At 58.5% G+C, this 57,671-nt stretch carries 49 protein-coding genes and 3 pseudogenes (1 of these 52 running past the window's edge); 27 read left to right on the top strand and 25 right to left on the bottom strand.

Features of this window, described 5'->3' with window-relative positions; genetic code table 11:
* The 5 genes in view from ACRER8_RS00935 to ACRER8_RS00915 are tightly spaced (at most 54 nt apart) and all read right to left on the bottom strand, a layout consistent with a single transcriptional unit that may run on beyond the window.
* Positions 1-1,015, bottom strand: the 5' portion of a protein-coding gene (locus ACRER8_RS00935) for a tripartite tricarboxylate transporter permease (RefSeq protein WP_431744497.1). 539 nt of this gene lie to the left of the window's left edge; 1,015 of the gene's 1,554 nt are visible here — the first part of the coding sequence; its start codon is at positions 1,013-1,015; its stop codon lies beyond the left edge, outside the window.
* 3 nt (positions 1,016-1,018) lie between these two features.
* Complete coding sequence (locus tag ACRER8_RS00930) at positions 1,019-1,510, bottom strand: tripartite tricarboxylate transporter TctB family protein (protein WP_431744496.1); 492 nt, start codon at positions 1,508-1,510, stop codon at positions 1,019-1,021.
* Positions 1,511-1,564: 54 nt separating this feature from the next.
* Positions 1,565-2,446, bottom strand: coding sequence for an amidohydrolase family protein (locus tag ACRER8_RS00925; RefSeq protein WP_431744495.1), 882 nt, complete (start codon positions 2,444-2,446; stop codon positions 1,565-1,567).
* Positions 2,447-2,448: 2 nt separating this feature from the next.
* Positions 2,449-3,423, bottom strand: a complete 975-nt coding sequence (locus ACRER8_RS00920; protein ID WP_431744494.1) for a Bug family tripartite tricarboxylate transporter substrate binding protein — start codon at positions 3,421-3,423, stop codon at positions 2,449-2,451.
* A 36-nt stretch (positions 3,424-3,459) separates the two neighbouring features.
* Positions 3,460-4,248: a class II aldolase/adducin family protein gene (locus tag ACRER8_RS00915; protein WP_431744493.1), complete on the bottom strand. Its 789-nt coding sequence runs from the start codon at positions 4,246-4,248 to the stop codon at positions 3,460-3,462.
* A gap of 340 nt (positions 4,249-4,588) precedes the next feature.
* On the opposite strand from ACRER8_RS00915, the gene tcuA reads away from it, so the two are divergent.
* The 4 genes from tcuA (at position 4,589) to ACRER8_RS00895 (ending at position 9,956) form a co-directional block, all read left to right on the top strand.
* Complete coding sequence (gene tcuA / locus ACRER8_RS00910) at positions 4,589-6,043, top strand: FAD-dependent tricarballylate dehydrogenase TcuA (protein ID WP_431744547.1); 1,455 nt, start codon at positions 4,589-4,591, stop codon at positions 6,041-6,043.
* Positions 6,030-7,187 (top strand): tricarballylate utilization 4Fe-4S protein TcuB, encoded by a 1,158-nt coding sequence (gene tcuB / locus ACRER8_RS00905; RefSeq protein WP_431744492.1) that lies wholly within the window; start codon positions 6,030-6,032, stop codon positions 7,185-7,187. The genes tcuA and tcuB overlap by 14 nt, the downstream gene beginning before the upstream one ends.
* Before the next feature lie 57 nt (positions 7,188-7,244).
* Positions 7,245-8,546 carry an MFS transporter gene (locus tag ACRER8_RS00900; protein WP_431744491.1) on the top strand — a complete coding sequence of 434 codons (1,302 nt, stop codon included), beginning with the start codon at positions 7,245-7,247 and terminating at the stop codon, positions 8,544-8,546.
* A 117-nt stretch (positions 8,547-8,663) separates the two neighbouring features.
* The gene (locus ACRER8_RS00895) at positions 8,664-9,956 is read left to right on the top strand and encodes an MFS transporter (protein ID WP_431744490.1); all 1,293 of its coding nucleotides are present in this window, start codon (positions 8,664-8,666) and stop codon (positions 9,954-9,956) included.
* Between the two features lie 23 nt (positions 9,957-9,979).
* On the opposite strand, the gene ACRER8_RS00890 is transcribed toward ACRER8_RS00895, so the two are convergent.
* Positions 9,980-11,218: a LysR family transcriptional regulator gene (locus ACRER8_RS00890; protein ID WP_431744489.1), complete on the bottom strand. Its 1,239-nt coding sequence runs from the start codon at positions 11,216-11,218 to the stop codon at positions 9,980-9,982.
* Positions 11,219-11,336: 118 nt separating this feature from the next.
* Between ACRER8_RS00890 and galB the strand changes: the two genes are divergently transcribed.
* The 3 genes from galB to ACRER8_RS00875 are packed head-to-tail and all read left to right on the top strand — an operon-like array spanning position 11,337 to position 13,885.
* Positions 11,337-12,077, top strand: coding sequence for a 4-oxalmesaconate hydratase (gene galB / locus ACRER8_RS00885; RefSeq protein WP_431744488.1), 741 nt, complete (start codon positions 11,337-11,339; stop codon positions 12,075-12,077).
* Positions 12,074-12,790 (top strand): 4-carboxy-4-hydroxy-2-oxoadipate aldolase/oxaloacetate decarboxylase, encoded by a 717-nt coding sequence (locus tag ACRER8_RS00880; RefSeq protein ID WP_431744487.1) that lies wholly within the window; start codon positions 12,074-12,076, stop codon positions 12,788-12,790. Before galB ends, ACRER8_RS00880 begins: the two co-directional genes overlap by 4 nt.
* Before the next feature lie 3 nt (positions 12,791-12,793).
* Entirely contained in the window at positions 12,794-13,885 is a 1,092-nt protein-coding gene (locus ACRER8_RS00875) for a 4-oxalomesaconate tautomerase (protein WP_431744486.1), read from the top strand.
* 298 nt (positions 13,886-14,183) lie between these two features.
* Here the strand turns inward: ACRER8_RS00875 and ACRER8_RS00870 are convergent.
* Positions 14,184-14,288, bottom strand: a pseudogene (locus ACRER8_RS00870) (NAD(P)H-quinone oxidoreductase); the annotation flags it as partial.
* A 63-nt stretch (positions 14,289-14,351) separates the two neighbouring features.
* Here ACRER8_RS00870 and ACRER8_RS00865 point away from each other — a divergent pair.
* Both ACRER8_RS00865 and ACRER8_RS00860 read left to right on the top strand, forming a co-directional pair.
* Entirely contained in the window at positions 14,352-15,044 is a 693-nt protein-coding gene (locus tag ACRER8_RS00865; RefSeq protein ID WP_431744546.1) for a lipopolysaccharide kinase InaA family protein, read from the top strand.
* A gap of 578 nt (positions 15,045-15,622) precedes the next feature.
* Complete coding sequence (locus tag ACRER8_RS00860) at positions 15,623-16,465, top strand: glycosyltransferase family 2 protein (RefSeq protein ID WP_431744485.1); 843 nt, start codon at positions 15,623-15,625, stop codon at positions 16,463-16,465.
* On the opposite strand, the gene ACRER8_RS00855 is transcribed toward ACRER8_RS00860, so the two are convergent.
* From ACRER8_RS00855 to ACRER8_RS00835, 5 genes and pseudogenes are all read right to left on the bottom strand, one after another.
* Positions 16,446-17,486, bottom strand: a complete 1,041-nt coding sequence (locus tag ACRER8_RS00855; RefSeq protein ID WP_431744484.1) for a hypothetical protein — start codon at positions 17,484-17,486, stop codon at positions 16,446-16,448. The two genes, ACRER8_RS00860 and ACRER8_RS00855, sit on opposite strands and share 20 nt — an antisense overlap.
* On the bottom strand, positions 17,479-18,576 hold the full coding sequence (locus ACRER8_RS00850) for a glycosyltransferase (RefSeq protein WP_431744483.1): 1,098 nt from the start codon (positions 18,574-18,576) through the stop codon (positions 17,479-17,481). The genes ACRER8_RS00855 and ACRER8_RS00850 overlap by 8 nt, the downstream gene beginning before the upstream one ends.
* A 154-nt stretch (positions 18,577-18,730) precedes the next feature.
* Positions 18,731-19,261, bottom strand: a complete 531-nt coding sequence (locus tag ACRER8_RS00845) for a cytochrome b (protein WP_431744482.1) — start codon at positions 19,259-19,261, stop codon at positions 18,731-18,733.
* A gap of 114 nt (positions 19,262-19,375) precedes the next feature.
* The gene (locus ACRER8_RS00840; protein WP_431744481.1) at positions 19,376-19,942 is read right to left on the bottom strand and encodes a putative glycolipid-binding domain-containing protein; all 567 of its coding nucleotides are present in this window, start codon (positions 19,940-19,942) and stop codon (positions 19,376-19,378) included.
* Positions 19,943-19,963: 21 nt separating this feature from the next.
* A pseudogene (locus ACRER8_RS00835) lies at positions 19,964-20,491 on the bottom strand (transposase); the annotation flags it as partial.
* Positions 20,492-20,666: 175 nt separating this feature from the next.
* Between ACRER8_RS00835 and ACRER8_RS00830 the strand changes: the two are divergent.
* Positions 20,667-21,551 carry a serine hydrolase domain-containing protein gene (locus ACRER8_RS00830; RefSeq protein WP_431744480.1) on the top strand — a complete coding sequence of 295 codons (885 nt, stop codon included), beginning with the start codon at positions 20,667-20,669 and terminating at the stop codon, positions 21,549-21,551.
* Between the two features lie 240 nt (positions 21,552-21,791).
* Positions 21,792-21,935: pseudogene (locus tag ACRER8_RS00825) on the top strand (helix-turn-helix domain-containing protein); the annotation flags it as partial.
* A gap of 262 nt (positions 21,936-22,197) precedes the next feature.
* Here ACRER8_RS00825 and ACRER8_RS00820 read toward each other — a convergent pair.
* Positions 22,198-24,576, bottom strand: a complete 2,379-nt coding sequence (locus ACRER8_RS00820; RefSeq protein ID WP_431744479.1) for a TonB-dependent siderophore receptor — start codon at positions 24,574-24,576, stop codon at positions 22,198-22,200.
* Positions 24,577-26,398: 1,822 nt separating this feature from the next.
* Here ACRER8_RS00820 and ACRER8_RS00815 point away from each other — a divergent pair.
* The 4 genes from ACRER8_RS00815 (at position 26,399) to ACRER8_RS00800 (ending at position 29,913) form a co-directional block, all read left to right on the top strand.
* A complete protein-coding gene (locus ACRER8_RS00815) occupies positions 26,399-27,127 on the top strand; it encodes a hypothetical protein (RefSeq protein WP_431744478.1) in 729 nt (242 codons plus the stop codon).
* A gap of 127 nt (positions 27,128-27,254) precedes the next feature.
* Positions 27,255-28,568 (top strand): SDR family oxidoreductase, encoded by a 1,314-nt coding sequence (locus ACRER8_RS00810; protein ID WP_431744477.1) that lies wholly within the window; start codon positions 27,255-27,257, stop codon positions 28,566-28,568.
* Between the two features lie 196 nt (positions 28,569-28,764).
* Complete coding sequence (locus ACRER8_RS00805; protein ID WP_431744476.1) at positions 28,765-29,004, top strand: hypothetical protein; 240 nt, start codon at positions 28,765-28,767, stop codon at positions 29,002-29,004.
* A 111-nt stretch (positions 29,005-29,115) separates the two neighbouring features.
* Complete coding sequence (locus ACRER8_RS00800) at positions 29,116-29,913, top strand: OBAP family protein (protein ID WP_431744475.1); 798 nt, start codon at positions 29,116-29,118, stop codon at positions 29,911-29,913.
* 47 nt (positions 29,914-29,960) lie between these two features.
* Here the strand turns inward: ACRER8_RS00800 and ACRER8_RS00795 are convergent, their stop codons facing one another.
* Both ACRER8_RS00795 and ACRER8_RS00790 read right to left on the bottom strand, forming a co-directional pair.
* Entirely contained in the window at positions 29,961-30,776 is an 816-nt protein-coding gene (locus tag ACRER8_RS00795; protein ID WP_431744474.1) for a substrate-binding periplasmic protein, read from the bottom strand.
* 824 nt (positions 30,777-31,600) lie between these two features.
* Positions 31,601-32,515: a LysR family transcriptional regulator gene (locus ACRER8_RS00790; RefSeq protein ID WP_431744473.1), complete on the bottom strand. Its 915-nt coding sequence runs from the start codon at positions 32,513-32,515 to the stop codon at positions 31,601-31,603.
* 159 nt (positions 32,516-32,674) lie between these two features.
* Between ACRER8_RS00790 and ACRER8_RS00785 the strand changes: the two genes are divergently transcribed.
* From ACRER8_RS00785 to ACRER8_RS00750, 8 genes are all read left to right on the top strand, one after another.
* A complete protein-coding gene (locus ACRER8_RS00785; protein WP_431744472.1) occupies positions 32,675-33,685 on the top strand; it encodes a zinc-dependent alcohol dehydrogenase family protein in 1,011 nt (336 codons plus the stop codon).
* 285 nt (positions 33,686-33,970) lie between these two features.
* Positions 33,971-35,116 carry a transporter substrate-binding protein gene (locus ACRER8_RS00780; protein WP_431744471.1) on the top strand — a complete coding sequence of 382 codons (1,146 nt, stop codon included), beginning with the start codon at positions 33,971-33,973 and terminating at the stop codon, positions 35,114-35,116.
* Entirely contained in the window at positions 35,113-35,697 is a 585-nt protein-coding gene (locus tag ACRER8_RS00775; protein ID WP_431744470.1) for an ANTAR domain-containing response regulator, read from the top strand. Before ACRER8_RS00780 ends, ACRER8_RS00775 begins: the two co-directional genes overlap by 4 nt.
* Complete coding sequence (locus tag ACRER8_RS00770) at positions 35,694-36,542, top strand: ABC transporter permease (protein WP_431744469.1); 849 nt, start codon at positions 35,694-35,696, stop codon at positions 36,540-36,542. Before ACRER8_RS00775 ends, ACRER8_RS00770 begins: the two co-directional genes overlap by 4 nt.
* A complete protein-coding gene (locus ACRER8_RS00765; protein ID WP_431744468.1) occupies positions 36,542-37,468 on the top strand; it encodes an ABC transporter permease in 927 nt (308 codons plus the stop codon). The genes ACRER8_RS00770 and ACRER8_RS00765 overlap by 1 nt, the downstream gene beginning before the upstream one ends.
* 26 nt (positions 37,469-37,494) lie before the next feature.
* Complete coding sequence (locus tag ACRER8_RS00760) at positions 37,495-39,102, top strand: ABC transporter substrate-binding protein (protein WP_431744467.1); 1,608 nt, start codon at positions 37,495-37,497, stop codon at positions 39,100-39,102.
* A 71-nt stretch (positions 39,103-39,173) separates the two neighbouring features.
* Complete coding sequence (locus ACRER8_RS00755; RefSeq protein WP_431744466.1) at positions 39,174-40,121, top strand: acetamidase/formamidase family protein; 948 nt, start codon at positions 39,174-39,176, stop codon at positions 40,119-40,121.
* Positions 40,118-41,860, top strand: a complete 1,743-nt coding sequence (locus ACRER8_RS00750; RefSeq protein ID WP_431744465.1) for an ABC transporter ATP-binding protein — start codon at positions 40,118-40,120, stop codon at positions 41,858-41,860. The genes ACRER8_RS00755 and ACRER8_RS00750 overlap by 4 nt, the downstream gene beginning before the upstream one ends.
* Before the next feature lie 161 nt (positions 41,861-42,021).
* Here ACRER8_RS00750 and ACRER8_RS00745 read toward each other — a convergent pair whose 3' ends face one another.
* The 4 genes from ACRER8_RS00745 to ilvC form a co-directional block, all read right to left on the bottom strand.
* On the bottom strand, positions 42,022-42,282 hold the full coding sequence (locus ACRER8_RS00745) for a LysR family transcriptional regulator (RefSeq protein ID WP_431744464.1): 261 nt from the start codon (positions 42,280-42,282) through the stop codon (positions 42,022-42,024).
* Positions 42,283-42,298: 16 nt separating this feature from the next.
* Positions 42,299-43,288, bottom strand: coding sequence for a PDR/VanB family oxidoreductase (locus ACRER8_RS00740; protein ID WP_431744463.1), 990 nt, complete (start codon positions 43,286-43,288; stop codon positions 42,299-42,301).
* A 60-nt stretch (positions 43,289-43,348) separates the two neighbouring features.
* Positions 43,349-44,896 (bottom strand): Rieske 2Fe-2S domain-containing protein, encoded by a 1,548-nt coding sequence (locus tag ACRER8_RS00735; protein WP_431744462.1) that lies wholly within the window; start codon positions 44,894-44,896, stop codon positions 43,349-43,351.
* 97 nt (positions 44,897-44,993) lie between these two features.
* On the bottom strand, positions 44,994-46,046 hold the full coding sequence (ilvC, locus tag ACRER8_RS00730) for a ketol-acid reductoisomerase (protein WP_431744461.1): 1,053 nt from the start codon (positions 46,044-46,046) through the stop codon (positions 44,994-44,996).
* Between the two features lie 140 nt (positions 46,047-46,186).
* On the opposite strand from ilvC, the gene ACRER8_RS00725 reads away from it, so the two are divergent.
* The gene (locus ACRER8_RS00725) at positions 46,187-46,852 is read left to right on the top strand and encodes a GntR family transcriptional regulator (protein WP_431744460.1); all 666 of its coding nucleotides are present in this window, start codon (positions 46,187-46,189) and stop codon (positions 46,850-46,852) included.
* A 42-nt stretch (positions 46,853-46,894) separates the two neighbouring features.
* Here the strand turns inward: ACRER8_RS00725 and ACRER8_RS00720 are convergent, their stop codons facing one another.
* Both ACRER8_RS00720 and ACRER8_RS00715 read right to left on the bottom strand, forming a co-directional pair.
* A complete protein-coding gene (locus tag ACRER8_RS00720) occupies positions 46,895-48,202 on the bottom strand; it encodes an MFS transporter (RefSeq protein ID WP_431744459.1) in 1,308 nt (435 codons plus the stop codon).
* Between the two features lie 89 nt (positions 48,203-48,291).
* Positions 48,292-49,131 (bottom strand): class II aldolase/adducin family protein, encoded by an 840-nt coding sequence (locus ACRER8_RS00715; protein WP_431744458.1) that lies wholly within the window; start codon positions 49,129-49,131, stop codon positions 48,292-48,294.
* Positions 49,132-49,245: 114 nt separating this feature from the next.
* Here ACRER8_RS00715 and ACRER8_RS00710 point away from each other — a divergent pair, with 114 nt between their 5' ends.
* Positions 49,246-50,139, top strand: coding sequence for a LysR family transcriptional regulator (locus ACRER8_RS00710; protein WP_431744457.1), 894 nt, complete (start codon positions 49,246-49,248; stop codon positions 50,137-50,139).
* A 214-nt stretch (positions 50,140-50,353) separates the two neighbouring features.
* On the opposite strand, the gene ACRER8_RS00705 is transcribed toward ACRER8_RS00710, so the two are convergent.
* From ACRER8_RS00705 to ACRER8_RS00690, 4 genes are all read right to left on the bottom strand, one after another.
* Positions 50,354-51,193, bottom strand: coding sequence for a class II aldolase/adducin family protein (locus ACRER8_RS00705; protein WP_431744456.1), 840 nt, complete (start codon positions 51,191-51,193; stop codon positions 50,354-50,356).
* 414 nt (positions 51,194-51,607) lie between these two features.
* Positions 51,608-52,399 carry an SDR family oxidoreductase gene (locus ACRER8_RS00700; RefSeq protein ID WP_431744455.1) on the bottom strand — a complete coding sequence of 264 codons (792 nt, stop codon included), beginning with the start codon at positions 52,397-52,399 and terminating at the stop codon, positions 51,608-51,610.
* Complete coding sequence (locus tag ACRER8_RS00695) at positions 52,396-53,739, bottom strand: MFS transporter (protein WP_431744454.1); 1,344 nt, start codon at positions 53,737-53,739, stop codon at positions 52,396-52,398. The genes ACRER8_RS00700 and ACRER8_RS00695 overlap by 4 nt, the downstream gene beginning before the upstream one ends.
* Before the next feature lie 39 nt (positions 53,740-53,778).
* Positions 53,779-54,717, bottom strand: a complete 939-nt coding sequence (locus tag ACRER8_RS00690) for a 3-keto-5-aminohexanoate cleavage protein (protein WP_431744453.1) — start codon at positions 54,715-54,717, stop codon at positions 53,779-53,781.
* Positions 54,718-54,875: 158 nt separating this feature from the next.
* Between ACRER8_RS00690 and ACRER8_RS00685 the strand changes: the two genes are divergently transcribed.
* Both ACRER8_RS00685 and ACRER8_RS00680 read left to right on the top strand, forming a co-directional pair.
* On the top strand, positions 54,876-55,904 hold the full coding sequence (locus ACRER8_RS00685; protein WP_431744452.1) for an AraC family transcriptional regulator: 1,029 nt from the start codon (positions 54,876-54,878) through the stop codon (positions 55,902-55,904).
* 428 nt (positions 55,905-56,332) lie between these two features.
* A partial coding sequence (locus ACRER8_RS00680; RefSeq protein WP_431744451.1) for an MFS transporter occupies positions 56,333-57,671 on the top strand: 1,339 nt, incomplete at its 3' end.

The raw sequence follows: 57,671 nt of genomic DNA, 5'->3' as shown, positions 1-57,671 counted from the left end.
GCGCTCCAAGCAGCAACGCCATGACCGAATCACCGGGAATACCCAGGCTCATGGTCGGAATGAAGTCCACCTGGGTCTTGGAGTGCGACGCCGCCTCCGGGCTGACGACGCCTTCCAGCGCCCCGTGACCGAAGCGCTCCGGGTTGCGTGCGATTTTCTTTTCCAGCGCATACGCAATGAACGTAGTGATGGTCGGCCCCGTGCCGGGCATGGCGCCAAACAGCACCCCGACCAGCGTCCCACGCACCATCGGCAAGAACGATTGCTTGAGTTCAGCGCCACTTGGACGCATGTCGGACAGGCGCAACTTCATGGTGGTGCCGACCACCTTGAGACGGTTGATGTTGTGCATGAACTCGGCGATCCCGAACAGCCCCAGCGCCAGAGCCACCAGTTCAATGCCGTCCGACAAGTCCAGCAGCCCGAAGGTAAAGCGCGGCGTTGCGGTATTGACGTCGGTGCCGACGATACCGGCCAGCAAGCCCAGACAGGTCATGGCCATGCCCTTGAGCGGTGAGCCACGCGATAGCGTGCCGCCGGCCACCAACCCCAGCAGCATGATTGAAAACAGCTCAGTGGGGCCGAACTTGAATGCCACCTGCACCAGCAACGGCGAGGCGAATACCATTACCAGGATGCCTACCGACGCCGCGAAGAACGATGCCAGCATGGTGATTCCCAGTGCGGTACCGCCTTTGCCCTGGCGGGTCATGGGGTAGCCGTCCAGGCATGTGACCGCATGAGGCGGATGACAAGGCAGGTTGAGCAGAATCGCGCCAATCGCACCGCCATATTGCGAGCCGTAAAAAATGCCCGCGAGCATCAGGATCGCGGGCACCGGTTGCAAGCTGTAGGTCAGCGGCAAAAGGATAGAAATAGCTGACAGCGCGCCCATGCCGGGCAAAACACCGATGAGGTTACCCACCAGCACACCGATGAAACACCACAGCAGATGGTTGGGCTCCAAGGCCACGCCAAAGCCATTCCAGAGGTCGAGCAAGGATTGTCCGATCATGGTTCAGCCCCACGCCAGCAGTGGAAATTGCAGCTTCAACGCCCAGGCGAAGATGACCACGCACACGACGACCATCACCAGAGCCAGGATCAACGCGCTTCTGACGGTATTTTCCCGGTCACCCAATGCCGAGATGAACACGATGGCGAAGGTGGCCGGGATCAAACCGCCATAGCGCCCCAACACGATGAAGGCCAGATTGGCCAGCACGATGCAGCCCCAACCGCGCCACTCCGGCGCGGCCGCTTGCTCGGCTCCCTCGGCGGTTGCCAGCCTCGGTTTGCTCAGGGCCGTGCCGACAATGGCCAACCCCAGCAACGCAAGGGCGCCGCCGACGATTACAGGGAAATAACCCGGTCCCATGTGACTCAAGGTTCCCAGCGGGTAGTGCCAGGCGCGGTACACCACGCCCAGACCGACGGCCAGAATCAGCCCGCCGCCGTAATAATCCTTGTTGTAGCGATTCAACCAACCGCCTGCCGTCAGTGAAGGCATCGCAGTTCTCCTCATTCAAGTGCTGCAATCGGCGGCGCCGTGGGCGCCGCGCGCTCAGGCGTAAAGCCTGCCAGGGTTGTCGACCAGCACGCGCTGGCGCAGCTGCGGGTCGGGCAGCCAGCGGGCGAGGCGGTTGAGCAACAGCCCGTCATTGGGCACGGGAGGCGTGAAGTAATTGATGTGCGGCCAGTCACTGCCCCAGACCAGTTGCTCGGGGTTGGCGTCGATCAGCGCCAGGGCGAAGGCGTCCGCGTCGGCGTAGGGCGGCCCCGTCAGGCTGATACGGTCGGCACCGGACAGCTTGGCCCATGCGCGGCCCTCGGCGAGCATCCGGCACAACGCCTGGAAACCCGGCTGATCGACGCCCAGGTCGGTGTTCATCCGGCCCATGTGGTCGATCACCAGCGGCATACCGAGCTTCGCTAACGCTGGTGCCAGTTCGGGCAGGTCGGGAGCGTGAATCCACACTTGCACATGCCAGCCGCGACAGGCCAGGCGTGGCGCCAGGTGTTGCAACTGTTCCAGGCCGATGCCGTTGCGATACACGGCCTGACCTGCCTTGCGCAGCAAATTCACACGTACACCGCGCACGCCGGCGGCGGTCCAGCGATCCAGTTGCTCATCAGTGCTGTCGGACGCCGGAACGATGACCCCGCGCAAACGGCCGGGAACCCGTTCCAGGGCGTCCGTCACCGAGCGGTTGTCAGTGCCGGTTGCGCTCGCGGTAACCAGCACGCCATGGGCAAAACCGAAACGGTCCAGGTGCGCGAGGTAGCGTTCAGCCGGTTGCTCGGGAGGCGTGTAGCTGCGGTCATCCGCCAGAGGGTAGTCGGCGTAAGGGCCAAACACGTGGGCGTGGCAATCCCAGGCACCAGTGGGTAGAGCGAATTGCAAGGGTTCCGGCGTCGCATCGGGAGGCAGGCAAGAACGGGACATAATCACTCCTCAACCTTGAACTTGCCGGCAGCCGCCAGGGCTTCGGCGCGCTTGTTTTCGGTTTGCAGCAGATCACTGAAAGCCTGCGGCTCCGACGGTCTGGCGGTGCTGCCAGCCTTGAGCAAGCCGGTCTGCAACTGTGGGCTCGCCAAGGCTGTTTTCAGCGCCGAATCGATCTTGTCGATCACCGCTTGAGGGGTGTTTGCCGGAGCCAGCAGCCCGGTCGTAGTGGACGCGTCGAAATCTTTCAACCCGGCTTCGCGCAAGGTCGGCAAATCAGGCAGCAACGCATCGCGTTCGGCAGACATGACCGCCAGTCCGCGTAGCTTTCCCGCCTGAATGTTACTGATGGAACTGGTCAACTGGTCGACGACGATATCCAGTCGGCCACCCAGCAGGTCTACCAGCGCAGGGCCCGAACCTTTGTAGGGAATAGCGTTGATCTGTATACCGGCCGCGTCTTCCAGCGCCAGCAACCCCACGTGGTTGGTCGTGCCGATGCCCGAGTAACCCGCCGACAATTCCCCCGGATGAGCCTTGGCGTAGGTGATCAATCCGGCAGCATCCTTGAACCGGCTATCGTCACTTTTGACCACAACGGCCAGTGACGTGGAGGAAACCAGGCCAATCGAAGCAAAGCTGTCGATCTTGTACGGCACCGATGTCATCCACGGCAGGACCGAGATTGCATTCGGCGTGGTGACCAGCAGCGAGTAACCATCCGGATCAGCCCGGGCAATCAGGCCGGCACCCACTGCGCCGCCTGCGCCGGGGTGGTTTTCGACGATCACCTGCTGACCGAGCGCCTGACTCAAGGGCGAACTGATCAAGCGCGCCACCATGTCCAGATTACCGCCCGGTGCGAACGGCACGATCAGAGTGATCGGATGATCGGGATAGCTGGCGGCCATCAACGGCGCGGCCATGGCAAAGGCGCCGAGCAATGCGGCGGCTTTCAGGACCTTTTTTATTTTCATTGTTTCGGTTCCTTGGGTAATTCACATCAATGAGTTTCAGCTTTTGTAGGAGGGATCCAGCCGGTCGAGCTTGCGCAGCAACGCAGGCCACTCCATCAGGCCATACGGCCGACGCGTGCCTGGCTGGTAATTGCTCCAGGTTTCCTCAAGCACCGCTTGCGGCACTGGCGCGAAAGGCGAGTTGCAGGCCATGGCGGCCAGCTGACTGCGGCAAGCGAGTTCCAGCCGGTGCATCCAGTTGAAAGCTTCCCCCACCGTGCGACCGACGATTAAAGCGCCGTGGTTGCGCAACAACATGGCCTCACCCTGGCCCAGGTCTTCAATCAGCGAGGCCTGCTCGGCCACATCGAGGACTACGCCCTGATAATCGTGATAACCAATCTTCAGAAAGCGCATGGCGGTCTGGCTGATCGGCAACAGGCCGCACGCCAGGCTTGAGACGGCCATGGTTGCCCAGCTATGGGTATGGATGACGCAGCCGACATCGTCACGGGCGTGATGGATCGCACTATGGATAACGGCGCCGGCCTTGTTCAGGCCGTAATTGAGCTCACCGAAATCCGGGGTGCTGAGGATCTTTCCGTCATGGTCGACCTTGAGCAGGCTGGAGGCGGTGATTTCCTCGTACATCATTCCGTAGGGGTTAATCAGATAGGTGCCCTGCTCCCCCGGAATACGGGATGAGATGTGGTTGGCCATCATGTCGGACATGCCGTAGAGGTCTACCAGGCGATAACAGGCAGCAAGATCTATACGCGCTTGCCATTCTTCGGGGCTGCACCGAGATTGCATCGGGCTGATCGATAAGGTTGCATCAGGGCGCATTTTCAGGCCTCCAATCAGGTTTTTTGTTATTTGAAGTGCTGCGAAAGTACTCGCGTGTGCAGTCGGCGGCCACCTTGCCAGCAGGATGGGGTCTTCAGTTTTTCTAAAGAAGGCGCTTTCGCCGCGGTGCCGTATGCCTGATCAAGCAGCGTCTGCGGACTCTCGATTGTGCATGGCGTTCCGGCTCGGTCGGCCAGCGTAGCGCTGATCGCCTCATCACCCTTTATTAAAACTAAACCCCCCACATTCGAATGCATCTTTCGTCCCGTGGCGCCTGCTCCTAATGTGCGTTCACCGTCAGCAGCGACCTGTCCCGCTCCTGGCGAATGGAGAAGAAATGATGGTTGACGTTTTGGTTATTGGCGGCGGTAACGCGGCACTTTGCGCCGCGTTGATGGCGCGGGAAGCCGGCGCCAGCGTATTGCTGCTGGAAGGCTCGCCGAAGGTGTGGCGCGGCGGCAATTCGCAACATACCCGCAACCTGCGCTGCATGCACGATGCCCCGCAGGATGTGCTGGTCGAGGCCTACCCGGAAGAAGAATACTGGCAGGATTTGCTTAAGGTCACAGGGGGCCTGACCAATGAGAAACTGGCGCGCATCGCCATTCGCGCGTCTTCCACCTGCCGCGACTGGATGCGCTCGCATGGCGTGCATTTCCAGCCTCCTTTGTCAGGGGCTTTGCACGTAGCGCGCACCAATGCTTTTTTTATGGGCGGCGGCAAGGCCTTGATCAACGCCTACTTTCGCAGTGCTGAGCGCCTGGGCATCAAGATCCGCTACGACGCGCAGGTGACCGACATTGAACTCAGGGACGGCCGGTTCGTCGCCGTGCACCTCGGCGAGCGTGAGGTGGACGGCCAGCGGCTGCCGGCGGAGCGCATCGAAGCGCGCTCCTGCGTCATGGCCTGCGGCGGCTTCGAATCCAATCGCGAATGGCTGCGCGAAGCCTGGGGCCAGAACGAGCGCGGCGAATGGCCGTCGGACAACTTTCTGATTCGCGGCACGCGTTTCAACACCGGCGTGTTGCTGCGGCGAATGCAGGAGCTGGGCGCCGACATCATCGGTGACCCGACCCAGGCGCACATGGTAGCCATCGACGCTCGCGCCCCTTTGTATGATGGCGGGATTTGCACGCGCATCGACTGCGTGTCGCTGGGCATAGTCGTCAACCGCGACGGCGAGCGTTTCTACGATGAGGGCGAGGATTTCTGGCCCAAACGCTACGCCATCTGGGGCCGTCTGGTGGCAGGTCAACCCAACCAGCAGGCGTACTCGATCATCGATCAGCAGGCGATCGGCCGCTTCATGCCGCCGGTTTTCCCTGGGACCAGGGCCGACACCCTGCAAGAACTGGCGCGCATGCTGAATTTGCCGGAAGCGACCTTCGTGAAAACGGTGGAGGACTACAACCGCGCATGCCAGCCTGGCACCTTCGACCACACCGCGCTCGATGACTGCCATACCGACGGCTTGGCGCCGGCCAAGACCCACTGGGCGCGGCCTCTGGTCAAACCACCGTTCTACGCCTACCCGCTCAAGCCTGGCGTGACCTTCACCTATCTGGGCCTGGCGACCGACGAGACCGCTGCCGTGCACTTTCAAGGCAAGCCCAGCCCCAACCTGTTCGTGGCCGGAGAGATGATGGCCGGCAACGTGCTGGGCAAGGGTTACACCGCAGGCATCGGCATGGCCATCGGTACTGCGTTTGGCCGAATTGCCGGCGTACAGGCCGCGGCATCAGTGGGCTTGGGGCCTTCTTCCATGACATCGGAACTTCGACATGCAACTGTTTGATCCTCAGGCAACCAGCGCCCTGATTCCCGTTCTCAATCTGCAGGAAGGTGAAGTCGAGCGGCAGATGACCATCTGCAATGCTTGCCGCTACTGCGAAGGGTTTTGCGCCGTCTTCCCGGCCATGACCCGACGCCTGGAGTTCGGCCAGGCCGACATCCATTACCTGGCGAACCTTTGCCACAACTGCGGCGCGTGCTTATCGGCGTGCCAATACGCAGCCCCGCACGAGTTTGCCGTGAATGTGCCCAAAGCCATGGCCAAGGTGCGTCTGGACACCTACGCCGAATACGCCTGGCCTCAGCCACTGGGCAAGCTCTACCAGCGCAATGGCTTGACCCTGGCCTTGGCATCCGGCGGCGCGCTGGCGCTGTTTCTGTGCCTGACGTTGATGATCACCGGCAACCTGTTCACGGCCATGCCTGGAGGCAACTTCTACGGGATTTTCCCGCACAACACCTTGGCCCTCATGTTCGGCGCGGTGTTCGGCTTTGCCGTGTTGTCACTGGGCATTGGCGTACGACGTTTCTGGCGCAATGTTTCGCCGGCGCAGTCAACGTTGCCGCTCAAGGCAAGCGCCGCGCTGGAAGCGAGTGCGAACGTCGCCCGACTCAAATACCTGGACGGCGGCCACGGTGCAGGCTGCAACAACGCCGACGACAAGTTCACCCTGTGGCGTCGGCGCTTTCACCACTTCACCTTCTACGGATTCATGCTCTGCTTTGCCGCAACCGGCACCGCCACGCTGTATCACTTTCTGCTGGACTGGTCGGCGCCCTACCCTGTGTTCAGCCTGCCGGTCATGCTTGGTATCGTCGGCGGTATCGGCCTGCTGGTCGGCCCGGCTGGTTTGCTCTGGATGAACCTGAGGCGCAATCCGGAACAAGGTGACGACAAACAGAAACCCATGGATCGCGGCTTCATCGCCCTGCTGTTGGTGGTCAGCGCCAGCGGCCTGGCGCTGCTGGGCTGGCGGGAGAGCCACTTTCTGGGGCTGTTGCTCGCGATCCATCTGGGCCTGGTCATGGCGTTCTTTCTGACTATGCCTTACAGCAAATTTGCCCACGGCATCTTTCGCAGCGCGGCATTATTGAAATACGCCATCGAGAAACGTCAGCCCAATCCGATCAACGCTGGCAGTGACTGATCCCGGCCGTGCCGATCCCCTGCTCAACCCCATAAAAATAACGAGTCTTGACTAGCCATGATTGACACAACAACCGAAGCCTTGCGATCACGCGCGTCCAAGTTTGGCGCTATCGTAAGAGTCACCAGCGGCAACTTTCTTGAACAGTTCGACTTCTTTCTGTTCGGGTTCTATGCCACCTACATTTCACAGACCTTTTTCCCGGCCAGCAGCGAGTTCGCCTCGTTGATGATGACCTTCGCGGTTTTCGGGTCCGGGTTCCTGATGCGCCCCCTGGGCGCCATTGTGCTCGGCGCATACATCGACAAAGTTGGTCGGCGCAAGGGTTTGATCGTCACGCTGTCTATCATGGCCTGCGGTACGGTGCTGATTGCATTGGTGCCGGGATACGCCAGCATCGGCGTCGCTGCCCCGGTACTGGTGCTGCTCGGACGTTTGCTACAGGGTTTCTCCGCGGGTGCGGAGTTGGGCGGCGTCTCGGTGTATCTAGCCGAGATCGCTACTCCCGGCCGTACCGGTTTCTATACCAGTTGGCAGTCCGCCAGCCAGCAGATCGCGATTATCCTCGCCGCCGCACTGGGCTATGGCATCAGCACCTGGCTTCAGGCCAGTGAGATCGCCGCCTGGGGCTGGCGCATTCCGTTCTTCATTGGCTGCGCGATCATCCCGATCATATTCATGATTCGCCGCTCACTGCAGGAAACCGAGGCGTTCAAGAAGCGCTCGCACCACCCCAGTACCCGCGAGGTGTTTCGCTCCATGCGCGACAACTGGCGCACGGTACTGGCCGGCGGTTTGCTCGCGTCTATGACCACCACTACCTTTTACCTGATCACCGTGTACACCCCGACATTCGGCAGGACGGTGCTGCACCTGAGCGCCACTGATAGCCTGGTGGTGACTCTGTTCGTGGGGCTGACCAACTTCATCTGGCTGCCCATCGGTGGCGCGTTGTCCGATCGCATTGGTCGTCGCCCTTTGCTTTTGGGCATTTCGCTGCTGTGCATCCTGACCGCCTATCCCGCCATGCACTGGCTGGCGGCCGCGGCAAGCTTCGAGCGACTGCTCGCCGTATTGCTCTACTTCTCCTTCTTCTTCGGCGTGTACAACGGCGCAATGGTCGCGGCCCTGACCGAGGTCATGCCTCAGGAGGTGCGAGTGGTGGGTTTCTCGCTGGCATTCAGCCTGGCGACCGCCGTGTTCGGCGGCTTCACTCCCGCGATGTCCACCTTCCTGGTGCAGGCCACCGGCGACAAAGCTTCCCCGGCGTACTGGCTGATGTTTGCAGCGGTGTGCGGGTTTTTGGCGACCAGGGTTCTGTACCGACAACGGCTGGCGGCCACAGCCAACGCGGTCTAGCAGCGACGTGCACGATGCCATATAAATAAAATCGAAGGCTGTATAAAGATTTCGAGCCATTGCCGCATTACGATCCCAGTACCCTCGTGACCTACTGTCATAAAAAAAACAAGGGTCATGTATATGCGACTGGGCTGGTATTCCGATCTGACTTCCACCGAAAAGCGAACGTATTGGGCGTGTTTCGGTGGTTTCACTCTCGATTCGATGGACGCAACGATTTTTGCTCTGATGATGCCTGTCCTGATGACGGTCCTGAGTCTGAGCAAATCCGATGCGGGGCTGCTTGGCTCGGTTTCGCTGATTGGCAGCGCGCTCGGCGGCTGGGGCGCTGGCATGCTCGCCGACCGTTACGGACGTATCAAAGTGATGCAGGGCACCGTGCTCTGGGTCGCGATCTTTACCTGCATGGGCGCGTTCTGCACCGGTTTCTGGACGTTCTTGCCAGTGCGGTTCCTGCAAGGCATCGGCTACGGTGGTGAGGCAGTAGTGGGCGCTGTATTGATCAGCGAAGCGATCAAACCCGCGTTGCGTGGGCGAGTAGCGGCCTCGGTGCAGAGCGGGTACGCCGTGGGTTACGCCATTTCGCTGGCAACCATGCCCGTGCTGTTCAACTTCCTGCCGCAAGACATCGCCTGGCGCGCGTTCTTCGCCATCGGCTTGCTGCCGGCGCTGCTGATCTGGTTCATCCGTCGCCTGGTACCCGAATCCGCGGCGTATACCCAAAAGCGCAACACCAGCAAAGGCATCGACGTGCGGGCGATCTTCGCCGCCGAGCATCGCAGGGTCACCATCATCAGCACCGTGCTGGCCAGCGGCATTTTCGGCGGTGCCTACATCATGATCACCTGGCTGCCGACCTACATGCGCACGGTACTGAACCTGCCTATCGCATCGACATCCGGCTACCTGGCGGTGAACATCGTCGGTTCGCTGCTGGGGCCATTTATTTACGGTCGGCTTAGCGATCGCCTGGGTCGCGGCCGGACATTCATGCTGTTCCTGGTCTGCCAGGCCGTCGTCGTGTCGATCTACATGTTCGCCGACGTCAGCATGAACGTAATTCTTGCGCTGGGCCTGCTGCTGGGGGCATTTCAAGGTGGACTGGCTTCGGGACTGCCGTTGGCGTTTTCCGAGTTGTACCCCACCCGCATGCGCGCCAACGGTGCCGGTTTCTGTACCAGCTTTGGCCGCGGATTCGGCTCGATCATGCCGGCCGCGGTCGGCTTCGCTTCGCTGCATATGAGCCTGCCGGTGGCCATGGGCTCATTTGCCATCGGCTCGTACCTGATCGGTTTCATCGCCGCCCTGTGCCTGCCCGATGCAACGGGCGCCGACTTGACGACGGTGGAAGGGACCGCCTCCGATGCCGATGATCGAGCGCTGGTGACTGCCGTCAACCAACGGTGATGACCCCGGCACCCGCCAGCGACCTATTCGCCGGTGGATGCCGCGTCTGGCAAAACGTCCTGGTACCCGCTTTCCACCTCTCGCGCCACTTCGCGGATTTTCTCGATCAGGGCCTGAGCCGCCGGAGAATGCAGGCCCGTGGTGCGGTAGATCAGCCCGATGGGCCGGTGCGTGTCTTGCAGTTGAAGACTCAGGCGCTGCAACTCACCGGACGCCATTTCATATTCCAGCTGATGCTCGGAAACGATTGCCAGCATGTCCGAGCGCATCAACAGGCCTCTGATGATTGCCATGTCACCGGTTTCAACGACTGGCTCGGGTGGCGTGCGACCCATCCGCGAGAACTGCGTCTCCAGCAGCAGCCGTGCGGGCGTATCGGCGCGTGGCATTACCCATTTGACCGCGCTTAAATCCTCCCGCGTGACGTCGCGGTTCAGCCATGGATGCCCGCGCCGGCCGAGGATCACCATTTGCTCGGTCAGCAATTTTTCCCCTTGAAGGTCGCTGGCGTAATCGGGCGATCTCAATGCACCCAGCACGAAATCCACGTCGCCGGCACGCAATTCCAGCGCCAGCAGGTTGAACGGACTTTCATTCGTGGCCACCCGCACGCCGGGGTGATCGGCCAACAGGCGCACGATGGCCTCGGGCAATATTCGTGTGCGCCCCAGCGGCAGCGCTCCGACGGTAACCAGGCCTTGCAGCGAACCTTTGATCAGCGCGACATCGGCACGAATGTGGCGCAACTCGTTCAACGCTCGACGCACCGGGTAGAGAACTTCATGGGCCGCCCGCGTGGGTTGTAGCCCCCTGGCCGTTCGTTCGAAGAGGATTTTTCCAGCGCCGTCTTCCAGAACTTTCAACGCCGCACTGATGGCTGGCTGGGTCAGATCAAACGACCGGGCAACGGTTTGCATGTGCTGGGTTTCGCACAGCTTGACGAAAATCTGCAGACGACGCGTATGCAGCAGATAAAGCGGTTCATGGGGTGCATGGCCGAGCAACGCCGGGATGGATTCCAGTTCCGCCAGCACCCGACGCGTCCTTGGCAGAATGGCCTTGCCGTAAGGGGTGAGCAGCATGCCGCTGGCGTGCCGTTCAAACAACGGAACGCCGAGGCTGGCCTCAAGGTCGCGGATCGAGCGCGTGACCACGGACTGTGCCCGCAGCAATGCCTCTGAAGCGCGCGACACACTGCCGTGTTCGGCGATGCGAATGAACGCGCGGACCTGCATGAGATGGACAAGCTCGGAGTTCGCCATGCGCGATTAGTCAGCCATCTGATAAATAAAAGGTATGGATTCCCAAGCCTTACGCATTAGTCCCGCCGACACAAGCCTGTCAGCATTTGCGCACATCAATAAGGGAGTCTTCCCCACCATGAATCAAGCCACAGAAAAATCCGCCCTGGTCGTCAGCGCGCATTCCGCGGACTTCGTCTGGCGCGCAGGCGGTGCCATCGCGCTGCATGCGACCCAAGGCTATGCCGTACATATCGTTTGCCTGTCTTTCGGCGAACGCGGCGAGTCTGCCAAGCTATGGCGCAAAGGCGCAGAGATGACCGAAAGCATGGTCAAGGCTGCGCGCCGCGAAGAGGCTCAGGCGGCTGCGGACATTCTTGGGGCGAGCGTGGAGTTTTTCGACATCGGCGACTACCCGATGCGCGCCGACAAGGAAACCCTGTTCCGGCTGGCCGACGTATTCCGCCGCGTGCAACCTGAGTTCGTGCTTAGCCACTCGCTTAAGGATCCGTACAATTATGATCACCCGCTCGCCGTGCATCTGACCCAGGAAGCGCGCATCATCGCTCAGGCCGAGGGCTACAGACCCGGCGAGAAAATCGTCGGTGCGCCCCCTGTCTATAGCTTCGAACCGCACCAGCCTGAGCAGTGTGACTGGAAGCCCGATGTGCTCCTGGACATCACGTCGGTCTGGGATCAGAAGTACGCGGCGATCCAGTGCATGGCAGGTCAGGAACACTTGTGGGAGTACTACACCCGCGTCGCTCTGCAACGTGGCGTTCAGGCTAAACGCAACATCGGGATCACAGCGAACAAGGACATCATTTACGGCGAGGGTTATCAGAGCATATTCCCTCGCGTTACGGAGAATCTGGGATGAGCAATCTGGTGGGCCGAACAGGCATCGTGGTGCGCCAGATCCAGCGTGCCGACCCGGCATTGATTGACGAACTCACCCGCTTCGGGGTCGCCACGGTGCATGAAGCGCAAGGCCGTAAAGGGCTGCTTGCACCTCGCATCAGGCCGATCCAGCAAGACCTGAGCATGAGTGGTTCGGCAGTGACCGTGTTGGTGGCACCGGGCGACAACTGGATGTTTCACGTGGCTGTCGAACAGTGCCGGCCCGGTGACGTGCTGGTGGTCGCGCCCAGCTCCCCTTGCACGGATGGTTACTTCGGCGACCTGCTTGCCACCTCCCTGCAAGCGCGTGGCGTGCGCGGGCTGGTGCTCGATGCCGGCGTGCGCGATACGAAAACCCTGCGCGAAATGGGCTTTCATGTATGGTCGCGGGCGGTACACGCCCAAGGCACCATCAAGGAAACCGTCGGCTCGGTGAATGTTCCCGTGATCTGCGCCGAGCAATTGGTCAATCCTGGCGATGTGATCCTGGCCGATGATGACGGCGTCGTAGTGGTACGCCGCAACGAGTTGCCAGCTGTCGTCGAGGCCAGTCGCAAGCGTGCCGAACTCGAAGAGAAAAAACGTCTGCGACTGGCGTCCGGGGAGTTGGGCCTGGACATCTATGACATGCGCTCGCGCCTGCAGGAAAAGGGGCTCAAATACGTGGATAGCATCGACCACCTGGAGGACTGAAACATGGGGCAGGTCCACATTCCCTGCATGTTGATACGCGGCGGTACCTCCAGGGGTGCGTATTTTCTCGCAGACGATCTGCCCTCCGACGCAAACATTCGGGATCAGGTCTTGCTGGCCGCGATGGGATCTCCGGACGAGCACCAGATCGATGGATTGGGCGGTGGTGATTCACTGACCAGCAAGGTGGCGATCATCCGCCCGTCCCAACGGCCGGGAGTGGATGTCGATTACCTGTTCGCTCAAGTTGCAGTGACGCAGGCACGGGTGGATTACGGCCAGAATTGCGGCAACATTCTGGCCGGCGTCGGTCCGTTTGCCATCGAGCGAGGCTTGGTGGCGCCGCAGGGCGAACGGACAGCCGTCAGGATTTATATGGAAAACACCGGCCAGACCGCGACCGTTATCGTGCAGACCCCCGATGGTAACGTGCGCTACGCGGGCGACGTCAGCATCGATGGCGTACCCGGCACGGCAGCCGCCGTCGTGGTGGAGTTTCACGATATCGCTGGCGCCAGTTGCGGCGCGTTACTCCCGACCGGAAGGCCGAAAGATCGCCTCGATGGCGTCAACGTGACCTGCATCGACAATGGCATGCCGGTGGTGCTGATTCGCGCCGAGGACCTGGAGCGCAGCGGTTATGAAAGCTGCGAAGAGCTGAACGCCGACACCGACCTCAAACGGCGCCTCGAGTCGATCCGTTTGCAGGCGGGAGTGCTGATGAACCTTGGCGACGTCAGCGCAAGGACGGTGCCGAAAATGGTGCTCGTCGCCCCGCCACGCCTGGGTGGCGCAGTCTGCAGCCGAAGTTTCATTCCTCACCAATGCCACGCCTCCATTGGTGTGTTTGCGGCCATCAGCGTTGCGTCGGGATGCCTGATCGAAGGCAGCGTTACTGACGGGCTGGCCCGGATCGACAGAACCGACGTACAGCAATTATCAGTTGAACATCCTGCCGGTGAATTCTGCATAACGCTGCGACTGGATAACGGTCGACTGACGGAATGCGGGCTGGTGCGTACCGCCAGATTGATTTTCGATGGCCGCCTCCATATACCCGAATCGGCATTCGCTCCCGCCAGCCATGTCCGATAGGCACTTCTTGGGCTGAAGCTTGTGGGATCCGGGGCCTTGAAGCTACTCTCTCGCTTTGGCTCAAGATTTGGTAATACCCTTGGAAGTAAAACTGGTTGCACGCTGGATCTTCTGGAGGTCTTTGCCCGCTTGCTCGACGTGCTTATGTCCGGTTGCCTCGGGCTGATTCGTGCGCTGTCGACACGTGGGTATCTTCATGTGGTGCGCAAACCCGGGGGTTACTATCCGACAAAGCGCTTACTGTCCGTAGCGATGCACATCGACAGTGGAGACCCATTGGTAACCATCAGCGATGAGCATTGCCGCCCATGATGTCGAGAATCACATCGACGCCTTTGTTATGGGTTCGCTGGGCAATGACCTGCGAAAAGTCCTCCTTGCGATAATTGATAGCCTCGCCGCCTCGGGTTCAGGGCAAAGCCCCGATAATTGGTTTTTTAAAATAATTCGAAGACAGGAGTGCGCGATGCGCCAATCCGAACAGGCTTTTTCTTACTGGTGGAATACATCAGGGCCGTGGGTGGAAGAACCCAATGTGCGGCGAAGCGGCACCAGCGGCGTGCAGCGAGTCATACATAACGATACGACGGTATACGTAAAGCGCCAGACCGGGCATCTGTTTCGCAGCCTGAGATATCCATTGGGACGACCCACTGCTTTGCGCGAAGGTCAGGCGCTCTCGAAATTGTTGCAGCTGGGCGTCAATGCGCCTCAGCCGATCTACTACGGAGCGCAAAAGCTCGAAGGTGTCTGGCACGGCGTCCTGGTCACCAAGGACCTGAATGGATTTCAGGACATGGACACCTGGTATGAACAGGGCGCAAGGATCCGGCTGACCCAAGGCGAGCACGACAAGGTTCTCGAAAAGCTCGCAACGCTACTGTCGCGAATGCACCTGGGACGCTGGCAGCACGGCTGCATGCGCTCCAAGCATATTTTCATAAAAGTACAGGATACAAGCGGCGGCCCGGAGTTCGAGCTTGCCCTGCTGGATCTTGAAAAATCCCACGGCCGGGCAACCTCACTGCGTGCGGCGAGGCACGACATTCCGCAACTCAGACGCCACTCCCACTGGAGTGAACCGGAGTGGCAGTTTTTCCTGGGGCATTATGAAAAAAGGCTGGGTCGGAGGATCGCTGCGCAGCCGCGTTATTCTTGACGACGCCCGCGGTAATTGCCGGCGCAATCGATAACTTCGCACGACACCAAACTGTAGGAGCCGGCTTGCTGGCGAACCGCGATGTGTCAGGAAACGAATACGTACCTGACTCGCCGTGTTCGCCAGCAAGCCGGCTCCTCCAATCGAGCTTTCCCTCCAACAGTCATTTGCGCCATTCCCGGCACAGTCCGAAGCAATCATTCATTCCCGCTATTCACCACAGCGTTACCCGCTCCCCTCACGACAGCTCGCGCCAGATAGGAAGATAGCCATGGCTTTCCTGATCGAAATGCAAAGAGCGCCGGGGCATGGCTCATGAGTCCGACCCTGCCCAGGGTGGTCCGGCGATAGACAGCCTGTCGGATTATCGAAACCGCTACCGCTGCTGCCCAGTCAATCTCTCAACTGGCACCAAGGCAGGGATTTATATACTCCCGCCGCGTACGAGCGTTCCGCGCAGAGCGCTATTTCTGATTCCGAGGGTCATTCATGATTGGTTTCGTCATCCCAGCTCACAATGAAGGGCGTTGCCTGCAAGCATGCTTGAGAAGCGTGCTAGCGGCGCTGGCGACCAACGCATGAAAGTGATCACCCTGGTGCATGGCCGCAGCACTCATCTGGCGAACCTGATCCAGGGCCTTGAGTCTTCCAGCCTCATCCCGCAGGCGCTGTGGATCGTGCACATGAACGAGACGCCCGGCGAATTCGCCAGCCGCTTGTTTCCGGTTCACACCCTGCGGGTAGATGAGCCCGCAGGCTTGCCATTGGCCAAGGCGCGCAATCGCGTGACCGTGATCGACCCGGCGGCTTCATGGGTTTTTCTCGACGTGGACTGCATACCCTCGCACGATCTGCTGGCGCATTACCGCGACGGCCTGCAGGCGCAACCCGATGCGCTGCACATGGGTCAGGTTCGCTACCTGCCCGAGGGCGCGAATCGCCCAGGCTGGGACGAAGCGGCGCTCTACGCACAGGGCGTCGAACACCCGCTGGCGAAGTTTCGCCACGGACCGCGTAGCGCCCTGCCCTATCACCTGTTCTGGTCACTGAACTTTGCCTGCAGCGGCAGCACCTTTGCTCGCATTGGCGGGTTCGATGAGAATTACCAGGGGTATGGCGGCGAAGATACCGACTTCGCTTTCCGGGCACGGCACGAGAGGGTGGCCCTGCTCGACAATTCAGCGATGGCGTTCCATCAGTACCATCCCACATACGATCCACCGTTGAACCACTTCTCCGACATCGTCGCCAATGCTCGACGCTTCCACAGCCGCTGGGGCGTATGGCCCATGGAAGGATGGTTACGCGTGTTCTGTGACCAGGGCCTGCTGCACTGGACCGACGAACGCCTTGAAATCGTTAGGACACCGTCTGCCGAACTCGTGGCGCAGGCGCTGAATACTAAACGACTGGGCTTTTGATCATCCGCGCCATCGTGCCTTCGATAAGCCGCGCCGCGCGCCCCGCCGAAGCAGAGTCGGCCCAGTCACGCCAGCGACCGGGATCGAGCCGCAGCGCCGCCTCGAACAAGGCCGGCCATTGCGGCGCTGCCGGCCAGCCGTGCTCCAGCCCTATTGCCACATTCAGCTGATTCAAGCGCCTTGCCTGCAACCGCTGCTCATCAAAGGGGCGATCTTCGGCCACGGCGATGTAGCGGCAACCGAGCGAAGCAGCTTCGCCCACGAGACTATCGCTGGCGCTGCCGACCACGACTTCAGCGTTGCGCATCTCCTCTTGCGGATTGCGCAAGGGCCCGAGCCACTGCAGGTTGGACGCCGCCATGCCGGGCTCCAGACCACCGGCCACGCGAAACTGCCATTCGGGGCACTGGCGCGCCACCGCCTCGATCAATGCAGCCGACAGCCCAGTGCCGCCGTGCCCAGTGATAATCAGCACCTGCCCGGTTTGTGGCGCGGCAGAAGGCGCGTCGGCAAAACGCGATAGCCAACCGCTGTAGGTGGTTTTGTCGCGCAACCACTGCGGCGTATCGGGCGCTTCCATTTCGGCGGGATAAGGCGCCAGCAGTGCACTGGCGCTGTCATAAGCCAGGCGGTGAGCAGCATCGTCACGCGGGCCGTGCTGGCGCACATACACCACCGGCACCGCGCACAGGCGTGCGAACAAGGCGATTTCCACGGACACGTCGACCACCAACAGACATGGCCAGTGCTCGGCAAACCATTGAGCGAGCATCGCCATGCGCTCGCGTATGCCGTCCACCGCCAGGGGCGCATAGTGCATCACGTCGAAGCGTTCGACGTGCATGCCCTCCGCCGTATCGCCCGGCAGCTGCAACCTCTGCACGCCAGCAGGTAGTTCGCCTGGCAATTGCGAGCCGATCAGCGCCACCGGCACGCGCAATGCCTGGGCGATATGCATGGCACGTACGCCATGGCCGGCGCCATGATGGTGAACGTAGTACCCGACCTGCGGCTCAGGCATGTTGCGCTGCCACTTCGGCAAGCAAGGCTTCGTAACGGTCCAGCATCAGGCTCTGACTCCATAGGGCTTCGGCGCGCGCCCGGCAGGCTAGTCGCGATTTGCCGCGCGCGACCGCAATGGCGGCGGCCAGCGCTGCCACGTCATTGGGCGGCGCCAGGCACCCGACCTCGTCGCTGATCAGATCACGCATCGCCCCGCGTTCGAAGGCGGCCACCGGGGTGCCACAAGCCAGCGCCTCGGCGACCACCAGGCCGAAGGGTTCATCCCAGCAAGGGGTCACCAGCGCCACAGCTGCGGTTGCCAGCTCGGCCGCAAGCTCCGGCCGCTGCAAATGGCCCAGGTATTCGATACCCGGACCCAGCCGAGGCTCGATCTGCGACTTGAAATAATGCTCGTCCACCGCCTGCCCCGCCAACCGCAGGCTAATGCCGGCCTGGCGAGCGGCGTCGATGGCCAAATGCGCGCCCTTGTCCGGCACCAGCCGGCCAGACCACAGCGCATGTTCACCGACGGTCGCGGCGGGCTGCCAACCGTGCAGATCGATGCCGTTGGGGATCAATGCGCACTGCGGGACCAAATCGCTCCATTTTTGCGCATTAGATGCCGACAGCGTGCTGAAACGACCGGCCTGGCGATTACCGCGCAACGCATTGATCATCTCGAAGAACGGCGGTGTGTGCAGCACGGTCAGCATCGGCGTGCGAATCAGTGACGCCATCGTCACCGGCACGTAGTGCAAGCTGTTATTGAAGATCACATCGAAGCCGTAGTCGTCGATGCCCTGCATGAGTTTCAGGTAGGCATGGTGCTCGGCGATATAGGCGCTGCTCAGGCTGGCTTGGCGACACAGCTCCTCGTCCGGCACGGCCACCGCCTCCAGCTCCGCCGCGCTGCCCCCCTTGGCGAACAGGGTCACGGCGTGGCCGCGCGCGCGCAAGCCGAGCGTAACGTCATAGGTGAACGCCTCCAGCCCGCCCGCAAACGGCTGGCACACGGGAAACTTGATATGGGTGAGCACGCCGATGCGCAGTGACTGATCTCCGCCTGCGAGAAGTGTTTTGGGAATCTTTTCCTGGTAGCTGCGCCACATGCCTTGCCTCCTTATCGTTATTCATTCAGGCGGCGGCGAACGGCATTGGTTCCGCGAAGATGCCGGAACGTATTTTTCATACGATCGGCGAGGCGCAAACAGGCGGCGTTGAAGACGATGCGCAGGTTCTGTAACGCGGCAGCAGCACTCGCCTTCAAGGGTGGCGCTGGGGCGGCAGCATCCGGTCCAGCATGCCATCGCGGCGTACCGCTACATGCCAGACAGTTGCCGCTACGTGCAACACGATCAGTCCATAGACCGCGAATTGGCACCACACATGCACAGTGTCAGCGAAGATCCCCAGGCGTTCATTGTGGGCAAACCCGGGCAATGCAATCACTCTGAAAAACGGCACGTCCTGTCCATTGCCTGCCATCAGGTAGCCCGTGACGGGCATCACCAGCAGCACGGTGTAGAGCAAGCCATGATTGAGCCCCGCCAGCACCGCGGTCACCCGGCCGGTATCAGGTGGATAAGCCGGCGCACGATGGCGCCAGCGCCAGGTCAGGCGGATCAGCACCATCAAGAACACGCTGATGCCCATGGACTCATGGGCCATGTACCAGAAAACGCGCACCGGGCCCGGTGGGAAATTCTCCGCGACCCAGACAAAAGGCAGCAGCAGGCACAACGCTGCGACAGTCAGCCAGTGCAGAGCCTGAGCGACTCCGGTGTATCGCTCCATGGAAATCCTCGACCCACTCGATAACGGCTGCCAAGCCGAAAGATTAGCTTATGTGGCGACGTACACAGGCATGCCTCAAGGTTTGCCTTTTTGCTCCTCGCCTTCGAGCGCCAATTAATTCGAAAGTCTTCGGAATATTTCAGGGTAATCCAGCACCAAGCCGTACTTATCGACCTGGAGTTCGGCAGTAAAGCCGCGAGGCGTGCTCTCATAGCGGTATCGCTTATCCGGGATCAGACATGTGTAGCGCTGCGTCATGACCCGAGGTAGAAAATCGGACGCGCTGTAAGCCACTGGAGGTACATAGGCAACGATGATGTCTCGGCTCGCTTTTTCGTCTAGCGCCAGGCGTTTAATCGGGAGGGTGTTTGTAGCAGGTGTAACGGCGATGTCAACATCCAGACAACCGGCTAGAAGCGGAACAGGTTCATCGCTGACCATATCGTGCCAATTTCCCTGGCCATCTGCCGTGAGGTGCATGCGTGGGCCACCGACGAATTCGACGCGTACCTCACGTGTGCGAAAATCGCCATCGGTCAGAACATAGTAATGCGCAGCGTAACCCTCTGACTGGCTGCCGATGGCCAATCCTTCGATGATTAAAGATTCGTCGCTTTCAACGAACGAGCAATGGTCCAGTCCGCGTCCTTCCCAGTTGCACCAATGAACGACCATTCGCATTCATCGCCTCCATTATCAGTGGTAACGGTTGATGCTCGCTTCGATTGCCTCCATGCGTTGCTTCAGTTTGGCGCTGGTGAAGTTACGGTCGCGGTTGTTGACAGCTTTAAACTTGCTGCCATCAATGGCGACCAGATTTTCACCGAATAATCCCAGCTGCTGACACAGCACTACGAACTGGCGACAGACGCCTCGGATAGCCTTGCTGTTGTCTTTTCGGAAGGTAGCGATGGTCTCGAAATCCGGCATCAAACGACCCGTCAACCACATCAGCTCAACGTTGCGTTGAGCTTCTCGCTCCAGGCGTTGGCTCGACTGGATGCGGTTGAGATAGCCATAGATGTAGATCTTCAGCAGGACTTCAGGATGGTAAGCAGGCCGGCCAGTGTCAGCAGGAACAGCACCGTCGAAACCCAAATTGACCAGGTCGAGTTCGTTGACGAAGACGTCGACTATGCGCACCGGGTTGGTATCGCTGACGTAGTCGTCGGGGCTTTCGGGGAGCAACGTGCTTTGGCCTCGATGTTCACCTTGGATGAAACGCTTCATGGGCGAGCCTTTCGATGAAATCCTCAGAAATCATAGCAAGGGTTCGCGAAGGGGTTTTTACACGCTCTGGGCCAGAAGCAGTCACGCAGGTCAGCACAGCCAGCTGAATTCACTCTCGCGAGTGGCTGGGATATCTTGTCGAGCTGTCGATCTACCCAGCACATCAAGGACGCCAATGCTCAGCTCGCTCGTGTTACATGATCAGCCACCCACACCTGAGCCATCCGGAGTGATGGTTCCCTGGTGGAGCTTCACGAAAACAGTCCTGGCTGCGACAGCACTTTCACTGGTGCGTGATAGGCGTGTTGGATTGGACACCGAAATTCTCGATCAGCCTTTCACGTTACGCCAGTTACTGCGACATGAGGCTGGTTTGGCCGATTACGGCGAACTTGCGGAGTATCACGCCGCCGTCGCGAATGCTGAGCCAGCCTGGTCGGCAGATGAAATGATGCAACGTCTTGACGGTCTTCGCCTTCGATACAGCCCCGGTACGAGCTGGCGCTACTCCAATGTTGGCTACTTGCTTATCGGCACGCTTATCGAACAACTGACTGACCTGACGCTTGAGGAAGCAGTGAATCAGCGAGCGGTAATCCCTTTGGGTCTTTCTGACATTCGTTTTGCGAAAACACGGACAGACCTACGAACGAGCGTGCTTGGGAGCACCTCTGATTACGACCCTGGGTGGGTCTACCATGGCTTGCTGATCGGCCCCGTTTCGCAAGCAGCACTCTTTCTGGATCGACTCTTAGCCGGAAATCTGCTCTCCAAGGGCTTGCTTGAGCAAATGCAGGCAGCACGAACGTTGGGCGGCCCGATTCCTGGACGTCCCTGGATCACCGCAGGCTATGGGCTAGGCGTGATGATGGGTTCAATCGACGGCGGATTTTCTCTATGTGGACACACAGGATGTGGGCCTGGCAGCGTCATTGCCGTTTACCGTGTTACCGATGGTGATAAATCGGCTTGCTGTGCTGGTTTTGATGCGGGTGCCAGTGAAGGTGCCCTCGAAGCCATCGTTGTTGGACAGCTGATGCAAATTCTGCGGCAGAGCTGAAGCCGTCTAAGTCCTGTTGGCGTCGGCCTCATGACTTGCCGGATGACCGCTTTGGCTCGAAAGCAGCCACTGGCGAGCAATAACTGACGGCCCTTAGTTGTCATTGACGAATATCGACCAGTAGCCAAAAACAGACGGCAGGGTTCGCCAAGAGCATCGACGGTACGCCCTCCCAATGATTGCTCAACCGAAATCTTTCGCCCGTTGCACGGTCATGCGACCGGTATAACCGGTGGCTCCATCGCCAGCGCCAAGAGCGTTACGGCGGCCGCGTTCGAAGTTGGCTATGAAAGTGCTACGCAGTTCAGTCGCGACTATGCAAGGGTGTTTGGTTTAGCTCCCGCGAAAGACGCGGGGAGGATATTGGGTGAAACGAGAGCCTGAACACGGCACAGGTGAAATACCACTGCGCGCGGCGTCAGTGACATCCATCAGCCAAAAGCGGTCTTTCGGACACAGCCACTCCGGTTGAGGCCGTGCGTGAATGACACCGTTCGCCACTCTGGTGATCGCGAATGTTCGCTCATCCTGTGGAATCTTTAGTCCACGAAGGCTGCGCTCACGGTCTATAAAATAAGCAGTCGCCGGCTCTCACCGGCGACTTGCGTTACTTGGAAATAGCGTCCTGACCGAAGGGACGCCTCAATCAAAGCGACCACTTCAGCGAAAACATCAAATTACGCGGATCGCCATAGACACCCGTTCCCGACGCATTCGGAATGCCTTGCCAGTAGCGAGTATTGAACAGGTTGTTGACGTTGACTCGACCATCCCAATGCTCGTTCAGCTTGTATCCTGCCATTAGACCGACGATGCCGTAGGCGTCCTGATCTGCGGTACCTGTTCCGACACGATTGAAAGTTTTGCTTTGAGCCAAGACGTCTGCACCCACTCGCCATTTGTGCAGTTCGCCAGGCAGCGTGTAGGTGGTTGCGGCCTTGAACAGATGCTTGGGCTGCTCGGGGGCAAAAAGCTTGCCTTCGTTGCTTTTGGTCGCGTCTTCTACGTACTGGCTCAAGACATAGGTGTAGGAAGCAGAAAATTGCCAATCAGGCGTCAGTGCCCCGCTCAATTCGGTATCAATACCTCGGCTTCTCACCTTACCGGCAGCACCGTAGCAACTCGTCGCCGGGAAGCCTGGGCAATTGCTCGTGTTCTGGTTGTCGAGCAAGTAGGCGCGGTTCTCCTGTTCCATGTCGAATAGCGCAACCGAGGCATTGAGGGCGCCATTGAAATATTCACCCTTCAGACCCAGCTCGTAGTTCTTGCCGGTCATCGGCTGAAGAACGCTGCCTGACGCATCCAGCTGGCTCTGCGGCTTGAAGATTTCCGTGTAACTGGCATACGCAGAATACGTGTCGTTCAGGTCGTAGATGACACCGGCATAGGGCGTCACTTCACGGACGACTTTGTAGTCGCCGCTGCCTTTGAGGTTGTCGTAGTCATACCAGCTCACGCGGCTGCCGAGAATCACGTGTAGCGGATCGATTGGGTTCAGCCGCGCAGCAGCGTATACGCCCTCTTCGGTGGCAGCATTCTGTGTTTCATACAGGCTGGTGTCGACGTCAGGTTTAGGCAGCGAATGGGTCGGATTGTAGATATCGATCGGCGTGCCATCGGTCCACCCTCCCCACTGGTGAAACTTCTCCTGGCGGTGGCTGACGCCCACAACCAGCTCATGCTCGCGGCCGAACAGCTGGAACGGCCCCGTCAGGGACGCATCCACGTTGGTCTGATCGTCATCGTCTCGGTATTTTCCGTGATACTGCTGGAAGCCCAACCCGTCATAGTTGCCGATATAGCTTGAGAAGGTGTCTGCCTCGGCCCAGATTTTCTGCGCCGCGATCTTGGCGGACCAGCCATTGTCGAATCGATGTGTCACGTCCGTGAATAGGCTGATGTTGTCCTTGTTCCAGTATGACCAGTCATTGCTGAGGAACGTCGAACGTTTGAGATGCAGGTCCTCGCCATTCGGGCCGCTCGGCAGTCCACCCCAGTCCGAAGTGTTGTCATCGCGTTGCTTCGACGCGCCAATCGTCCAGGTCGTGGAATCATTGAGGTCGGCTTCCAGGATGCCGTAGAAGGTCTGGCGCTGATCCTCACGGATGTCGGAAAAGCTTTTGTCGTCCTCGTACGCAGTGACGACACGGCCACGGACGGTGCCCGACTCATTGAGTTTGTTCGAGGCATCAATCTCGGTGCGATAACGGTCCCAGCTTCCCGCACTGGTGGTAATGCTTACCTGCGGAATTGCCGTTGGACGCTTGCGTACCAGGTTCAATGTCGCAGCGGGGCTGCCTGCGCCGGTCATCAGGCCCGTTGCGCCACGCACGACCTCGACGCGATCGTACATGGCCAGGTCAGCACCTGAAATCACGTCTTGCGTGTAGGTGCTGATGCTCGTCGGCAGGCCGTCGTACATGATGTTGTCGATCTTGAAACCGCGCGACAGGAACTCCTGACGATCTGATGCTGTTTTATGCAGCGTCACGCCTGGCGCGTATTTCACAACGTCGTTCAGGTCATTCATGCCCTGATCGTCCATGCGTTGTCGCGTGATGACACTGACAGACTGCGGCGTTTCACGAATAGACAGCGGCAGCTTGGTCGCAGTATTCATTGAACCGGTGGTGTAGGACCCCGAGTTCTCGGTGATTGCCTGACCTGCAATTCCGTAATCGGCATTGATGTTCACGCCCTCGAGTGCAATCTGGCCTTGGCCAGCCTGGGCGGGCTGGACGACACGCGCCGTATTCCCTTCGATGCTGATTGCCAGGCCGGTCCCGGCCAAAAGTTGCTGCAGTGCCTGGGTAGGCTCAAGTTCACCCCGGACCGTCGGCGCCTGTTTGCCAGCGACCATTTGCGCGTCGTAAACCACCTGTATGCCGCTCGTATTTCCAACCTGAGTCAGCGAGGTTGCAAGCGACTGCGCCGGCATATCGAAGCGTACCGGTGCGGCGAAAGATACTGAACTGACGCCAACGGCGATGGCGGTGGTCAAGAGCGAGAAAACTGGGCGGTGCATCAAGAATGCTTCCTGAGGTTAAGGATCTGCTCGGCTTCTTTGCAGGTAATAAAAAGCGTTGTCCTTTACGCATAGCAAAGCGCCATGAGGTCGCGGATCTTAACAAAATTTTCACGTATTATAAATGCAAATCGTTCTCCATAACAAAATTGATCAATTTAGATTTGTATTCCACGAAGCCAGCTTTTCAGGGATTTCTTGCCGACCTTCTGCTCCTGCGCTGAACGATCAGCCACCGCCCGTGAATCGTTGGCACTGCTGTCCGAAGCCCTTGAAATGCCTCGCTCGTGCTCTTACAACCATCTCCTCGGACGCCGAACTCCAGACGTTGAACGGATTGGTTCGCGGACTGGCGCCAGCTCAGCCCGAGAAAAGATTCAACATCGTGTTCGGGATCAGTTGACCCACTACGTGGCCTGCCTATTGAGACTCAGCGATAGGAGATTTAAGTTTTTTCAGCTTCGAAAAAAGCCCGGCGCGGAGCCAGGCTTTTATGTGTTGATTTATCCATCAACTACCGGCACCTCCCGCGCCAGAGCCGCCGGAGGAACCGCTTGAACCGCTCCCAGCCGAGCTGTCGGTGCCTGAACTGCCTGAGCCCCCTGAGTCGCCTGTACCATTGGGCATATCTCCACTACCGGCCGCATTGGTTCCTGTACCCGCGTCCGAGCCCGTCTCCCCGCCTTGGCTGGCAGGATCGTTGCTCTGAGTCCGGGAATCGCTACCCGTTTGCGAAGATGAGTGGTTCATGGAAGGGGCGGTTGTTGTACCCGCCGAAGGCGAGGTTGCGCTGGCGAAGGCAGTCATGGAAGCGGCGCAAAAAAAGCTGGCCAGTGCACAGGTAGCAAATAATTTATTCATCGAATGATGCTCCAGATCTGGGTGGCTTACAGTTCTTGGGTCAGCAGGCGTCCGTGATGGTGCAGTAAAGGCGACAAGCGGAGAGCTCTCTGATGCTCGAAACTGGGGTTAATGAATTTCAGTCTCAGAAATTCAGCAAATTCGTTGCGTCTGAAACGAGCGCGAATGCCATGTAATTGGCGTATCAAAAATGGCAATAGCTAACTTCTATAGAACTCAGAAACTATTATTTTATTCATACCCTTTACCAGAGCACCAAGTACTTCGATTCTAGTCAGTCAGGCAGCGCGTTAACTTGAAGAACATATTGGGTACGAATCTTTGATAATTATCATAAATCAAACAGTTATGGAGGCTAATCCTAACTTACGTCTGGCTGTTGGCCGCATTTCCGATAATCAGCGCTTTTCGCTTATTGCATTGAGCCATTAGCCACCGCAGAATCCTGGCAATCGACAACTGTTTCTCCGGATTTGCCAAAAGGAAGGTGTGCAATGATGAGCGTTTTCGCGGTTGTTATTAGCATTTGTACGGGGTCTGAAGGGTGTTTGGAAGAGCGCCAGCCAGCAGCGTATTCCACTCGGGCCGAATGCATGGAAAGTGTTGCTACCATGCCCGTCAGGAAGGGTATGAAGTATCGTTGCTCGTCAGTTCCGGCAGCCGTAGTCAAGGAGCAGCGTCGCGGAACTCTAACTCACATAGTGACAACCTCGACCGAAGCAACCGTCGAACCTTAAGCCGGTATTATCTGGTACTCGGCGACGTCTATGCCTTCGCCAATTGGTGCTTTCCTCCATCGCGTCGTTCATGCGGATGAGACGAAAGGCCGTGTCCAATCAACTTTCAGTGCATATCAATTTAAGGTTTACCAATACACGTTTGTAGGCAAGCATGGGGTGGGGTCGATGATCGTCCCCGGTCTGTTCAGAGGATTTTATGTTCGCTTCTATGGAGCCTGTGTATGCGTAACCTGGATTTCAGTTCTTGGGGGGGCATCCTTTCGACGTTATTGGGACTGATCGTGATCACGGTCATCGGGGTTGGGATTCGCTTGCTCGTCATGCAGACGATTCAGCAGCGGCGCGAGCGTGAAAATCGACAGATAAACGAACGCTTGCGCACCCTTATAGCGGCCTACAAGACGTTGGGCGGCTCTTTTACCGGTAACCTTAAAGTTGATCCTGCTCATTTGCGTGATCTGCGGCTAAGTCAGCAACCCGACCCGGTTGCAGAAGCGCTTGAAGCTGAGATCGATGCTTCCATCGAATTGGAAATTGCCCCACTCACCAATAGCGAATCGCCAGGCGGCGATCGATCACGGCGTATACGAGACGCCGTTGAAGCGGCACTCTCCGACGTTATCCTTCTGGGTACTGAGGAACAGGTGATGCTAGCGGCAAGCGCGGCCTCGGAACTGGTAGCGGGCCGCACTATTCATACAGGGGCGCTTGTCATTTCTCTACGTGACTTTATCCGCGCCGTGCTCGATTTGGAACCGGTACCCGCTCATCTATCGATCCCAAAGCAGGGGCCGACACGCCCTGGCTCCGCGCGAGCAGGAAAAGGAGAAAAGGCAGAAAAGGAAAGTGTTAAACAACGCGCTGGTAAGGGCGGACAGGGGGGCGGCAGCGGCGGGATTGGACCCGAAGCAACCCCTCATGGCGAAAGCAAGGATGATCCACATCGATAACGATCGACATCATTAACAACTTTCCGTCTTCGGTGCCATATAACCCCAGTGGTCGCTTGGTCAGTACGATGGAACATTTCTCGATGACGCTTCCTCTATGGCAAGACCAGCCATTGGAGGCCCCGTCATGATCGACTCTAAAACAGGCATGAAACCAGGCGAGCGCTATTTCGTAGAGCGTTTGGGCGACACACATCCATTTAGCGGTTTTTTCCTCGATGGAAAATATTATCTGGCTCCTGAATTATTGACTGCGGTTGGCTGGCTGGAGGGTCAACAGTTTATTTATGATGATCTCGACATGGCAGGAGAGCCTGTGTTTCCAAACCGCCTTGCCGGCACTATCGAAGATCTCACACTTACGCTGGTGGGCGGCGAATCGCTAACGCTTAGTCGCGATGACGCAAGCCCTTCTGTCGATTTACCTTCCCGTCAAAGTGTGGATGTTGATAAACCTGCGGCATCCGACGCAGGCCCGCTCCGTGGGCGACTCGTCGTGATTACTGGCGCATCGAGTGGCATCGGTCGAGCCGCGGCAAAAGCGTTCGCCCGCAAAGGCACCCGCCTCGTACTGGCAGCCAGGGATGAGGAGGCGCTTTACGAAGTCCGCGATGAGTGCACCGATTGCGGTGCCGATGCCGTCGCGGTGACCACGGACGTGACGATCAGCGAGCAGATCAAAAACCTCGCTGAGCGCGCTGCGGAATTCGGCAATGGTCGTATCGATATCTGGATTAACAATGCGGGTGTAGGCGCCGTTGGAAGTTTTGAGGACACACCACTTCAAGTGCATGAGCAGGTCATCCAAACCGATTTGTTGGGCTACCTGCGTGGCGCCTACGTAGCCCTACCCTATTTCAAGGCCCAGCGAAGCGGGATCCTGATCAACACGTTGTCGTTGGGCAGCTGGGTTGCCCAGCCCTACGCAGTGGCTTATTCGGCAGCCAAGTTTGGCCTGCGGGGCCTGACCGAGGCGCTGAGAGGTGAGCTCACCGAATTCCCTGATATCCACGTCTGCGATATCTACCCCGCTGTAATGGACACGCCAGGCTTTCGGGACGGCGGTAATTACACTGGCCATGCGCTCAAACCTCCATCGCCAATCTATGACCCTCATCTGGTGGCCGAGGCGATGGTGGATTGCGCCATCACGCCACGTACGAGCACAACGGTCGGAGGCGCCGCCCGCGTCGCCCGGCTATCGCACCTCCTCGTGCCCGGCTTTAACCATGTAGTTGGATGGTTTACTCGCTGGGGTATACGTCGCAGTCCGGCGGCAGCCGCGTCTTCCGGAAATCTGTTTGCCCCGCCGGGCGGCACGCGCCGGGTGGAAGGTGGGTGGCGTGAAGAACCCCATAAGGCCTCCGTGCTCCTGGCCCTTACATCGACCTTAGTGATCGGAGGATGTGCGTATGCGCTTTTACGAAACAAACGGAGGTAGCGGCGTCCCATATTAGATGGCGCCGGCGTCTTGCGAGACGCATGGCTGGTTACCCGAAATGCCATCGGGCTTGTTTGACTCCGGCCGTTGGTTATCTGGCACCTCGGCCAGCTACCGTCAGTCTTGCTCCTGGAACAACTCTGAGTGAGGCGATTCCTATGGACACGTACCGGCAGAATGCTGGTTAGGAGGACTTATGATCGATACACGGCTTCAAGGTGGCGCTGGCAGTGGTGACCGAACTCCGGAATCCACCGATCCTCTATCTCCAGGTCGCACTGATCTGAACCCAAGTGACAGTCCCGGTGTGGACGAGCTTCCAGACAATGAGGGGCAGATTCCGCTGGAGACGAATGACGAGGCGCCTCTGCAAGAAGAGATGCCCGATGTAGATGTCGACAATGCCGAGCTTGATGACAGCCCAAACCCCCGCTAATTAAGGTGAAAGGTTGCGGCCCTGAATGGGGCCGCAACTGTCGGACTTAGCTACAGACGAGAAGCGGCAACACGTTTCGGTCAGTTCTACAACAGCAAAGGATCCGCTGTAATGCCTCATCATTTTTTAAACCGGGTAACACTTTCCGCTATGTGCGGGATGCTATGTGCATGCGCGGGCACCACCGAGTCACCCGTAAACGCCCCCGGTAAGCCAGAATCGGCAGGCACGAAAATTCTTGAAGCGGGCGCAGCGACTCTTCAAGCGAAACCGCCGCTGGATGCACTTAATGCCTACCTGGATGGCTTTCATTTCTACAATGGTCATCCACGGGCGCAGATGGAAGCGCACCACTATTGTTCCATCCTTAATGACGATGTCATCCAGTGTGTGATCTTTGACGGCAATACTAAAAGCGCCAAGATCATGGGTGTCGAGTACATCATCGACGAGCGATTATTCTCTTCTCTACCTGACACCGAGAAAGCAATGTGGCACAGCCACGGCTATGAGGTGTCATCCGGGCAACTGGTTGCGCCCGGAATTCCCGCGCCTGCCGAACACGCACTAATGGAGCGCTTGGCACATACCTATGGGAAGACTTGGCATACCTGGCATACCGATCAGGACAAGCGGCTCCCGCTTGGCGTGCCGCAACTCATGATGGGTTTCACCGCAGACGGTCAGTCGGACCCAGCGATGTTGGAGCAACGCAACCAACGGCTAGACCTCGATGCCGCTGCTATCAAAGCACAACGGGCAGACATCCTAACTCCCGCACCCGATCCCAAAGCGAATGGCTGGCAATACGGAAACATCATCCAGATCAAAAATCCAACCGGCCAGCAGGTGCATTCTCATCCGGGCGTCCCCACCGCTCCAGGGCAGAACAGCCGCTCCAGCGAGTGATTCGTATCGGATGAGCCACTTTTATCTCTCTGGCATCGGCCCGTATCTCACGGATTTAACCCATCCCGCTGCTGTGAATTCCAAAGCTCCAAATTAGACTTTACAAGGGCTTGAGGCAGGGGACTTGATACTATTTTCTTCATCTCATCGGTTATTTGATCTCGTAATGACTGATGGATGCATAGAGAATTGGGTGAAAGCGCCAGATATAGTCCCTCGCTACTGATCGGCGGTTCAAGTGCCTCGACTGCGGCCTCGACCCCTAATTTTTTAGTTAACGCCATCCCTGGAAATTGCTCGAATATCACAAAGTCATTGCGTTTGAGTGTGAGCTTTTGGAACGCCTGGCTGGCCGTAGGCACAGCCTCAAGCGACAGGTTCGCCTTAGCGTAATCGTCAAATGCCTGACCGTAGCTGTTGCCGACCAAAGTTCCGCCATTGCGTCCGATCAAATCGGACCATTCGCGATACTGGAATGTTTCGCTTTTCCTTACCCAAATCATGCTTGACGTAAAAAGAAACGGTGGCTTCACAAAATTCAAAGTCCGCTCACGATCTGTAGTAAGAAAATATCCGGCTAGCATATCAATCCGACCCGATCTCACCTGCTCCTGCGCTCGTGACCATGGCCCTGCGTAAATGACTTCGATTTGTAACCCCAGAAGCGTGCCTAAATGTTTGATCAAGTCGGCATTGGCACCAATGAGTCGATTGGGATTGTGCGGGTCTCGCCACAAATAGGGAGGGTATTCGGCATTGCCGGTTGCCGTAAGGTGAACACATGCATTCTCACTCAGCGCTACGCTGGGGATCACCAGGAGAGCTGTTATAGACATAAATCTGCACAAACGACGGCCGCTCATAGTGAACCTCTGATTGAAACCCCGCGCGGACAGTATGCCCATAGCAGTCAGACACAACCCGGTGAAGGAAGTTGGGTCAGATAGGACCGCCAGTAATCCCCATTGCGGCCGGCACACATGCCGATCCTGCAGACCTTCAGGGGTCTGTCCACGGTTTAAAGCTGCGGACTCCATCGTTCGTCAAATCAACAGCGGCACAATATCAAAGCGGCCCTTCCCGCCTTACTCGAAGAGGTGTTCGGCTTCAGCTGGCCATTTTTTTTCATAATGGCGTCATAGGTGCCGTCACCTCGGACCTTCTGAAGCGCCACCTCGTATTGGGTCACGATTGTGTCGGAAGTGCCGAGGCTGAACGCCATATAAAGACGTTCCCTACTCTACAATTCAGCAGCGCCAGCGAACGGACCATGGACTCGCTGCCAAAGTCTTTCTAAGCTCTGCCAAGGCTCTGTCGCTTCCCCCCGCGACTCATTTCGTGCTCGGTCGTGACACTCAACTTGCTTAAGGAGTTATGCATGGATACGGAATCCTGTGACGCAAGTGGCAAAACCCCCACGCCTCTTGTGGCACCTACTTATAGTTAGTTAGGTATCTCATGAGCATCTGGGTGCATCACGAAGTCGGAGAGGCTCCGTCTATCGGACAACATCTACATTTCAGGCTGGCGGTCGAGAAGTGGTGAGGACCGCATCAGCTCAAGGCCTTGCCCTAGAGTTGATTGACGGTGCACGATTTTTAGACCAAGTGCTGCACGAAACATCGGTCGCTGTTTGAGATTCCTTTTACCTTGTAGACACTTGCCAAAATACCTTCCAAGGCACGTTCTAACTCTCCAGCCAGCGTCCATAGAGTTTAGGGAATTCCTCGCTCACCCAATCAACAAAGACCTCGACCTGCGGCGCCAGATGCGAGCGGCTGGGATACAGCACTGACACGGGTCTCGGAGGCGGACGATAGGCGCGCAGCACCTCAACCAACGTTCCATCCGCCAGAAAACGATCCAGCGTTATGCCGGGGGCCTGGAGAATGCCGAAGCCCGCAACGCCACACTCGACATAGGCGTTGGACTCGTTGACGGTGATGCCTTGGCGACTGACGTGAGATTGCTCGCGACCGCCTTCCATAAATCGCCAGGCCCGCGGGCGCTGATTCTGGCCTGAGAGAAAGGTCACGCCACTGTGCGCACTTAGATCCTCCAGGCTCTTGGGTTCGCCATGTTCCTCCAGGTATCGCGGCGCAGCGCAGGTGACCATGGTCGCCATACCGATGCGACGGGCTATGAGGCTTGAACTGGGTAACTCGCCGATGCGCAGCGCGCAGTCCACACCCTCGGCGACCAGATCGACGGTTCGATCGGTCACCCCCAGCGCCAGTTCTATTGCAGGGAAGAGTTTGGTAAACGCTCGCAAGCTTTCGATAAGCCCAGGCTGCGAAAAGGCGGTAGGGATGTCGACCCGTAATCGACCACGCAAGCTTGAACGTGGCGACGCGAACATCGCCGTGGCATTCGCTACCTCACCGAGAATCGTTTTGACGCGCTCGTAGAATTGCTCTCCTTCCGAGGTGAGTCTCACCGAACGGGTGGTGCGCTGAAACAAACGTACGCCAAGCGAGGTTTCCAACTCCTGTATCGCACGGGTTACCTGCGGGCGACCGATCTGCATCGCGTCCGCCACGCGGGTGAAGCTGCCCAGTTCGGCCAATCTGGCGAACACCTGCATAGACTGGAGTAGTTCCATCGCGCCTTCTCACTTGTGCTTTTTGTTGCTGCTTAAGTGCAAGCGCCTACTCTGATTGTTGCCTTCAAAAATAACAATGCTGTGCCGGCCTGGGCATTTATCGACGAGCCGCGCTTGGGAAGAATGTCACCAGTAACTAATCCAACTGGAGATAGACACATGAAAGCCTGGCTTCTGCACGATTTCGGTCTCGATAACCTGGCCCTTGGCCAAACAGCTACGCCGGAACCCAAGGCTGGCGAACTGCTGGTAAAGATCGGCGCGGTTTCCCTGAATTTTCGCGACAAAGCCATCGTCGATGGTTTCTACGAACCCGATCTGGTGCCCAAACCATTGATCCCGGTCAGCGATGCCTCGGGCACGGTCGTCGCCGTGGGTGAAGGCGTAAGCCGATTCCAGGTCGGTGACCGTGTGAACTCGCACCTCTACTCGCGTTGGATAGAGGGTGAGCCAGCGCCGGACGAGCCTGCCTACTGCTTCGGCATGCCGCTGCCAGGCGGCCTGGCCGAGTACATGATCATTCACGAAGAAAGTGCTGTGCGTGCGCCAGCCAATATGTCCGACGAAGAAGCCGCCACATTGCCGATTGCGGCGCTGACCGCGTGGTACTCACTGGTCGACTACGGCCAAATCCAACCGGGCCAAACCGTTCTCGTGCAGGGTACAGGCGGTGTCTCGATTTTCGCCGTGCAGCTGGCCACCGCGCTTGGCGCCAAGGTGATCGTCACCTCCAGCAACGACGCCAATCTTGAGGCGGTGAAAAAGCTCGGCGCAGTGGCGGGCATCAACTATCGGACCTCGCCGCGCTGGGAAGAGGAAGTTCTGAAACTCACCGATGGCAAAGGCGTAGACCTGCTTCTGGATGTGGCCGGTGGCGAAGGCTTGAACCAGTCCATCCTCGCAACCAAGGCCGCCGGCAAGATCGCACAAATCGGCTTTCTGACCGGGCAGACCACCACGCTTAGCCTGATGCCGTTGATCTTCCGTCAGACCACCATTCGTGGCATCGCGGTAGCGCCTCGCTCGGCGTTTGATCGTATGAACGAATTCCTGAACAAACACGAGATCCGCCCGGTGATTGATCAGACCTATTCGTTCGAAGACGCCCGCAAGGCGTTCGAGCATTTGGCCCGAGGCGCCTTCGGCAAAGTGGTTATCAAGGTTTCCTGACTCAAGCGCGTCGTGACGTTGTCACTGTTACCTGCCCTGCTCCGCTTTGGGGCCCGGCGGGAAGATCCGCCCCAACGCAGCGCACTTAAAACCTGACACGCACCTGAACACCGCGACCCGGAGCAGGTTTTACAGTTGGCACGCTTATTTCATGAGTATTGCCATAATGGCAAGCCGGAGCCTGCTCCTTAAGTCTCGCCCACACATGCGCCCTCGAGTGCGCCAGGTATCGAAGCCTGATCAACCTTTTGCCGGGTCGATCAGGTTTTTTTTTGGATGAAATTCATGCTCGATGCACGCCCTGCCGTCTCCGTCGGCTTCTTACTCTCCACCGAAGGCACCTATCGGCGCATGGGCGCCAGCGCACTGCATGGGCTGCAGGATGCGCTGGCCGAGATTAACGCCGATGAGCGCTGCGGTTTCCGCCTCGAGGCGATCTGCGTCGACCCCAAGGGCGACCCGGCGGCCTATAGTAGCGGTATCGTGCAGTTGCTCGGTGCCGGAGTCAGGCACATCTTCGGCACCACGCTTTCGGCGAGCCGCAAAGAGATCATTCCAGACCTGGAGCAGCACGGCGCGTTGCTCTGGTATTCCAGCCCCTACGAAGGCTACGAGAGCAGTGAGAGCGTGCTGTATCTCGGTGGCTGCCCCAATCAGACGCTGCTGCCTTTGCTGCACTACGCCCTGAATCACTTCGGACGGCGGGCCTTCCTGCTCGGCTCCAACTATGTGTGGGGCTGGGAGAGCAACCGCATAGCGCGGGAGATGCTCGAAGCGAACGGGGCCGATGTCCTGAGCGAAAAATACTGCCATTTGGGCGCGACCGGCTTCGAAGTGCTGATCGAAACCCTCATGCAGGAACGACCGTCGTTCGTGCTCAACAATCTGGTGGGCGAGTCGTCCTACGCCTTCCTCCAACAACTGGACCGCGCCTGCGCCGCGCACGGCCTGCATCTGCCGGTGCTCAGTTGCAACCTGACCGAAGCCGAACTCGACGCCGTAGGGCCGATGCATGCGTTGCGCCTGTTGTCGTGCGGGCCGTTCTTCGAGGCCCTGAATCCAGTTTTCTGCCAACAGCAGCAGCGCCATGGCCCACGCATATGCTCGCATTACTACACCAGCGCCTACTCGGCGTTGTGGCTGTTCGCCGAGGCTTTGCGGGCCTGCGGGGATTGCTCGCCGACAGCCGTCTGCGAGCACCTGTTCAGCCATCCGGTAGACAGCATCCTCGGCTCGCTGAGCCTGTCAACGCGCAATCACCACAGCGCCCTGCCCAGCCATATCGCCGAGCTGCGCGAGGGGCGCTTCCACATTCTGCATTCGGCCCCTGCGCCGCTGGCGGCCGACCCTTATCTGACCGTTACGGATCTACGCGCCAGCGTGGTCGACCGACACGCCCCCGCAGCGCCACGCTTGAGGATCGTCAAATGAAAGCACGAGCATTTCCGGCCCTGGATCAAGGCTGCCTGCTGTTGATCGACTGCGACGAGCGTAGCCAGGCCAACCTCGGTAAAAGCCTGCAGCGTCTGGGAATCCAGGCGCAGGCACTGCATCGCGACGCGCCGTGTGACACCCGCAGTTGCTTCGCGGCCATCATCGAGATCGAACATTTTGCCAGCCCCGTGACCGTGCAGGCGCTCAACGCTGCGGGCATTCCCATCGTCGCGCTCACTGCCCACGAAACGCTGTCGCAAATCCAGCGCGCTCTGGAACTTGGCGCCACCGCTTTGCTCAACAAACCCATCAGTCAGGGCTCAGTGTACACCACGCTGATGATGGCGGTCGGGCTGCGTGACCGACAGCGGGCCGATGCCGAACAGCTTGCCGCGTTGCAGCAGCGCCTGGCCCTGCGCCCCTTGCTGGGACAGGCACTTGCGCGGCTGATGGTGACGCAGCGCATTGATGAGGCGAGCGCCTACGAGCGCCTGCGCAGCCTGTCGATGCAACTCAACCGTCCCGTCGAAGCGCTGTGCGTCGATATTCTTGCGACGCGGGACGAGGGCCGCGCATGAGCACGCTCAAGGCGCTGTTACGCCGACCGGCCGTGGCGCTTGCGCTGCTATTCATCATTGCCGTGGTGGCACTGGCGGCGCTGGCGCCCTGGCTCAGTCCGTTCGACCCCGATGAACAGTTCGTCGAAGGCCTGTCGATGGAAGGCGCACCCCTGGCCCCCGCCGGCCCTTACTGGATGGGCACTGACCTGCTCGGCCGCGACCTGCTCTCGCGGCTGATCTTCGGCGCGCGTACCTCGTTGTTCATCGGAGTGCTGGCCAACGGTCTGGCGATCCTGATCGGCACCCTGGTGGGGCTCACCGCAGGCTTCGTACGCGGCTGGACCGGCAGCGTGCTGATGCGCCTGACCGACCTGATGATGGCTTTCCCCGCTCTGCTGCTGGCGATTGCGCTCTCGGCGATCTTCCAGCCCAGCGTATGGATCGTCGCGATGGTCATCGCCATGGTCAACTGGGTGCAGATCGCCCGCGTCATCCATGCCGAAACCGTCGCGCTCAGCGCCCGGGATTTCGTCGCCGTCGAGCGTACGCTGGGTGCCAGTTCACTGCGCATCCTGTTCTCGCATCTGCTGCCGCACCTGCTGCCGACGATTCTGGTGTGGGCGACGCTGGGCATTTCCACCACCGTGCTGCTGGAGGCCACCCTGTCGTATCTGGGCGTGGGCGTGCAGCCCCCCACGCCGAGCTGGGGCAACATCATTTTCGAAAGCCAGACGTACTTCACTTCCGCGCCGTGGCTGGTGTTCATTCCGGGTGCGGCGATCATCCTGCTGTCCCTGGCGTTCAACCTGGTCGGCGACGCCCTGCGCGACGAACTCGACCCCACACTCAAGGGGCGCCGCTGATGCTGCCGTTCATTTGCCGCCGTGTCGGCTACGCCCTGCTGATACTGCTCGGGGTGACGTTCATCACCTACCTGTTGCTGTTCCTGCTGCCGGCCGACCCTGCCCGACAGATCGCCGGACGTAGCGCATCCCCTGAAGTGGTGGCGGCGATCCGTGCGCAACTGGGGCTGGATCAGCCGTTCTACCAACAATACGTCGGTTATCTGGGCCATCTGCTTCAGGGCGATCTGGGCCGTTCCTACATTCAGCGCACCAACGTGAGCGAATTGATCGGCGCACGCCTGCAGCCCTCTCTGGAGCTGATGGCGGCCGGTATCGGTTTCGAGCTGTTGATCGGCATCAGCCTGGGCATGCTGGCCGCACTCAAGCGCGACAGTTTCGCTGACAAATTGCTGATGGCGTTTTCCTTCGTTGGCGTGTCGGCACCGCAATTCATCGCCGCCATGTTGTTCCTGTATTTCTTCGCGGTGCAATTGGGCTGGTTCCCGCTGGGCGGCTATGGCGGTGCGAGTCATCTGATGCTGCCGGCGCTGACCCTGGGCCTGCTCGGCAGCGGTTGGTATTCGCGCATGGTGCGCTCCTCGATGATCGAAGTGCTGCATCAGGATTTCATCCGCACCGCCCGGGCCAAGGGTCTGAGCCGCGCCCGGGTGATCTTTGTGCACGTGCTGCCCAACGCCATCGTTCCGGTGATCCCCATGATCGGCATCGACATCGGCGTGTTCATGGGCGGGCTGGTGGTGGTCGAGTCGGTCTTCGGCTGGCCTGGCATCGGTCAACTGGCCTGGCAGTCCATCCAGCAAGTCGACATTCCGGTGATCGTCGGCGTAACCACGCTCTCGGCGGTGGCCATCGTTCTGGGCAACCTGCTGGCGGATCTGGTGATACCGCTCGTGGACCCGCGCATCGACATCAAGCAGCACTGAATTCATCAACATAACGGGGTACAAGAATGAAGATCAAAGCGCTGACCCTGGCCGTGGCGGCCACGCTGTTCACTACGCCGCTGTGGGCCGAGACGCCCAAGAGCGGCGGCAATGTGGTGGTGACCTACCAGAACGATGTCGCGACGCTGGACCCGGCGATCGGCTACGACTGGCAGAACTGGTCGATGATCAAGAGCCTGTTCGCTCGGCTGATGGACTACAAGCCAGGCACCACCGAACTGGTCAAAAGCCTGGCCCAGGACTACAGCGTGTCGGCGGACGGCACGGTCTACAGCTTCACGCTGGTCAAAGGGGTGAAGTTTCAGAACGGTCGGGAATTGGTGGCGGAGGACGTCAAGTACTCGCTGGAGCGCACCGTCAATCCCAAGACGCAGAGCCCCGGCGCCGGGTTCTTCAGTTCGATCGTCGGCTATGACGACATGACCGCGGGCAAGTCGCAGACCCTGAGCGGGATCAAGGTCATCGACGATCAGCACCTGACGATCACCCTCAGCGCGCCGAATGCCACCTTCCTGCACATCATGGCGATCAACTTCGCCTCGGTCGTGCCCAAAGAAGCAGTGGAGCAATGGGGCGCCGACTTCGGCAAACACCCGATGGGCAGCGGCGCGTTCAGCCTGGCCGAATGGAAGCTGGGGCAAAAACTCGAGCTGGTGAAAAACCCAAACTACTTTCAGAAGGGCCTGCCCTACGTCGACAAAATCACCTTCGAAATCGGCCAGGACCCGACCGTTGCGCTGCTGCGGCTGAACAAAGGGGAAGTCGACATCGCCGGCGACGGTGTACCGCCCGCGCAGTTTCTGCAGTTCAAGAACGACCCGGCATCCAAACAGTTGCTGGTCACCGGCAACCAGCTGCAGACCGGCTACGTGACGTTGAAAACCACCCTGCCCCCGTTCGACAACCTCAAGGTCCGGCAGGCCATCAACATGGCCATCAGCAAAGAGCGCATCGTGCGCATCATCAATGGCCGCGCCGTGCCCGCCAATCAGCCCCTGCCACCGGCGATGCCAGGCTATGACACGCAATACAAAGGTCTGCCGTACGATGTCGAAGGGGCTAAAAAGCTGCTCGCCGATGCAGGTCTGGCCAAGGGTTTCGACACCGAACTGTACGTGATGAACACCGATCCTCAGCCGCGCATCGCCCAGTCGATCCAGCAGGACCTGGCCAAGGTCGGCGTGCGCGTGCAGATCAAATCGCTGGCCCAGGCCAACGTGATCGCCGCTGGCAGCTCCAAGGATCAGGCGCCGATGGTGTGGTCCGGTGGGATGGCGTGGATCGCCGACTTCCCGGATCCGTCGAACTTCTACGGGCCGATTCTTGGTTGTACCGGTGCAGTGGAAGGCGGCTGGAACTGGGCGCTGTACTGCAACAAGGCGCTGGATGAACGTGCCGCCAAGGCCGATGCAATGGCCGCGCCGGAGCAACAGGCGGCGCGTACCGAAGCCTGGAAGAAGATCTTCACCGATGCCATGGCCGATGCGCCGTGGGTGCCAATCTTCAACGAGCAACGCTTCACCGTGCGTTCCAAGCGCATGGGTGGCGACGATGCGCTGTACGTCGACCCGGTTCATGTGCCGGTCAACTATGACTACATCTGGGTGAAGTAACACGCCCTGACCTGTGTCGCGTAACCGTCGCGACACCGGCCATCGATCCCATTGCAACGAGGAATTCGCCCATGTGCCAGAACTGCCTGGTCAAGACGATTCACAGCGTCAACAGTCACTTCGGCTGGGACCACAGCTTCACCCCTGCCGAGCGTGTTGCGCCCGGCACCACCCTGCAGATGAACTGCCGGGATTCGTCCAACGGCTACTTCACTGCACAGTCGCAGGTGGCCGACGTCAGCGTGATGCCCTTCGACCAGATCAACCCCGTGACCGGGCCGATCTACATCGAGGGCGCCGAGCCTGGCGATGTGCTCAAAATCACCCTGGACAGCTTCACGCCGGGCGGCTTCGGCTGGACCGCGAACATCCCCGGCTTCGGCCTGCTGGCCGATCAGTTCCAGGCCCCTGCCCTGGCGCTGTGGCATTACGATACGCAGTCGCTCGCGCCCGCCGCCTTCGGTGACTTCGCCAAAGTGCCGCTCAAGCCGTTTGCCGGCACCATTGGCGTGGCGCCCGCCGAAGCCGGGCTGCATTCGATCGTGCCGCCACGGCGAGTGGGCGGTAACCTCGATATTCGCGACCTGGCCGCAGGCAGCGTGTTGTACCTGCCGGTGGAAGTCGCAGGCGCGCTGTTTTCCATCGGCGACACCCACGCCGCACAAGGCGATGGCGAGGTCTGTGGCACCGCGATAGAGAGCGCCATGGACGTGGTGGTCAAGCTTGACCTGATCAAGCAGACGCCGCTGGCTACGCCGCGCTTCAGCACCCCTGGGCCGGTCACCCGTCATCTGGACAGCGCCGGCTACGAAGCCTTTACGGGCATCGGTCCGGACCTGATGCAGGCCGCGCGCCAGGCCGTTGCCAACACCATCGATTGGTTGTGCCGCGAGCACGGCATGCCCGCCGAGCAGGCTTACATGCTGTGCTCGGTGTGCGGCGATCTGCGTATCAGCGAGATCGTCGACCTGCCGAACTGGGTCGTGTCGTTCTACTTTCCCAAGGTGGTGTTCCAGTGACGAAAAACGATCAGCCCAGCCTGTCGGTGGAACGGCTGAGCATTGATGTCGGCGGTGGTGCCTCGCGCCGTCGAGTGGTCGATGAGCTGAGCTTCGCGCTGCATCCGGGCCGAACCCTGTGCATTGCAGGCGAATCGGGCAGCGGCAAATCGCTGTCGTCGCTGGCCATCATGGGTCTGCTGCCCAAGGCTGCCAGTGTCCCGAGTGGCGTCATTCTGTTCGATGGTCGCGACCTGCTGAGTCAGCCCGAACGTGAATTGCAACGTCTGCGCGGCAAGCGTATTGGCATGATCTTTCAGGAGCCGATGACCTCCCTCAACCCGCTGCTGACCGTGGGCCAGCAATTGGCCGAAACGCTGCGCCGCCACGAGGCCTTGAGCCGCGATGAAGTACGTCAGCGCTGCCGGGCCATGCTCGACGCCGTGCGCATGCCCCAGGTCGACAAGCGCCTGACGCAGTATCCCCATGAGTTGTCCGGCGGCATGCGCCAGCGGGTGATGATCGCGATGGCCATGCTGTGCCAGCCGCAGGTGCTGATCGCCGATGAACCGACCACCGCACTGGACGTGACCATTCAGGCGCAAATTCTGGAACTGATGCGCGAGTTGCAGCAGCAGTTCGCGACCAGCCTGTTACTGATCACCCACGACATGGGCGTGGTCGCCGAAATGGCGGACGAGGTGGTGGTGATGAATCAGGGCCGCATGGAAGAGCGCGGCAGTCTGCATCAAGTGTTCACCAACGCCCAGGCACCCTACACCCGCAAACTATTGGCCGCCGTGCCCGTCCTCGGTACTGCCCCGCCCCCGGCGGTAATGAATGAGCAACCGGTGGTGCTGACGGTGCAGGACTTGAGCGTGCGGTTTGCCTTGCGCCACGGCTGGTTCGAAACCCCGCGCACGGTGCATGCGGTGGAAGGCGTGAGCTTCGAGTTGCGTGAGGGCGAAACGCTGGGACTGGTGGGCGAAAGCGGTTGCGGGAAATCAACCACCGGCAAGGCGTTGATGAACATGCTGAGTTATCAAGGCAGCGTCAAGCTGCTGGGCCAAGAACTCAACGGGCTGCAGGGCGATGCGCTGCAACGAGTGCGACGTGACGTGCAGATGGTGTTTCAGGACCCCTACGCTGCGCTTAACCCGCGCAAGACCATCTTCGATCTGGTGGGCGAGCCGCTACTGATCCACGATCGCATGGCCGAGTCCGAGCGCCGCGAGCGTGTCGCGCAACTGTTGCAACAGGTGGACTTGCCGCGCGAGGCCATGGAGCGCTATCCCCATCAGTTTTCCGGTGGTCAGCGCCAACGAATCTGCATTGCCCGCGCGCTGGCGCTCAATCCAAAAGTCATCATTGCCGATGAGTCAGTGTCGGCGCTGGATGTTTCGGTCCAGGCCCAGGTGCTGGACCTGCTGGAGCGACTGCGCGCCGAGCATGGGTTGAGTTACCTGTTCATCTCCCACGACATGGCCGTAGTGGAACGCATCTGCCACCGGGTGGCGGTGATGTACGGTGGCCGCATCGTCGAGATCGGTGCGCGTGACCAGGTGCTGCACAATCCGCAGCACCCTTACACCCGGCGCCTGCTCGCCGCCGTGCCCGTGCCTCAAGTCGATCGGCGCCGCGACTTCAAAAGTCTGCTTAAGGAGCTGGAGCGTCCCGACCCGATCAAGCAGGCCGGTTTCGTGGCACCTGCCCAGCGGTTTGCCGCAGTGGCGACCGACCACTGGGTGGCGTTGGAGTGAGTTTCTGCAACGTCGACTGCGGTGGAGATAACCGGCGATATAGATCTTGAGCATGACGACCGGGTTCACTGCTGCATCCAACACGCCGCAGGTAAAAAAACCCCGGCCAGTTTATCGGCCGGGGCAAAACTTACCTGGCAACGGTAAGACGGTAAGACGCTTCATTTATAACGTCGTAATAACGTTTGAGCGTTGATCAATGACTGGACGATTTCACGCGCGATCGGCAGCAGTCGCTGGCCTGCGACAGTAAGGCCTGCCGGGTCGGACTTGCGAGTGAAGAGGTCAACGCCAAAATCCTTCTCCAGAGCGATCAGATGCTTGCTGACAGCAGGCTGACCAATCCCCAGTTTCCTGGCAGCGGCTGACACTGAGCCCGTGTCGGCCGTCGCGAGAAAGCTTTCAAGTCTTCTCAGATTCATGAGTTTCCACCTGACCTTACAGGTCGAGCACCAGAAACTTTGACTTAGCTCGCGACACGCAGGTAGTGAGGTACTGACCTTTCTCGGCGTCGTCAAGAATGTAGTCCTGATGGTCAACCTCGCCTTCCAGATACCGCACCTTGCAAGTACCGCACAGGCCAGACTGGCACGAGGTCTCTACCGGGTATCCGGCGTCCTGAAGCACTTGCGCCAGGCTCTCTTCAGGCTTCACCAGGATCTCTTCGCCGCTGCTGGCGATTTTGGCGACGAACCCCTCAGCCAGATCCGGACTAGAAGTCGAAGGCGCAGCAGGTTTGACCGGCGCCTTGAAGTGTTCGAAGTGAACGGTTCCGCTCGGCCAATGCGCGGCGGCGTTTTTGCAGGCCTCCATGAATCCGCCCGGGCCACAGTAGTAGACATGGCAGCCGTCAGGAGCGTCTTTCAGAAAGGTTTTGATATCGAAGCTCTGGGATGGATCGCCACCATCGAAATGCAAGTGCACCCTCCCTTGCTTGATCAGAGCCTGCATTTCTTCGGAAAACGCGGCGAATTCCGGGCCCTTGCAGCAGTAGTGAAGCTCATATTCGGCGCCCTGTTCCTGCAACGCGTGCATCATCGATTTCATTGGAGTTACGCCAATGCCACCGGCCAGCAAGATCGACTTGTCGGCTCCAGGATGAAGCTCAAAATTGTTTCGTGGGACACTCACGCGCACCCGCTCCCCAACATGCAGTTGATGCATGGCAGCAGAGCCGCCACTGCCATTGGGATCGCGCAACACACCAATGACGTAACGATGCTGTTCCCGAGGGGAATTACTCAGGGAGTATTGCCGCACCAAGCCGTTGGGGAGATGGATGTCGATGTGTGAACCGGCAGTGAATGGCGGCAATTCCAGGCCCTTCGGATCAACCAACTCGTAAGAGTTAATGCCTTTAGCCTCTAGCGTCACACGGCGTAGGACCAGTTCCAGAGTGGTGACAGCAGGCTGTTGTAGAGATGTCATCGTTCATACCTCTCACCCGGCAGACGCCCCGCTTGCGTGGAACGGGGCGCCTCGTTTTTATTATTGTGGTTTGAAACTCTGTTCGAGGGCCTCAAACTGCTCGCGCACGAATACCTCGCGCTCTTTGCCTTTGAGGCCATCGGCTTTGGTCAGGATTGCGACCGCTTCACGCGCCAGGCGTCGACGATTGGCAACTTCCTTCTCCGTCGTTTCGGCGATGGGCATGTTGAATACGTTGCCAGTGCAATAGCTGTTTGGCTCACCATTCAGATCGCGCAGCCATTGGGCGAAGCCCTGAGCACTGGCGCTTGGGTTGGTCCCGCGTACAGCGTCCCGCAACATTTTTCGGAAGGCATACAGACCCGCATCGAACTTGGTTGGATTCTCCAACGCATGCACCGCGATTGGCCGCTGGCTGATGATCGCTTCGTAGTCGCCCGGCGCGTACTGGGCGTCCTTGTAGTCGTGACGCTCACGATGATTGGTCGGGATAGGTGGAAGGTCTTCGAGCTTGTACTTGCCGAACCGCTCAGGTCGGCGCATGGCCACCTGGCCTTCCAGGAAGTCAATGGTCTCGTAACCAACCATTTCCTTGTTACCGACCCCACGTGTGTCGATACCAGGCCCCATGACTCGCCAGCCGATCATCTTGGAATTCTCATCATCGACCGGTACTGTCCAACGAATGATGTGAAAACGACTGAAGAGTTTTTTCTGCGAGCCGTCCTCGGAGGTGTAAGCATGCAAGCTCAGGTTCGGTAGCACCTGATGCTGGATACGCAGGAACATACGGTCATCGTTCACCCGACGCGCGCCAGCGCAAGCCAGGCTACGTCCCTGGTGCACCGGGATAAACTGCATGTCAGGCGCGACTTCCATGGAGGCCGCTCCGACTTCGTCGAAGGTGGTGCCCTGAAAGTTGCCACCGACTACGTTCTTCGCCGAGTGCAACGCAGTAGGGTGGAAGTTGTCAGCCGCGTTGTCTTGAACCTGCAGCCAATTGCAGTGCTGGAAGTTGCTGTACGGGACCAACTCGTCGCCGTCCATCACAGTGAAGTTTTGCTCCCACTCAGGGAACGGCGGCTCATCCTCAGGTGGACCCATATAGGCGAAGACCAGGCCATGTCTCTCGAACGCCTTGTAAGCGCCTTGACGGATAGAGCAGGCGTACTTCTGACCATCCTTCTCTTCACCAGCCGGGAACGGTACGTGAAGGCAGGCGCCGTCCACGTCGAACACCATGCCGTGATAGCAGCACTTGATACCCTTTTCCTGAATGGCACCGTATTCGAGGGAGGCGCCGCGGTGGCAACAGTGCGCGTGGAGCACGCCGATCTGGCCACTGCCATCACGAAACGCCACCAACTCTTCTCCCAGAATTTTCAGGAACCGGGGTGTATCGGTCAGTTCCAGAGACATACAGACAGGGTGCCAGAAGCGGCGCAGGTATTCGCCGCTGGGAGTACCAGGACCGGTCTCTGTCAGCTCTGGGTCGTGGTCAGGGATTTTGTTGGTGTAATAGCCGCCATAGGCAATCAACTTCTTCTGGATGGGCGCACCGCCGCCAGCACTACGTTGCTCATCAAGCTTTTCGTGTTTCTCGGTCATTTTGCATTGCCTCGCTTATTGTCTAATACGAGAGCCCGTATTCTGAACTCTGTATACATATTGTATGAACGCAATGTTGCTTAACGCTGGGGTACTTCTAATTGATCGACTTATCTACCAATGCCGAGGCTTTGATCCACGGCATCATGTCCCTCAGGCGCTCACCCACCACTTCAATCGGATGAGACTGCAACTGGTTCCTGCGTGCAGTGAGGGTAGGGTTACCAGCCTTGTTTTCCAGAATGAAGGCTTTTGCGTATTCCCCGCACTGGATGCTCGAAAGCAATTCGCGCATCCGGTGTTTGGTTTCAGGCGGCACGATTTTCGGGCCACTGACGTATTCGCCGAATTCGGCATTGTTGGAAATGCTGTAATTCATATTGCCGATGCCGCCCTCGTAGATCAGGTCGACGATCAGTTTCAACTCGTGCAGACATTCGAAATAGGCAAGCTCCGGTGAGTAGCCACCTTCCACCAGGGTCTCGAAGCCCAGCTTGATCAACTCTACCGTGCCGCCGCAAAGAACCGCCTGTTCACCGAACAGGTCGGTTTCGGTTTCATCACGGAAGTTGGTCTCGATGATCCCGGCCTTACCGCAGCCAATAGCGCAGGCATACGCGAGCGCAACGTCACGAGCTCTTTTTGAGTGATCCTGCTGGACAGCGATCAACGCAGGCACACCATGCCCGGCTGCAAAGGTGGACCGCACAGTATGACCGGGCGCTTTCGGGGCGATCATTACCACATCAAGATCCACGCGTGGCGTGATCTGGCCATAGTGGATGTTGAAGCCGTGAGCGAAAGCCAGAGTCGCGTTCTTGTTCAGGAAGGGCTCGACTTCGCTTCGATACACGTCAGCCATAAGCTCGTCCGGAATGAGCATCATCACCAGGTTGGCGTGTGCAACCGCTTCGTCAATAGGAAGGAAAGTGAGGCCGGCAGCACTGACCTTCTTCTCTGAACTGGAACCCGGGCGCAAGCCGACGACGACGTCAACGCCGCTGTCACGCAGGTTCTGCGCATGGGCATGCCCCTGAGCGCCATAACCGATGATTGCTACTCGCATATCCTGCATCAGGCTGGCGTCTGCGTCCTTGTCGTAGAAAAGCTTCATTGTCTTGACCTTCTTATTGGCTACTGAATCCTGCATTTGAAACTCTGAACTCTGTATACAGAGTTCAGAGTTTTGACCTACACTCGAAGCAAGTCAAGGAAAAATTTGCTCGTTTGGGGAGAACGTGGACAATGCAGCTCACAATCAGGGACGCCGGTGTACGGCAAGGTCAATCCATGACAACCACACTCAAACGTGTGCAGACGCGCACGGATTACGTAGACGAGGTCTATAAGGCGCTGCTGGACGCGATCAGCGACGGCTCGCTCGCTCCAGGAACGCGGATCACTCAGGAAGAAATCGCTGAGCAGATGCACATTTCCAGGTCCCCCGTGCTTCAGGCATTGCGCCTGCTGAAGAAGGACGGTCTGATTCAGGACGCCCCAGGCAGAGGTGTACTCGTAACGCCGCTGACAACCGACGACATCAGCAATCTGTACCTCATCCGCGGTGCACTGGATAACCTCGCGGCAAAGATGGCGGCGGCTCGGCAATTCCAGCTCGACCCTTCGGTGATCAAGCGCGGCAGAAAGGCGTCCCAAGGCAAGAACATCAAGGAAATGATTGATGCCGACGTAGCCTTCCATACCGCGATATACGAAGGATCCGGCAACCCACTGATTGCCCAGAGCGCTCAGGTGTATTGGGTGCATCTGCGCAGAGCGATGGGCGCCGTATTGCAATCTTCGGAGCAGCGCCAGGCCATCTGGAACGAGCATGAGGCCATCGCAGAAGCGATCGGCGCGGGAGATGTGGCGGCAGCAGGTGAACTCACGGACGTGCACACCACTCACGCCAGGGAGAATCTCATTGAAAGGCTCAACAGCTTGCTGATGACGTGACAAACCAAGGTGCCCGCAGATCCGGGCACCCCTATTGGCTTTCTAGCGATTGACCACTGACTTTGGCATTTTCAAACAGATGCACGCTGCAAACACCAACGAGCCCGCGATGCAATAAAGGGCAATGTTGGTGGAGGCTGTCATGTCCTTCACCCAGCCGATCATGTATGGACTGATGAATCCCGCCAGGTTACCGACCGAATTAATCATCGCGATACCCGCAGCTGCCGCGACACCACTCAAAAACGCTGGCGGCAAGCACCAGAACTGACACAGCCCCGTGATGATCCCCATGGTCGCCAGCGACAGGAACGCAAGCGATACCATCGGGTTGCCAATGGTCATGGTACTCAAGACCAACCCCAGCCCTCCCAGCAAGGCAGGCACAGCAGCGTGCCAGCGCCGCTCCCTGTGTTTGTCAGCGCTGCGGCCAGTGAAAATCATCGTCAATGTCGCGCAGGCATAGGGAATGGTCGTCAGCAATGCCACGGTAGACGGGTTCTGAATCCCCGAGCTCTTGATCAGTGAGGGTAACCAGAAGCTGATGCCGTACAGGCCCATCATGAAGCCGAAATAGCCTGCACTGAGTACCCAGACCCTGCGATTGCGAAACGCTCCGAACATCGAATGCACTTCCGCAGGCCCGGTTTCGTTCGCAAGGTTCTGCTTGAGCGTCTCTTTGTCACTGGCACTCAACCAATGGGCATCGTCGATTTTGTCCTGCAGATAAAACAGCACTGCGATGCCTGTAATGATGGAGGGCAGCGCCTCCAGGAAAAACAGCCATTGCCAGGCCGAGTACCCATGCCAGCCATGGGTAGTTGCCATGATCCAGCCTGACAACGGCCCCCCTATGACACCCGCCATAGGAATACCGGTCATGAACATTGCAGTAATTTTCCCGCGACGTGATGGTGGGAACCAATAAGTAAGGTACAGAATGATTCCCGGGAAAAACCCCGCCTCTGCAACCCCTAGGAAGAACCGAACAATGTAGAACATAGTTGGCGTGTGCACGAACATCATGCAAGCCGATAGAAAGCCCCATGTAATCATTATTCGGGCAATCCAGCGCCGAGCACCCACTTTGTGCAACATGACGTTACTGGGCACTTCAAAGAGAAAATAACCAAAAAAGAATACGCCCGCGCCCAGACCATAAACTGTTTCACTAAAGCCTAACTCGTCCAGCATTTGAAGCTTCGCAAATCCAACGTTAACCCGATCCAGATAGGCGAAGACGTAACACATGAAAAGAAACGGGATGAGTCTAAGTGTCACTTTTGCATATAGGTTCGACTGTGCACTGGTGGCGCCAGCCGCATAACCCGCCTCAATGGTATTTGACATGAGTGGTTCTCCGCACGCTTGTTGTTATTGTCAGGCCGATTGGCATTGCGGTTCGGTGGCGCGGCCATAGCGACAGCGCCCTCCGAGCATCAGGTGAACATGTCAGGTTGCTCTGCTGCGATCCGCTCGTACAGCGGCTGGAAATGGAGCCAGCCAATGAAGGGGCTACCCACGTTTTCCCGGCTGTATCGTGCCCGCTCGGGCGTCACTAATTTCGGGGTGATGCCAGTGGCTTCAATGAGCAGTTGCTGCTGGCAGCAGCGCTCCAGTGCGATAAACCAGAACGCAGCTTCATCGATGCTGTGACGGCTTGCAGTCAGCAATCCATGGTTCTGGTGAATAGCAGCGCGCACGTCCTTGAAGTAGCTGGCAACGGAATTCCCAGCTTTGGTTTCCACCGCTACTGCTCCAGCCTCTGCAGTGATCACGACATGATCCTCATAGAAAACGGCAGCATCCTGAGAGATCGGCGGAAGCGGCCTTCCCGTGGCCGCCCAAGCGCCACCATAAATGGTGTGGGCGTGACACATGGCCACAATGTCAGGGTGCTCGCCGTGCACAGCAGCATGAAGCACAAACCCTGCGCGGTTAATAGCGTAATCACCCTCGACAACCTTGCCTTGATGATCGGCAAGTATCAGATTTGAAACCCTAACCTTTGAGAAGTGAACCGCCATCGGGTTAGTCCAATAGAGTTCCGGGAATTCTGGATCCCGTACTGTCAAATGACCGGCAAACCCATAATCGAGATTGTGCTCCGCAAATGCTCGACACGCTGCTACCAAATGTTTTTTACGATATTGCCGTTCTTCTTCAAAACTTTTGAAATCAGGTATTTCAGGAAATATGAGACCTGGTTGCTCAGGCTGGTAGATAGAGACTCGTTTGTGCCCATTAAAGGCGGGCTCGATTTGCAGCAAAGGATCCATGGCTAACCCCTCTTCATTGTTATTGTGGCGTCGATATTCCTCTCCCCTTCGTCCATTGACAAACGAAGCCTATTAACCCAAGGTTGAATTAGATTCAGCCTCGGCCAATTAATAATGAGAAGAATTCCTAACTTTGCATCCATACGCGCATTTGAAGCGGCGGCGCGCCTGGAAAGCTTTGCTGCTGCCTCAGACGAGCTGCATATCTCCCCTTCCGCAGTCAGCCACCAGATTCGGAATCTGGAAGCCGTCTTGAACGTGGAACTTTTCGTCAGACATCCACGTTCGGTCGAACTGACAGTCAAGGGGCGCGCTCTGGCGCGAAGACTGACAAAGGCCCTTGATGGACTGGAAGAGTCGCTTTCTCCCTGGATGCCCAACGCAGAACAATTGGGTCTTTCTGTTCACTGCGCCCCGAGCTTTGCCGCGAAGTGGTTGTCACCCCGCCTTGGCCGACTCATGAGCGAGCCAAACCCTCTTTACATTCATCTCACCTCCAGTGCGATAGCCCCAGAGCTGACACGGCACGAAGAGATCGACGTCGCGATCACTTACGGCGCACCCATCGACCGCATCGGCGTGACCGTGGAGCCGCTGGGCACAGAGCTGATCGTGCCAATGAGCTCTCCACAGTTCTTCAACGCCACGCAAATGCAGAACGTCGATACGCTCAAGCCAGGCTCACTCATAGACTCCCAATTGAGCCCCGTCCGCTGGAGCGATTGGTTTGAACATGAGGGGGTTCCCCACCGGGCAAATCTTCGCGGGTTGTCATTTGATCGAGCGGCATTGGTTCTTTCGGCTGCTGCCGACGGTCTGGGCATTGCATTGGAATCTACACGCCTGGCCGAAACCGAGCTCAGCAACGGGACGCTGATCATCCTGGAAGGCTGGAAGCCCCCGCTCAAACAGGAGATGCACTTCTTGTGCTATCGGACGGCAATGAAGGGGAGCCGTAAAATAGAGCGGTTCAAAGAGTGGATCATGAAGCAGATCCCCGCCGCATGATCCGAGGGGTCATCAACAGTTTACGATGCACTTCGGCATCAGCAGACAGATGCCGCTGCGCAAACCAAAGCAATCCGATGCAGTACAAGCCTTTTTCAGCCGCGCACGAAGCATTCAGCGCTTCAGGCAATCTGCAAAGAATTATTTTTAAGATGAGTGCGAAGATCGAGAGAAGAGTGAAACGCTGCCTGGAACGACAGCGTCTCGGGGTATGTCAAGAAAACATATCGGGCTGATCAGCTGCAATCTTGTCGTACAGGGCCTGGAAGTGCAGCCAGCCAATGAACGGGCTGCCGACATTCTCACGGCTGTAACGAGCGCGCTCTGGGGTGACGAGTTTCGGCTCGATACCGGAAGCTTCGATCAGCAGCTGCTGCTGGCAGCAGCGCTCCAGTGCAATGAACCAGAAAGCCGCCTCGTCTATGCTGTGACGGCTGGCAGTCAATAGACCATGGTTTTGGTGGATCGCGGCTCGAACATCCTTGAATGACCCGCACACCGAGTTACCTGCTTTCGTTTCTACTGCCACCGCGCCAGCCTCGGCAGTGATAACAACGTGATCTTCGAAGAAGACCGCGGCGTCCTGAGTGATCGGCAGCAACGGACGGCCGGTCGCTGCCCAGGCACCACCGTAGATGGTGTGCGCGTGGCACATCGCAACGATATCCTGATGCTCTTCGTGGACGGCGGCATGCAGCACGAACCCCGCACGGTTGATGGCGTATTCACCCTGAACCACTTTGCCTTTGTGGTCAGCCAGAATCAGGTTCGACATTTTCACTTTGGAGAAGTGAACGCACATCGGATTTGTCCAGTACAGCTCAGGAAACTCCGGATCGCGAACTGTGAGGTGACCGGCAAAGCCGTAGTCCAGACTGTGGGCGGCAAAAGCACGGCAGGCGGCGACCAAGTGTTTCTTGCGGTATTGGCGCTCTTCTTCAAAGCTTTTGAAATCTGGCATTTCTGGGAAGATGAGACCTTCCTGCTCTGGCTGGTAAATCGAGATCCGTTCTTTACCGGTAGGGCTTGGTTGGAGCTTCAGTACAGATTCCATGGGGCTAACCTCTCGTTATTGTCGTGGCTGGCCTATGGTCGCGAGCTGGCACCAACCTGACAAACGAAGCCTTTTCACCCAAGGGTCAATTTTATTCACCCTAAATAAAATAACTGCAAAACATAACTTTGAGCGACTCGATCACATCGAACGGCGAACCATTACTCGCTCAGGGCAAAGCCTTTACAGATCAGCAGTGGTACTTATACGGCAGACACCTGATCGGCTGGGTCAGTCTGGTATGCCCTGTCGTGAGCAATTGCTGCTTCAGCAATTGGAGCAACACCCGCCCTGCCGATTGCAGGCGGCCGTGCCTGGCAGCGATTGGTCCGGAAGCGAACATTGGCTAGAACACCGACCACGATCAGTCTCTTTTAAACAGGTGTTTTCCGCCTTCGCGCTTCAGTGAAGTTATTAGAGATATTCCACGTTCCCGTCCACGCTGATGGCCTGGCCGCTAATATTCGCCGCCGCCTGAGAAGACAGAAAGAGCGCCATGGCCGCGATGTCTTCCATGGTCACCATTCGGCGTAGCGAGATCTTTTCCAGGTACTGGTCACGCATGGCTTCGAACTCGATGCCCAAGGTCTGTGCGCGGGCATCAATTACCCGGTTCATACGCTCACCCGCAACCACGCCCGGAAGAATGGCGTTGACCCGAATGTTGTCCGGGCCCAGTTCGCCGGCGAGTGACTTCATGAGTCCTATGATCGCCCACTTGGTCGAGGCGTAAGGGGTTCTGAATGGATAGCCCAGACGCCCCGCCACTGACGACATTGCGATGATGTGCGGATTCTGTTTTGACTGCTTCAGGAACGGAATCGCTTTGCGCAAGACGTAATACTGGCTATTGAGATTGGTCGAAACAGTGTTCTCCCACTCCTCCGCTTCCAGATCCTCGATGTTTCCCGTCGGACCTGCGATTCCCGCGTTGTTTACCAAAACGTCCAGGCCCCCCAGTGTCGATATCGCTTCCTCCATGAGCCGGTCGACATGCTGCTTGATACCGACATCCGCCACTGCGCCGTGCATTCCGGGGTGGTCGAGCTTCATACGTTCTATGGCACCGGCATCGATGTCGCAGATGTAAACCTGTGCTTCGATTTCATGAAAGGCCTTGGCGATGACCGCTCCAATTCCAGCGGCGCCGCCCGTTATCACGACTTTCAGATTCGCAGCCGGCTTGAGTAAATCAACGAGTTTCACAGAGCTTCCCCACCATCAATGACAGGCTTGTTAGCGAACGGACGACCACCTTCTGCATTGATGGCCATTCCCAGTAAGGGTACGAGCAGTAGCCCGAGTACAGCAGCCGCCACGATCACAAAAAAACCGGAAGAACTCAGGCCTGACGCTTTCTCGGCAAGGCCGAACAGAAAAGGCCCGACAAACCCGCCGAGCAGCCCGAGCGTATTGATGAACGCCAGTCCAGCTGCCGCTTCGATGCCCTGAAGTCGCTTCATCGCAATTGCCCAATAGGTTGGCAGCACGCCCCCGGCGAAGAATGACGTTGCAGTGAATAACGCGATGCGCGCGGAGGCGTCATCGATCAGGGTGAATGCGACCGAACTCAAGATCAGACCGCCTGTGAAAAGGCTCAGACAGTAGGTGTCGCGATCAAGCTTGCGGTGAATTCTCGGCAGGATCAAAACCCCTGCCAGGAAGCCGATGCCCACACTGCTGGACAACAGCCCGACCGTCAGAGGCGAGGTAATCTGCATCTGCTGGATGATCGAGGGCGTGAAGAAAACCAGCCCAACGAACGCAACCTGGTTCAGGAAGTAAATCAGGCCAATCAGGATGGTGGTTGGTCGAGTCAGCGCTTTTACCCAATGGCCGCCGTACTCATGGGCGTTCGCATGCCCAGGCAGTAAGGCCTGCGTCTCCAGGGACTCGGCTTCGGCCCGAGTCAGCCAGCGTGCATCGCGCGGCCGCTCAGGCAGATTGAACCAGAGGATCACCCCGACCACGATGCTCGGCAGCCCTTCCAGCAGAAACATCCACTGCCAGCCATGCAACCCGCCAATCCCATCCATGCGCATCAACGCTCCACCGATGGGATTGCCAATGACCAACGCCAGCGCGGGTGCGATATAAATCCAGCCGATGGCGATGCCACGATCCTTGGGCGCAAACCACAAGGTCACCATGTACATCAGTGCCGGAAACAGCCCGGCCTCGGCGATGCCCAACAGGACCCGAAGCAGATAGAACGACCATTCGCCCTGAACGAACATCATCGCCGAAGACAACGCGCCCCACGTCACGGCAATTCTGGCGATCCAGCGCCTGGGCCCGATGCGGTGTGCGAGCAAATTGCTCGGCACCTCAAGCAGCGCGTAGCCGATGAAGAATATTCCGGCACCAAGCCCGAACGCCGCCGCACTGATGCCCAGGTCGGCATTGAGCGCAGCCTTGGCCAGCGCGACGTTGGTCCTGTCCAGATAGGACATGAAGTAGATGGCGCACATCAACGGGATCAGTCGAACCATCGCTCGCCGAGTCGCGAGCACGTGGGTGTGTGCGGCAGAGAGAGAAACCGTCATCGTCAAACCTCTTCTTGTTGTTCTGGTTCATCTGAGCAATTACAGGTGGACGTTCTGCCTGCCCTTGAGCCCCAGCATTTGCCTGGCCTGCTCCGGGGTCGCGATCTCGAATGAAAGCTCTTCCAGGATGTGGCGGACTTTGCGAACTTGCTCGGCATTGGTTTTGGCCTTGACCCCTTTGGCCAGGTAGATGCTGTCTTCCAGACCGACACGCACGTTGCCGCCCATGATCGCCCCCATCGTCACAAAGGGCAGTTGATGACGCCCCGCTCCCAGAATGGAGAACTCGTAATTCGCACGCCCGAAGAGCCGGTCGGCGGTGGTGCGCATGAGCACAAGGTTTTCAGGATCAGCACCCAGGCCGCCCAGAATCCCGAAGCATGACTGAATAAAAAGTGGCGGATTCACCAGCCCCTGTTCAACGAAATGGGCGAGGTTATAGAGGTGCCCTACGTCGTAGCATTCAAACTCGAACCGTGTTCCATATTCACCAAGCTGCTGCATGATCTGCTTGATGTCTTTGAACGTATTTTTGAACACCACATCTTCCATGCCTTCGACATGATCCCGCTCCCAATCATGAGTCCAGGACGAAATCTTTTGGGCGATTGGATGGATCGAGAAATTCATCGAACCCATGTTGAGCGAACACAGTTCTGGCTTGGCAATGAGTGGATAGGCCAGACGCTGGGCCAGCGTCATCCGGGTGCTACCGCCGGTGGTGATGTTGATGATCGCATCGGTCGCTCGGGCAATCGCCGGGACGAATTGACTGAAAACCTCAGGATCAGGCGTGGGCCGCCCATCTTCGGGATCACGGGCGTGCAGATGCAGAATGGCCGCTCCGGCTTCGGCCGCTTCGATTGACTGCGCTTGGATTTCGGCAGGCGCGAGCGGGAGATACTCGGACATTGACGGCGTATGCGTCGCACCGGTGATCGCACAGGAGATGATGACCTTTCGGCTCGGCTGATTCATTTGGGGACGACCTTGTTCTTATTGATGGATCGGGCGCGATCGATGTTTTGGTTCGCAGCCGCTCGTTGTGCGGTCAAGCTTATTGAGTTTTCGAGAGCGCGGTAAGATCATCAACGGACAGTAATAGATCCTTAAAGGACATTCAAAGGAGGCGATCAATGACCCGAAAATTGCCCTTGTTCAACGAGCGTATCTACGCCCCGTACAAGATTGCGGCGTTGGTTGATGTGCTAAGCGAGCAAGGCATTCCGGCTGCCGCAAGCCTGAAAGGTAGTGGCGTTGAGGAGGATCAAATCCAGGATGCGACTACCCTCACCTCAGTCCGCCAGTACGCCGCTGTGTGTGGCAACGCGGTGTTACTGTCCCAGGACCCTGCAACGCCGTTCAAGACTGGCGCCCGCCTCCACTTGTCTGCTTACGGCATGTATGGCTACGCACTGATGTCCTGCCTGTCGCTGCGGGACTACTTCAAGTTGGGGGTCAAATACCACGCGCTCGCAACGCCGACGCTCACCATCGAATGGCAAGAGTATGAAGACGAAGCGGTTTGGACCTTTCCCGATGCATCGACGCCAAGTCCGTCGAAGGAAATAAAACAATTCTGGATTGAGCAGCAATTCACCCAGCACGTCACGCACCTACAGGATGTTTTCGGCCAGAGCTGCCCTCCTACCAAAGCCTGCTTTTCGTACCCTGCCCCCGCACATGCTCATATTTACCCGGAGTATCTGGGTTGCCCCTGCACCTTCGATCATGACCAATGCGAACTGCATTACGACAGCTCGATTCTCGACCAAAAACCCCATCTGGCGCATCGCCTGACAGCCACGGTTCTTCAGCAAACCTGTGAACGTCTGATCGGCCAGGCTAAGGTGTCCACCGGAATCTCAGGCGAGGTGTATCAGATGATGATGCAGACGCCAGGAGCTTTTCCAAGCATGGAAACAGTGGCAAAGGCACTGCACATGACCACTCGCAGTCTGCGTCGAAAGCTTCAGGATGAAGAAACATCGTTCGTGGCCATCGTCGACGATGTGCGCTGCTCCCTCGCTATCGAATACCTGAAGACTACGATGATGAGCACTGACGACATCGCACTGCTGCTGGGTTTTTCAGAACCGACCAACTTCAGGCGGGCATTCAAGCGGTGGACTGGGAAAACCACGAAAGATTACCGCCAGAATTGATTTGGACAAGAGCACTACAAAGGAATCCTTGCCTTTCGCGGGCGCCCACTTGAGTCGAAAGACGCCCTTGGGCCTCGTAACGGCATTGTTCTCTTCCAGAGATTTGACAGCCTGATGAAACGCTCGCTATAACTATAGCGTTGTACGACGACAGACGATTTAAGGTCGGTCACCTCTAACAATAAAAATGTCGGTCACTCTCATGAATTCGACTTGCTGGTTTATCTCCCTGAACACCCGGTCCATCGGCGCTGCGCTGACTTCATGCCGCCATGGGACGTGCAGTACGCCGGGAAACATCATCCGCACCACAATGCAGAGCACTTGTTAGACGTCTGACTCCAGGCCCTGCGCCTCGGAGACGTACGCGTGCGCTCTCGCCAGAACGGTCGAGAGAGCATCATCCCTCCAAGAATAAAAGTGATGCCATGAACCTGAACGAGTCCACCCATCCGCAAAGCATTACCCAGGCGGCTACCCGGTCCGTCGGTAAATACCGCTGGACGATCTGCGCGCTGCTGTTTTTCGCGACCACGGTCAATTACCTGGATCGCCAGGTGCTCAGCCTGCTGGCCCCGGATCTGTCCACGCAATTTGGCTGGAGCAACACCGACTATGCCAACATCGCCTCGATGTTTCAGTTCGTCTATGCGATCGCGATGATTTTTGCCGGCCGCGTGGTCGACAGGATCGGCACCAAAACCGCTTACGTGGTGGCCATTGGCGTCTGGTCCACCGGCGCGGTGATGCACGCGTTTGCGGTGCCGCTGGGGCAAGGCATTGGTGCGATCACTACCGCGTTGGGTTTCGCGGCGATCCCGGTGTCCATCGCTGGCTTCATGCTGTCACGGGCCGTCCTGGCGATTGGCGAGGCCGGCAACTTCCCGATCGCGATCAAGGCCACCGCCGAATACTTCCCGAAGAAAGAACGCTCGTTTGCCACCGGCATCTTCAACTCCGGCGCCAACGTCGGCGCAATCGCGGCGCCCATCTGTGTGCCGCTGATCGCTGCGATATGGGGCTGGGAATCAGCGTTCATCGTGATCGGCCTGCTGGGTTTCGTCTGGCTGGGCTTGTGGATGGCACTGTACGAAAAGCCGGATCAGCAAAAACGCTTGACCGCCGAAGAACTGGCCTACATCCGCAGTGACGAGGCCGAGCAGGTCATGGCTGACCCGGTTCCGGGTGCGCCTGCCAGGAAAGTCTCCTGGTTCAAACTGCTCACCTACCGTCAGACTTGGGCGTTCGCCTTCGGCAAGTTCATGACCGACGGCGTGTGGTGGTTTTTCCTGTTCTGGCTGCCGACGTACCTGTCAGCGCAGTACGGCATGAAAGGCTCGGCCATCGTGATTCCGCTGTTCGTGCTGTACAGCATGACCATGGTCGGCAGCATTGGCGGTGGCTGGTTCCCGAGCTACTTCATGGCCCGCGGTGACAAGCCTTATGACGGCCGAATGAAAGCCATGCTGGTGATTGCGCTGTTCCCGCTGCTGGTGCTGCTGGCGCAACCACTGGGCTATATCAGCTTTTGGGTACCCGTGCTGTTGATCGGCATCGGGGCGTCCGCGCACCAGGCGTGGTCTTGCAACATCTTCACCACCGTTTCCGACATGTTCCCGCAGAAGACCGTGGCCTCCGTAGTCGGCATCGGCGGCATGGCGGGCGGCCTGGGTGGCGTGGTCATGACCAAGATCGGCGGCTGGGTGTTCGACTACTACAAGTCCATCAATGACATTCACACCGGCTACATGATCATGTTCGCCATCT

Source organism: Pseudomonas sp. (assembly GCF_050739935.1).
Lineage (GTDB): Bacteria > Pseudomonadota > Gammaproteobacteria > Pseudomonadales > Pseudomonadaceae > Aquipseudomonas.
This window is presented reverse-complemented; position numbering and strand designations above follow the sequence as displayed.

Excerpts from the sequence above, each read along its gene's own strand:
- ACRER8_RS00760 (WP_431744467.1), top strand. The coding sequence starts at position 37,495 with ATGAAGATCAAAGCGCTGACCCTGGCCGTGGCGGCCACGCTGTTCACT.
- ACRER8_RS00685 (WP_431744452.1), top strand. The coding sequence starts at position 54,876 with ATGACCCGAAAATTGCCCTTGTTCAACGAGCGTATCTACGCCCCGTAC.
- ACRER8_RS00930 (WP_431744496.1), bottom strand. The coding sequence starts at position 1,510 with ATGCCTTCACTGACGGCAGGCGGTTGGTTGAATCGCTACAACAAGGAT.
- ACRER8_RS00785 (WP_431744472.1), top strand. The coding sequence starts at position 32,675 with ATGAAAGCCTGGCTTCTGCACGATTTCGGTCTCGATAACCTGGCCCTT.
- ACRER8_RS00720 (WP_431744459.1), bottom strand. The coding sequence starts at position 48,202 with ATGTCAAATACCATTGAGGCGGGTTATGCGGCTGGCGCCACCAGTGCA.
- ACRER8_RS00880 (WP_431744487.1), top strand. The coding sequence starts at position 12,074 with ATGAGCAATCTGGTGGGCCGAACAGGCATCGTGGTGCGCCAGATCCAG.
- ACRER8_RS00895 (WP_431744490.1), top strand. The coding sequence starts at position 8,664 with ATGTATATGCGACTGGGCTGGTATTCCGATCTGACTTCCACCGAAAAG.
- ACRER8_RS00900 (WP_431744491.1), top strand. The coding sequence starts at position 7,245 with ATGATTGACACAACAACCGAAGCCTTGCGATCACGCGCGTCCAAGTTT.
- ACRER8_RS00865 (WP_431744546.1), top strand. The coding sequence starts at position 14,352 with ATGCGCCAATCCGAACAGGCTTTTTCTTACTGGTGGAATACATCAGGG.
- ACRER8_RS00855 (WP_431744484.1), bottom strand. The coding sequence starts at position 17,486 with ATGCCTGAGCCGCAGGTCGGGTACTACGTTCACCATCATGGCGCCGGC.
- ACRER8_RS00770 (WP_431744469.1), top strand. The coding sequence starts at position 35,694 with ATGAGCACGCTCAAGGCGCTGTTACGCCGACCGGCCGTGGCGCTTGCG.
- ACRER8_RS00925 (WP_431744495.1), bottom strand. The coding sequence starts at position 2,446 with ATGTCCCGTTCTTGCCTGCCTCCCGATGCGACGCCGGAACCCTTGCAA.
- ACRER8_RS00755 (WP_431744466.1), top strand. The coding sequence starts at position 39,174 with ATGTGCCAGAACTGCCTGGTCAAGACGATTCACAGCGTCAACAGTCAC.
- ACRER8_RS00845 (WP_431744482.1), bottom strand. The coding sequence starts at position 19,261 with ATGGAGCGATACACCGGAGTCGCTCAGGCTCTGCACTGGCTGACTGTC.
- ACRER8_RS00780 (WP_431744471.1), top strand. The coding sequence starts at position 33,971 with ATGCTCGATGCACGCCCTGCCGTCTCCGTCGGCTTCTTACTCTCCACC.
- ACRER8_RS00830 (WP_431744480.1), top strand. The coding sequence starts at position 20,667 with ATGCTCAGCTCGCTCGTGTTACATGATCAGCCACCCACACCTGAGCCA.
- ACRER8_RS00810 (WP_431744477.1), top strand. The coding sequence starts at position 27,255 with ATGATCGACTCTAAAACAGGCATGAAACCAGGCGAGCGCTATTTCGTA.
- ACRER8_RS00850 (WP_431744483.1), bottom strand. The coding sequence starts at position 18,576 with ATGTGGCGCAGCTACCAGGAAAAGATTCCCAAAACACTTCTCGCAGGC.
- ACRER8_RS00710 (WP_431744457.1), top strand. The coding sequence starts at position 49,246 with ATGAGAAGAATTCCTAACTTTGCATCCATACGCGCATTTGAAGCGGCG.
- ACRER8_RS00915 (WP_431744493.1), bottom strand. The coding sequence starts at position 4,248 with ATGCGCCCTGATGCAACCTTATCGATCAGCCCGATGCAATCTCGGTGC.
- ACRER8_RS00800 (WP_431744475.1), top strand. The coding sequence starts at position 29,116 with ATGCCTCATCATTTTTTAAACCGGGTAACACTTTCCGCTATGTGCGGG.
- ACRER8_RS00715 (WP_431744458.1), bottom strand. The coding sequence starts at position 49,131 with ATGGATCCTTTGCTGCAAATCGAGCCCGCCTTTAATGGGCACAAACGA.
- ACRER8_RS00790 (WP_431744473.1), bottom strand. The coding sequence starts at position 32,515 with ATGGAACTACTCCAGTCTATGCAGGTGTTCGCCAGATTGGCCGAACTG.
- tcuB (WP_431744492.1), top strand. The coding sequence starts at position 6,030 with ATGCAACTGTTTGATCCTCAGGCAACCAGCGCCCTGATTCCCGTTCTC.
- ACRER8_RS00815 (WP_431744478.1), top strand. The coding sequence starts at position 26,399 with ATGCGTAACCTGGATTTCAGTTCTTGGGGGGGCATCCTTTCGACGTTA.
- ACRER8_RS00695 (WP_431744454.1), bottom strand. The coding sequence starts at position 53,739 with ATGACGGTTTCTCTCTCTGCCGCACACACCCACGTGCTCGCGACTCGG.
- ACRER8_RS00875 (WP_431744486.1), top strand. The coding sequence starts at position 12,794 with ATGGGGCAGGTCCACATTCCCTGCATGTTGATACGCGGCGGTACCTCC.
- ACRER8_RS00740 (WP_431744463.1), bottom strand. The coding sequence starts at position 43,288 with ATGACATCTCTACAACAGCCTGCTGTCACCACTCTGGAACTGGTCCTA.
- tcuA (WP_431744547.1), top strand. The coding sequence starts at position 4,589 with ATGGTTGACGTTTTGGTTATTGGCGGCGGTAACGCGGCACTTTGCGCC.
- ACRER8_RS00820 (WP_431744479.1), bottom strand. The coding sequence starts at position 24,576 with ATGCACCGCCCAGTTTTCTCGCTCTTGACCACCGCCATCGCCGTTGGC.
- galB (WP_431744488.1), top strand. The coding sequence starts at position 11,337 with ATGAATCAAGCCACAGAAAAATCCGCCCTGGTCGTCAGCGCGCATTCC.
- ACRER8_RS00840 (WP_431744481.1), bottom strand. The coding sequence starts at position 19,942 with ATGCGAATGGTCGTTCATTGGTGCAACTGGGAAGGACGCGGACTGGAC.
- ACRER8_RS00690 (WP_431744453.1), bottom strand. The coding sequence starts at position 54,717 with ATGAATCAGCCGAGCCGAAAGGTCATCATCTCCTGTGCGATCACCGGT.
- ACRER8_RS00920 (WP_431744494.1), bottom strand. The coding sequence starts at position 3,423 with ATGAAAATAAAAAAGGTCCTGAAAGCCGCCGCATTGCTCGGCGCCTTT.
- ilvC (WP_431744461.1), bottom strand. The coding sequence starts at position 46,046 with ATGCAGGATTCAGTAGCCAATAAGAAGGTCAAGACAATGAAGCTTTTC.
- ACRER8_RS00890 (WP_431744489.1), bottom strand. The coding sequence starts at position 11,218 with ATGGCGAACTCCGAGCTTGTCCATCTCATGCAGGTCCGCGCGTTCATT.
- ACRER8_RS00735 (WP_431744462.1), bottom strand. The coding sequence starts at position 44,896 with ATGACCGAGAAACACGAAAAGCTTGATGAGCAACGTAGTGCTGGCGGC.
- ACRER8_RS00725 (WP_431744460.1), top strand. The coding sequence starts at position 46,187 with ATGACAACCACACTCAAACGTGTGCAGACGCGCACGGATTACGTAGAC.
- ACRER8_RS00705 (WP_431744456.1), bottom strand. The coding sequence starts at position 51,193 with ATGGAATCTGTACTGAAGCTCCAACCAAGCCCTACCGGTAAAGAACGG.
- ACRER8_RS00745 (WP_431744464.1), bottom strand. The coding sequence starts at position 42,282 with ATGAATCTGAGAAGACTTGAAAGCTTTCTCGCGACGGCCGACACGGGC.
- ACRER8_RS00805 (WP_431744476.1), top strand. The coding sequence starts at position 28,765 with ATGATCGATACACGGCTTCAAGGTGGCGCTGGCAGTGGTGACCGAACT.
- ACRER8_RS00765 (WP_431744468.1), top strand. The coding sequence starts at position 36,542 with ATGCTGCCGTTCATTTGCCGCCGTGTCGGCTACGCCCTGCTGATACTG.
- ACRER8_RS00795 (WP_431744474.1), bottom strand. The coding sequence starts at position 30,776 with ATGAGCGGCCGTCGTTTGTGCAGATTTATGTCTATAACAGCTCTCCTG.
- ACRER8_RS00860 (WP_431744485.1), top strand. The coding sequence starts at position 15,623 with ATGAAAGTGATCACCCTGGTGCATGGCCGCAGCACTCATCTGGCGAAC.
- ACRER8_RS00775 (WP_431744470.1), top strand. The coding sequence starts at position 35,113 with ATGAAAGCACGAGCATTTCCGGCCCTGGATCAAGGCTGCCTGCTGTTG.